A 56,360-nucleotide genomic window follows, 5' to 3' on the forward strand; every position below is an offset into this window, starting at 1 on the left:
ACTTTATAGCGAGCGAGAAGGTCATCGCGGCCCGGCTTGATAAACCATGGCGTGTATTCGGCGAAATGCTCCGAGGACTCGGTGACAAAGTAGCCCAGCTTTTTGAGCATTTCATAGCGGACGATGTTTTCGCAGCGCGGGTTGCCGTGCAGGTTCGGCTTCGGCGCCCGCCCGTCGGCGTAGGCCTGTAGCAGGTCGGGGTAGATACTGACGTAGCTGCCGTCCGCGAGCTTTTTCTCCAGCGACAGATAGAACGCCATATGGTTAATCCCCGCGCAGCGGTAGCGTAAATCCGCCGGATCGAGATCGAGGTCGCGCGCCAGCTCTTCCGCTGTGCCTTGCACCGAGTGGCACAGGCCAACCTGCTTGATATGCGGGTAGCGGGCGTACATCGCCCAGGTGTTCATCGCCATCGGGTTGACGTAGTTAAGCATGGTGGCGTCCGGGCAGACCTCGGTCATGTCGTCGCAGATAGCCCACAGGTGCGGGATGGTGCGCAGCGCGCGCATAATGCCTCCCGGCCCCAGCGTATCGGCAATGGTCTGCTCCAGGCCGTGGCGCTTGCAGACTGCAAAATCGGTGACGGTACAGGGCTCATAGCCGCCAATCTGGAAGGCAACGACGACAAAATCGGCGCCCTGCAGGGCAGTTTTCCGGTCGCGGTGGCAGCTGATTTCGCCGTTCGCGCCCACGGAATCCATCAGCTTGCGCACCACGATATGCGACTCTTCCAGCCGGGTTTCATCGATATCCATCAGCGCGATATGCGCCGATTTCAGCGCCGGGCGCTGGAAAACATCACCGAGAATATTTTTGACGAACACCGTCGAACCGGCGCCGATAAAAGTAATTTTTGGGGCAGACATCACGCACTCTCCATCAGGTCATTGAACACTTGCAGAGTGGCACGCCGCTCCCCGCTGCGCTGCCCTGTTCCCGCCGGAGCATTCCCGAAAGCTCAGATCGGCCATTAAGCGCCACAAAATCTGAGATTTCGGGAACAGATTGAGCAAAAAGGAGAGAAAATGGGCCGATTCTTCCGCTAAGCTGTCGTCAGTTCTGGCGAAAAATGCAGCCACTCTGACAATTCAGGAATACGCTAACGATGGAACACCGCTTCACCTCTCTGCCCCCCGATCCCTTTATGTGCAGCAGCGACGAAAAGCAGAGCCGCAGCCCGCTGGCGCTCTACTCCGAGTATCAGCGTATGGATATCGAACTGCGCCCACCGCACGCCATGCCCACCAGCCACTGGCACGGCCAGGTGGAGGTCAACGTGCCGTTCGATGGCGACGTCGAGTATTTGATTAATAACGAAGTGGTGCGCATTGAGAAAGGCTATATCACTCTGTTCTGGGCCTGTACGCCGCATCAGCTGACCCGCCCCGGCGATTGCCAGCAGATGGCGATATTCAACCTGCCGATGCATCTGTTTCTCTCATGGCCGCTGGACCGGGAGCTTATCAACCACGTCACCCATGGGATGGTGATTAAATCCCTCGCCGCGCAGCAGTTGAGCGCCTTCGAAGTGCGCCGCTGGCAGCAGGAACTGAGCCACGAGAATGAACAGATACGCCAGCTGGCGATCGATGAAATCGCCCTGATGCTGAAGCGGCTGAGCCTCGCCGGCTGGCAGCCGATTCTGGTCAATAAAACCTCACGCACCCACAAGAACAGCGTCTCGCGCCACGCGCAGTTTTATGTCAGCCAGATGCTGGAGTTTATCGCTGCCCACTACGACCAGGCGCTGACCGTCAATGCCGTTGCCGAGCACGTGAAGCTCAACCCGAACTACGCGATGGGGGTCTTTCAGCGGGTGATGCAGCAGACCATGAAGCAGTACATTACCGCCATGCGTATCAATCATGTGCGGGCGCTGCTGAGCGATACCGACAAGACCATCCTGGATATTGCCCTTACCGCCGGTTTTCGCTCCAGCAGCCGCTTCTACAGCACCTTTACCCGCTACGTGGGCATGCCGCCGCAGCAGTACCGTAAACTCAGCCAGCAGCGGCGTCACGGCCTGGCCTTGCCGAAGGCATAAAAAATGCCGCCGGGGTTTCCCCAGGCGGCATGATTAACAGTGAAAACGGTTAGTCGTTGATACGCGGATGCTGCTGCACCAGACGCGACCGTTTTGCCTGCAGATCGGCGATCTCCTGATCGATATCTTCGATTTTTTGCTCGATGTTATCGTAGTGCTCGCCAAGGATTTCTTTCGCTTCCTGAATATCCGACGCCGCCGGGGTCGCCCCTTTCAGCGGACGGTTAGCCGTCTCTTTCATCGACAGGCCCGTCGCCATACCCACCACCGCGATAACCATCAGGTAGTACGCCGGCATCATCAGGTTTTGGGTGGTCTCCACCAGCCACGCCGCCAGGGTTGGCGTCAGACCGGCAATCAGCACCGAGATGTTAAAGGCGCTGGCCAGGGCGCTGAAGCGGATGTGCGTCGGGAACATCGCCGGCAGCGAGGAGGCCATCACCCCGATAAAGCAGTTCAGCACCACCGCCAGCAGCAGCAGGCCGGCGAAGATCAGGCCAGTCACGTTGCTGTTGATCATAATGAAGGCCGGGATCGACAGGGCAAACAGCGCCACGCTACCAATCAGGATAAACGGGCGACGGCCGAAACGGTCGCTGAGCATACCGATAACCGGCTGTACAAACAGCATCCCGACCATGATAGCGATGATGATCAGCACCCCATGATCTTCCGAGTAGTGCAGGTTATGCGACAGATAGCTCGGCATGTAGGTCAGCAGCATGTAGTAAGTCACGTTGGTGGAAATCACCAGACCGATACAGGTCAGCAGGCTACGCCAGTGCTTGGTGGCAATCTCTTTAAAAGAGACCTTCGGCCCGTCCTGCAGTCCTTCACGGTCGCCCTGCTCCATGGTGTCAACATGCTGCTGGAACGCTGGCGTCTCTTCCAGCGCATGGCGCAGGTAGAGACCAATGATACCTAACGGTAGCGCCAGGAAGAACGGGATACGCCAACCCCAGTCGAGAAAGTTCTGTTCACCCACCACGCTGGAGATGAGAACCACCACGCCGGCCCCCATCACAAACCCGGCGATGGAGCCAAAGTCCAGCCAGCTGCCCATAAAGCCGCGCTTGCGGTCAGGAGAGTATTCCGCGACGAAGATCGACGCCCCGGTATATTCACCGCCAACCGAGAAGCCTTGCGCCATTTTACACAGCAGCAGCAGGATCGGTGCCCAGATACCTATCGTGGCATACGACGGAATAAGGCCGATACAGAAAGTACTTATCGACATGATCACGATAGTTATCGCGAGAATTTTTTGCCGACCATATTTATCGCCCAGCATCCCGAAGAACAGGCCGCCTAACGGACGAATTAAAAATGGTACGGAGAAGGTACCCAGCGCGGCAATCATCTGCACGCTTGGGTTGGCATCGGGGAAGAAGACTTTACCTAAGGCGTAGGCCACAAAGCCGTAGACGCCGAAATCGAACCACTCCATCGCGTTGCCCAGGGAGGCCGCGGTGATCGCCTTTTTCAGTTTACCATCATCGATGATGGTCACATCCTTAAGGGTGATGGGCTTTATTTTTTTCCTTTTAAGCATATTTTTCCTCTGCTACTCCGCCTTGAGTGCACGCCTCTTCGCCGAATGGCAAGGCCATTCGCATCGTGCGTCAGGAGCGGTGAATTGCTGTGCTCCTCATTTCAAGCGTAGCAGGTTTGCCTGCACTGTCTGCTGACAGAATGTACAACCGAACCTGTTGACGCCTGCTCTGGCTACTGGTGAATAAATGGAGCGGCTCATCGTGATGCTTGATGAAATTGACCTGCTCCCCTTTTTTACCCTAACAGTGTTTATATCTGCGATCAACTTCACAGAAATTTACCGCCTCATTACAGAGTGTCGGAAAATAAATAAGTTCATTTCCTGCCGATCGCGCGGAAATTATTTCGTCGATTTTGCTCCACTTCGGGCGGTTAATTTCAGCGTTTATTCGCTTCTTTCCGGAATAACACCACGGCTATTTTTTAGCAAAAAAACACCCGACAAAAGTGGGTGATTGCGCTATAATCACACCCACTTTCGGCTCTCAGCCGCTGTTTAAAGGACCAACGTCCTGTTTTTCGACGACATCATGAGGAGCGTCATGCAACTGCCACACTGCCCAAAATGCGATTCGACTTACACTTATGAAGATAGCGGCATGTACATCTGCCCGGAATGTGCCCATGAGTGGAACCCTGCCGAGGCGACGGAAGAGAGCGACATTCTGATCGTTAAAGATGCCAATGGCAATTTACTGGCCGATGGCGACAGCGTTACCGTCGTGAAAGATCTGAAGGTTAAAGGCAGCTCTTCGATGCTGAAAATCGGCACCAAAGTGAAAAATATCCGTCTGGTCGAAGGCGATCACAATATTGACTGCAAAATTGACGGTTTTGGTCCGATGAAGCTCAAATCGGAATTTGTGAAAAAGAACTGATTTAATTTCGGGTAGGCGGCGCGATTATTTTTTCACATAACCGTCGCCGCTCCCGATATCCTGGTGGCCGTTTGTCCCCCGGCGCATCCTGTTATTTCCCTCGCCGGCAACCGCTATTTACGCTGTCGCCTGCCGTCATATTTCAGCGCCCCTTTTCGCCCTGCCGTCTGGCTCAATCGCCTGCCGGGCGACTACGCTTTACGGGTTACGGTCACTGAGGTATTCACCATGTCCTTAAGTCCCTACCTTGCCTTTGCGGGCAACTGCGCCGAGGCGATCGCCTTCTACCAGCAGACGCTGGGCGCAGAGCTGATGTTTAAAATGACCTTTGGCGAAATGCCGCCCCCGGCGCAGGAAGCGTCAGACGGCTGCCCGTCTGGCCAGAAGATGGCGGATGATGCTATCGCCCACGCCAGCCTGCGCATCAATAATGGCGAGCTGATGCTGAGCGACAGCGCCTTCGGGCCCGATGTGCATTACGCCGGCTTCACCCTCGTCCTCGATCCCAGCGATGTCGCTGAAGGCCAGCGCTGGTTCGACGCGCTGGCTGTCGGCGGGCGCATTGAGATGGCCTGGCAGGAAACCTTCTGGGCCCACGGCTTCGGCAAAGTCGTCGACCGCTTTGGCGTCCCCTGGATGATCAACGTGGTCAAACAAGGCTGACGCCCCCAGGGCGGCCCGGCCGCCCTGTCATCCGCCTGGCATCAACTCTTCATCCTTTGGTCATCGTCACTTAACCGAAATGCAACATAAACCGGTCAGGATCGGCCCACAACGCGAGGAAGCTCCTCGCCTATGCTGTGTGAGGCTTGATGACCATGCACCTGTCCAGACATCCGACCAGTTACCCCACGCGCTATCAGGAAATCGCCGCCCGACTTGAGCAGGAGCTGCGCCACCACTATCGCTGCGGCGACTATCTGCCCGCCGAGCAGCAGCTGGCGACGCGCTTCGACGTTAACCGCCACACCCTGCGCCGGGCTATCGACCAGCTGGTTGAGCGCGGCTGGGTTCAGCGCCGTCAGGGCGTGGGTGTGCTGGTGCTGATGCGCCCCATCGACTACCCGCTTAACGCCCAGGCGCGCTTCAGCCAAAACCTGCTGGAACAAGGCAGCGATCCCACCAGCGAAAAGCTGCTGTCGGTGCTGCGCCCCGCCAGCGCCCATGTCGCCGAGGCCTTTGGCATCAATGAGGGCGAGAACGTGATCCACCTGCGTACCCTGCGCCGGGTCAATGGCGTCGCCCTGTGCCTGATCGACCACTACTTCGCCGACCTGCGCTTCTGGCCGGTGCTACAGACCTTCAGCCACGGCTCGCTGCACGATCTGCTACGCGATCGGCTCGACGTCGAACTGACCCGCGTACGCACCAAAATTAGCGCCCGCCGCGCGCAGGCAAAAGAGAGCAAGCTGCTGGAAATCCCCAATATGGCGCCGCTGCTCTGCGTCCGCACGCTCAATAGCCGCGAGGGCGAGTCGCTCACGGCGGAGTACTCCGTCAGCCTGACCCGCGCCGACATGATTGAATTTACCATGGAGCACTGAATGCACTTCGATACCGCCACCCGCCAGCGCTGGATGTCCGTGCTGGCCCACAGTGAACCGCAGGACCTTCTGGCGCGCATGCAGTCCCTGCAGCTGGCGCCGGAATATGAATTGATTCGCACCCCGGAAACCGGGCTGGTACAGCTCCAGGCCCGCATGGGCGGTATCGGCGACCGCTTCTTTGCCGGCGACGCCACCCTTACCCGTGCAGCGGTACGCCTGGCTGACGGTACCCTCGGTTACAGCTGGATCTTAGGCCGCGACCGCCCGCACGCTGAACGCTGCGCGGCGATCGACGCCCTGCTGCAGTCGCCCCGCCATTTTCACACCTTAATGGAAACTCTGATAACCCCGCTGGAAGCGCTACGCAGCGCGCGCATTGAAGCCCGACGCGCCGAAGTCAACGCCAGCCGGGTCGACTTCTTTACCCTGGTTCGCGGAGATAACGTATGACCTTACAACCCGCTTTTACCCTGGCTGTGCAGGATGCCCAACACAGTTTTCGTCGCCTGCTGAAAGCGATGAGCGAGCCGGGGGTGATTGTCTCCCTGCAGCAGCTTCAGCACGGCTGGCAGCCATTGAACGTGGCCTCCACCAGCCTGCTGTTGACCCTTGCCGATCATGAAACACCGGTCTGGCTCGCCAGCGCCCTGCGTAACGATCTGGTGGGACAGAATCTGCGCTTTCATACCGGCGCGCCGCTGGTGGACCAGCCGCAGCAGGCGGTCTTTGCCGTCGCCAATGACGGCATCAGCGCCGAGCAGCTCAACGTCCTTTCCGCTGGCACCGTCACCGCGCCGGAAACCGGCGTCACACTGATCGTTCAGCTTGCCAGCCTCAGCGGCGGACGCATGCTGCGCCTGACCGGGGCAGGCATTGCCGAAGAGCGAATGATCGCGCCGCAGCTGCCGGACTGCATCATCGACGAATTAACCGAACGCCCGCATCCGTTCCCGCTGGGCATCGACCTGATCCTCACCTGCGGCGAGCGCCTGCTGGCGATCCCGCGCACCACCCACGTGGAGGTGTGCTAAATGTACGTTGCCGTCAAGGGCGGCGAGAAGGCGATCCGCGCCGCTCACGCCTTACAGGAACAGAAACGACGGGGCGATGGACGGCTTCCCGAACTGAGCGTCGAACAGATAGGCGACCAGCTCAGCCTGGCGGTGGACCGGGTGATGACCGAGGGCGGGATCGCCGACCGCGAACTGGCGGCGCTGGCGCTGAAGCAGGCCAGCGGCGATAACGTCGAAGCAATATTTCTGCTGCGCGCCTACCGCACCACCCTGCCGCGGCTGGCGGTCAGCGAACCGATTAATACCGCGGAGATGCGCCTCGAACGCCGCATCTCCGCAGTGTATAAAGATATCCCCGGCGGCCAGCTGCTGGGCCCCACTTACGACTACACCCACCGCCTGCTAGATTTTACCCTGCTGGCCAATGGCGAAGCGCCGTCTGTGCAGCAAGCCGATGGCGAAGCAGAGCCGACGCCGCACGTCTTTAGCCTGCTCACGCAGCAGGGGCTGGCGAAGACCGAGGAAGATCGCGGCACGCCGCCCGACGATATCACCCGCACCCCGCCGGTCTACCCCTGCTCGCGTTCCTCGCGCCTGCAGCAGCTGATGCGCGGCGATGAAGGCTACTTGCTGGCGCTGGCCTATTCGACCCAGCGCGGCTATGGCCGCAACCATCCGTTTGCCGGCGAGATCCGCAGCGGCTACGTGCAGGTGGAAATCGTCCCGGAAGAGCTGGGCTTTAGCGTCAATATTGGCGAGCTGCTGCTGACCGAGTGCGAGATGGTTAATGGCTTCGTCGCCCCGCAGGAGGAGCCGCCGCACTTCACCCGCGGCTACGGCCTGACCTTCGGCATGAGCGAGCGCAAAGCGATGGCCATGGCGCTGGTCGACCGTGCGCTGCAGGCGCCGGACTATGACGAAGAGATTGCCGGCCCGGCGCAGGATGAAGAGTTTGTGCTGGCCCACGCCGATAACGTCGAAGCGGCCGGCTTCGTCTCGCATCTGAAGCTACCGCACTATGTCGATTTCCAGGCCGAACTGGCGCTGCTGAAACGCCTGCAACGGGAGAACGAACGTGGCTAACCCACTGACTGGCTATAACTTTGCTTACCTCGACGAGCAAACCAAGCGCATGATCCGCCGGGCTATTCTCAAAGCGGTAGCGATTCCCGGCTACCAGGTGCCGTTCGGCGGGCGCGAAATGCCAATGCCCTACGGCTGGGGCACCGGCGGCATCCAGCTGACCGCCAGCGTCATCGGTGAGAACGACGTGCTGAAGGTGATTGACCAGGGCGCGGATGACACCACCAACGCGGTGTCGATTCGTCAGTTCTTTAAGCGCGTCACCGGCGTCGCCACCACCGAGCGTACCGAAGACGCCACCCTGATCCAGACCCGCCACCGGATCCCGGAGACGCCGCTGGTGGAGGATCAGATCCTGATCTACCAGGTGCCGATCCCGGAGCCACTGCGCTTTATCGAGCCGCGTGAAACCGAAACCCGCACCATGCACGCCCTGGAAGAGTACGGCGTCATGCAGGTGAAACTGTATGAAGATATCGCACGCTTCGGCCATATCGCCACCACCTACGCCTATCCGGTGAAGGTCAATGGCCGCTACGTGATGGACCCTTCGCCGATCCCGAAATTCGATAACCCGAAAATGCACATGATGCCGGCGCTGCAGCTGTTCGGCGCCGGGCGCGAAAAGCGGATCTACGCCGTGCCGCCCTATACCCCGGTGGAGAGTCTCGATTTCGACGACCATCCCTTTACCGTGCAGGAGTGGGATGAGCCCTGCGCCATCTGCGGCTCGCGCCACAGCTACCTCGACGAAGTGGTACTGGATGACAGCGGCCAGCGGATGTTTGTCTGCTCCGATACCGACTATTGCCGCCAGCAGAGCGAGGGGCAGAAAAAATGAACCAGCCATTACTTGCTGTGAATAACCTGACTCATCTCTACGCCCCGGATAAAGGTTTTCGCGATGTCTCCCTCGAGCTGTGGCCGGGAGAAGTGCTCGGCATCGTCGGCGAGTCCGGCTCCGGTAAAACCACCCTGCTGAAGGCAATCTCCGCCCGCCTGACGCCGCAGCAGGGCGAGGTGCTGTACCAGCAGCGCTCGCTGTACGCCATGAGCGAAGCCGAACGCCGCCGCCTGTTGCGCACCGAATGGGGCGTAGTGCATCAGCACCCGATGGACGGTCTGCGTCGCCAAGTCTCCGCCGGGGGCAACATCGGCGAACGGCTCATGGCCACCGGCGCCCGCCACTACGGCAACATTCGCGCCACCGCCGAAAAGTGGCTGCAGGAGGTGGAGATTCCCCCCTCGCGCATCGACGACCTGCCCACCACCTTCTCCGGCGGCATGCAGCAGCGTCTGCAGATCGCCCGCAATCTGGTCACCCAGCCGAAGCTGGTGTTTATGGATGAACCCACCGGCGGGCTGGATGTGTCCGTGCAGGCGCGGCTGCTAGACCTGCTGCGCGGCCTGGCGGTGGAGCTGAATCTGGCGGTGGTGATTGTTACCCACGATCTCGGCGTCGCTCGCCTGCTGGCGAACCGTCTGCTGGTGATGAAGCAGGGCCAGGTGGTGGAGAGTGGCTTAACCGACCGGGTGCTCGACGATCCGCACCATCCTTACACCCAGCTGCTGGTGTCGTCGGTGTTGCAGAATTAATGCTGTTTTGCCGGGTGGCGGCTGCGCCTTACCCGGCCCACAGGTGCGTTATTCGTAGGCCGGGTAAGCGAAGCGCCACCCGGCAACTCAACCTCGTGAGAGCTAACATGATCCGCGTTGAAAACGTCCATAAAACCTTTGTTTTGCACCAGCAGCACGGCGTGCGTCTGCCGGTGCTGGCCGACGCCTCGCTGACCGTTAACGCCGGGGAGTGCGTGGTGCTCCACGGTCACTCCGGCAGCGGCAAATCGACCCTGCTGCGTTCGCTGTACGCCAATTATCTGCCGGACAGCGGCCATATCCATATCCGCCACGGCGACGAATGGGTGGACCTGGTCACCGCCACCCCACGCAAGGTGCTGGAAGTGCGCAAAACCACCATCGGCTGGGTCAGCCAGTTTCTGCGGGTGATCCCGCGCATTTCGGCGCTGGAGGTGGTGATGCAGCCGCTGCTCGATCTTGGGACGCCGCGCGAAGCGAGCGCCGCGAAAGCCGCCCAGCTCCTGACCCGCCTCAACGTTCCGGAACGCCTGTGGCACCTTGCGCCGTCCACCTTTTCCGGCGGCGAGCAGCAGCGGGTCAACATCGCCCGCGGTTTTGCGGTCGACTATCCGATTCTGCTCCTTGATGAACCCACCGCCTCACTGGATGACAAAAACAGTGCTGCCGTGGTCAACCTGATCCACGATGCCAAAGCGCGCGGCGCGGCCATCGTGGGGATTTTCCATGACGAAGGGGTACGCCGTCAGGTCGCCGACCGACTGCACTCTATGGGAATGACAGCATGATTATCAATAACGTAAAACTGGTTCTCGACGACGAGGTGGTCCACGGTTCGCTGGAAGTCCAGGACGGTCGCATCCTCGCCTTCGCCGAAAGCCAGAGCCGGCTGCCGCAGGCGCTGGATGGGGAGGACGGCTGGCTGCTGCCGGGCCTTATCGAGCTGCATACCGATAACCTCGACAAGTTCTTTACCCCGCGGCCGAAGGTAGACTGGCCGGCCCACTCGGCGATGAGCAGCCATGACGCCATGATGGTCGCCAGCGGCATCACCACCGTGCTGGACGCCGTGGCGATTGGCGACGTGCGCGATGGCGGCGATCGTCTTGAGAATCTGGAGAAGATGGTCAATGCCGTGGAGGAGACGCAAAAGCGCGGTCTCAACCGCGCCGAACACCGCCTGCACCTGCGCTGCGAGCTGCCGCATCACACCACGCTGCCGCTGTTTGAAAAGCTGATCGATCGCGAGTCGGTGAGCATGGTCTCTCTGATGGACCACTCGCCGGGCCAGCGTCAGTACGCCGATCGCAGCAAGTACCGCGATTATTATCAGGGCAAATATCATCTGACGCATGACGAAATGGACCGTTTTGAAGCCGAGCAGATGGCTCTGGCCGCCACCTGGTCGCAGCCCAATCGCCAGACCATCGCCGCCATGTGCCGCGCCCGCCGTATCGCCCTCGCCAGCCACGACGACGCCACCGAAGCGCATGTGGCCGAATCTCACCAGCTAGGGAGCGTGATCGCCGAGTTTCCCACCACGCTGGCCGCGGCGCAGGCTTCACGTCAGCACGGGATGCACGTCCTGATGGGGGCGCCGAATATCGTGCGCGGCGGTTCCCACTCCGGCAACGTCGCCGCCCACCAGCTGGCGAGCCACGGTTTGCTGGACATCCTCTCATCTGACTATTACCCCGCCAGCCTGCTGGATGCCGCTTTCCGCATCGCCGACGCCGAGGACAATGCCTTCACCCTGCCACAGGCGATCCGTCTGGTCAGTCAGCATCCGGCGCAGGCGCTGGGCCTTGACGATCGCGGCGTCATCGCCGAGGGGAAACGCGCCGACCTGGTGCTGGCGCACCGTCGCGGCGAACATATCCAGATCGACCATGTCTGGCGCCAGGGAAAGAGGGTCTTTTAATGCCAGGAAAACTGATTTGGCTGGTGGGCCCCTCCGGCTCCGGTAAAGATAGCCTGCTGGCGGCGCTGCGCCAGCGCGAGCACCCGCAGCTGCTGGTGGCCCATCGTTACATAACCCGCCCGTTTAACGCGGGCAGCGAGAATCATATCGCCCTCAGCGAACATGAGTTTTTTACCCGCGCCGAGCAGCATCTTTTTGCTCTCAGCTGGCACGCCAACAATACTTACTATGGCATTGGCGTGGAGATCGACCTCTGGCTGCACGCCGGCTTTGACGTGGTGGCCAACGGCTCCCGCGCCCATCTGGCGCTGGCCCGGGAACGCTACGGCGAGGTGCTGGTGCCGATCTGTCTCGCCGTCTCGCCGCCGGTGCTGCGCCAGCGGCTGGAGCAGCGCGGCCGGGAAAATGCGCTGGAAATCGCCCAGCGTCTGGACCGCGCCGCGCGCTATAAGCCGGACAACTGCCTGACATTGAATAACGACGGCAGTCTCCGACAATCGGTCGATGAATTTTTCCGCCTGCTGCGCAGCCACGCGGCGCGCGAAGCGGATCAACTGGTATAAACAAAAGGTGACACGATGAGCCTGACCCTCTGCTTAACCGGCACCGGCGGCGCTCAGCTGGTGCCGGTCTTCGGCTGCGACTGCGCGGCCTGCCGCCGCGCCCGCCGCGAGGAGAGCCACCGACGCCGCCCCTGTAGCGGAGTGGTCACGTTCAACAGCGCCGTGACGCTGCTTGATGCCGGACGACCGGATCTGATGGAGCATCATCCCGCCGGCAGCTTTCAACAGGTGCTGCTGACCCACTACCATCTGGATCATGTGCAGGGGCTGTTTCCGCTGCGCTGGGGAGTCGGCGCGTCGATTCCGGTCTATGGCCCGCCGGATGACGCCGGCTGCGACGATCTGCTCAAACACCCCGGTCTGCTTGACTTTAGCCATACCGTCACGCCGTTTGTGATGTTTAACCTGCAGGGGCTGCGGGTGACGCCCCTACCCCTTAATCACTCGAAGCTGACCTTTGGTTATCTGCTGGAGTCGGCCCACAGCCGGCTGGCCTGGCTCTCGGATACCGCCGGGCTGCCGGACAAGTCGCTGAAGTTTTTGCTCAATAACCGCCCGCAGGCGATGATCATCGACTGCAGTCATGAGCCGCGCGCGCAGACCCCGCGTAACCATAACGATCTAAACACCGTCCGCAGCCTTAACCAGGTCATTGGCTGTCCGCGGGTGATCCTCACCCATATCAGCCACCAGTTTGACGTCTGGATGATGGATAACCCGCTGCCGACAGGTTTCGAAGCGGGCTATGACGGGATGGAAATAGCGCTGGATTAAGCGCTGGCCTGCGGGGGGCAATCAGTAGCTATCATCCAGCCGACGCTGGTCGCTTTCTAACTGACGACGATCGCGGTCGAGCTGACGCTGGCGTTCATCCAGCTGGCGGCGGCGCTCGTCCAGCTGGCGTTGCCGCTCGTCATACTGGCGCTGACTGTCACGGCTCTGCTGACGGCTCCCCTGATAGCGCCCGTCATCATACCGGCCATCGTCATCGTATCTGTCGTCGTCATCGGAGCGACTGCTGCCCGGGTTATAAGCGTCGTTAATGGCTTGCTGAATATTGCCGATCGCGTCATCGATAATATCGGCGCGAGCGGCCAGGCTGGTCAGCGACAGAGTGCAAAAGAGCAGTGCGGTTGCGTAACGTTTCATCGGGGCCAATCTCATCAGAGTCCTGCCGCTACCTTAATCATCCGCATGAAACCCGGGTAGCGGAGGAATCTCAAATCCTCGCGTACGCCGCGCTCAGCGCCTGCGCCAGCTGGGCGCGGGTAAACGGCTTACGCAGCCACTCAACCTCCGGCAGGGCCGGGTTCTGCGCCGGACGCAAATCCTGGCCGCTGATCAGTAGCACCGGCAGCGCCGGAAAGCGGCGTCGGGCGGTATGGATCACATCGGCGCCGCTCAGGGCCCCGGGCAGCATCAGATCGCTAATCAGCAGGGCAATATCCGGCGAGGCCTCCAGCAGCTGCAGCGCCTCTTCACCGCTGGCGGTTTCCAGCGTCAGCCAGCCCAGCTGATGCAGCTGTTCACATAGCGTCTGGCGGACATCCTCTTCATCTTCCAGCACCAGCGCCAGCCGCTCGCCCGCCGGGGGCGGCTCGTCCACCGCTGGCGCCACCTCCTTCTCAACCTCGGTCAACGCTCGCGGCAGCTGCAGCCGCACCGTCGTCCCCTGCCCCGGCGCGCTCTCCAGCGCCACCCGGCCGCCAGACTGGCGCACAAAGCCATACACCATCGACAGCCCCAGGCCGCTGCCGCTGCCGGTGGCTTTGGTGGTGAAGAAAGGTTCAAACACCCGGGCTTTCACCGCCTGCGACATCCCGCTGCCATGATCGATCACCTCCAGGGCCACCATATCCTGCCGCTGGCCGCTGCTGCGGATGACCCGCTGATTCCAGGTGCGTATTTTGATGACCCCGCCGCGCCCCGCCATGGCGTCGCGGGCGTTCATCACCAGATTGATCAAGGCGTTTTCCAGCTGGCCAACGTCTATCCATGCCGGCCACGCCGGCGACTGCGCCTCAATCTCCAGGCTTAAGGTCGCCGGCAGGGAGTGACGCATCAGCTCGCTGAGGTTCTCCAGTAGCGGCGCCATCGCCGCCGCCTGGGGATGCAGCGCCTGCTTGCGTGAAAAGGCCAGCAGCCGCTGGGTCAGAAGCGCCCCACGCTCCGCCGCCTTCAGCGCCCTGGAGAGGCGCGGCGCATCGCGCGCATCCGGCTCCACCAGCTCAAGGCTGCCGATAATCACCGCCAGCAGGTTGTTAAAGTCATGCGCCAGACCTCCGGTCAGCTGGCCGACGGCCTTCATCTTCTGACTATGCAGCAGCGCCTCCTCCAGCTCCTGGCGCTTAATCCGATCGATCTCCATCTGGTTGGTCTTCTCTTTCAGCAGCCGGGTGGTGTGCTCCAGCGACGCCATATTGCGGGCGAAAACGTTAAAGGCCCGCGCCAGCTCCCCCAGCTCGTCGCGCCGCTGCAGGGCCGGCACCGAGACGTTCGGCTCTCCCTGAGCCAGCCGCGACATCGCCCGCGAGATGGCGGTCAGGTTCGAGCCGAGATTACGGTAGATGTACCACCCGGCGCAGCCGGTGATCGCCAGCGCCAGCAGCGCGGAAAGCAGAATAAACATACTGATGGAGCGCAGCTCCCGATGGCTCTGCGCCGCCCGCTGCTCTGAGGCTTCCGCCACCCGGGTCACGTACTGATTGATATCTTCGTTAAGCAACGCGACCAGCGCTTTGATGTGATACATGTACCAGCTGATCGTCAGGTCGCTCTCCTCCAGCTGGGCCGACAGCGGGGCCAGCGTCGCCAGCTCGCGGGTCACATCAGGGAGGACAAACGCCAGCGCGGGATCGGCGCTGCGTGTCGGCAGGGCGCCGCTCAGCTGGTCGAGTTGCAGGACGATCGACCGCGGCGTGACGGTATGGATCGCAGCCACGATCAGCCGGTCCATCTCGGCCAGCTGGCGCGGATCGATCGCCTTATCCCCGCCGCGATCGTTAAGATCGGCGAGATGGCGCAGGTTACTCTGATTCTGGTAAAGCGAACTCAGCAGCGCATTGCGCTGCAGATGGCGGCGCTGGCCGCGCTCCAGCATCTCCGCCACGCTCTGCTGCAGCGCGTTGCTGCGGCGAATAATATTGGCCACCCGCGCCTGCTCCTGCTGCGCCAGCGGGGCCGCCGCCAGCTGGGCCAGCGAGTGCTTCAGCGCCTGCTGCGTCGCCAGCAGCCGTTCCGCTTCGCTTTTGTACTCCAGCGCCCCCACCACCTGCGACAGGCGCACCGCCGCCGTGGCGACATTCGCCGTGTCCCGCGCCAGATCCATACTGCCGCGCATGTCGTTGAGAGTCTGGCGCTGCACCTGCTCCTGCAGCTGGCTGGCGTGGTGAAAGCCGAACACCGCCACGCCGCTGACCAACAGGGTGACCACGCCCATCAGCAGATTAAAGGAGAGCAGGCGGCCACGGGCGCTGGTGAAAAACGGGTGTCGGCGAGCGGTCATAACAACTCCGGTGAAGGATCGGTCGGCAGATAAGCGTGACGGTGCAGAAAATGACGCCGCGTAACTGTGATCGCGGTTAACTATTTATCACTATGACAAATATGAATGGATTCTGACATTCTGCATTTATTTTCCGGTGGTGGACTGCAGCTATTGTTCTTACAGACAGGAGCGCCGCGATGACCGCCACCCCGGTACTGGAAATGCGCCATATCGCCAAAGCTTTTGGCAAATTCTACGCGCTGAAGGGCGTCGACCTGACGGTCTGGCCCGGCGAGATCCATGCCCTGATGGGGGAGAACGGCGCCGGAAAAAGCACGCTGATGAAGATCCTCGCCGGCGCCTATACCGCCACCAGCGGCGAGATCCTGATCGACGGAAAACCGCAAACCATCCGCGGCCCCAAGGACGCGCTGGCCGCCGGGATCACATTGATCTACCAGGAGATGCAGCTGGCGCCGAACCTGACCGTCGCGGAAAACATTTTCCTCGGCAGCGAGCTGGCGCGCGGTGGTCTGGTGCAGCGCAAAGCCATGCTCAGCCAGGCGCAGGCGGTGATCGACCGTCTCGGCGCCCAGTTCAAAGCCAGCGACCGGGTGATGACCCTGACCATCGCCGAACAACAGCAGGTGGAGATCGCCCGCGCCCTGCACCGTCAAAGCCGCATTCTGGTGATGGATGAACCCACCGCCGCCCTCTCCTCGCGGGAAACCCAGCGCCTGTTCGAGCTCATCCTGCGCCTGCGCGATGAGGGGATGGCGATCATCTATATCAGCCACCGCATGGCGGAAGTGTATGAGCTCTCCGACCGGGTCAGCGTCCTGCGCGATGGGCAGTATGTCGGCAGCCTGGTGCGCGACAAGCTCAACGCGCCGGAGCTGGTGCGCATGATGGTCGGCCGCCCGCTCAGCGATCTGTTCAATAAAGAACGTGACATTCCCCGCGGCCAGCCGCGCCTGCGGGTCGAGGATCTGACCGATGGCGGCAAGATTAAGCCCAGCAGCCTGGTGGTGCATGCCGGCGAAATCGTCGGCCTCGCCGGGCTGGTCGGCGCCGGGCGTTCCGAACTGGCGCAGCTGATCTTCGGGGTGCGCAAAGCCACCGCCGGGGTGATTGAGATCGACGGCGAGCCGGTGGTGATCCACTCGCCGCGGGAAGCCATCGACCTCGGGATCGGCTTTCTGACCGAAAACCGCAAAGAACAGGGGTTGTTTCTCGAACTGGCAGCCCAGGAAAACATCACCATGGCGACGCTGGAGCGCGACGCGACCTGGGGGATGCTCAACCGCCGGAAGGCGCAAACCATCTCCGATGACGCCATCCAGTTGCTTAACATCCGCGTGCCGCACGCCCAGGTGCGCGCCGGCGGACTGTCCGGCGGCAACCAGCAGAAGCTGTTAATTTCGCGCTGGGTGGCGATTGGCCCGCGCATTCTAATCCTCGATGAACCCACCCGCGGCGTCGACGTCGGCGCGAAAAGCGAAATTTACCGCATCATGAACGACATGGCGCGCCAGGGCGTCGCCATTCTGATGATCTCCAGCGAGCTGCCCGAAGTGGTGGGCATGAGCGACCGGGTCTATGTGATGCGCGAGGGCGTTATCGCCGGCGAGCTACAGGCCGGTGATATTAGCCAGGAAAGTATCATGACGCTGGCCACCGGCGTGACCGATTCTCACCTTAAGGCAGGGCAACTATGAGCATACCGAAAGAGACCTCCGCGCCGGTCGCGAAATCCGCTTCGGCGAAAAAAATGTTGATGGGCGACCTGATGCAGACCGTCGGCATTCTGCCGATCCTCATCCTGATCGTCGCCGTTTTCGGCTTTATCGCCCCCAACTTTTTCACGGAAAGCAATCTGCTGAATATCACCCGCCAGGCCTCGATCAACATTGTGCTGGCGGCGGGAATGACCTTCATCATCCTCACCGGCGGCATTGACCTTTCCGTCGGCTCCATCCTTGGCACCACCGCAGTGGCCGCGATGGTGGTGTCGCTGATCCCGGCGTTTGCGTTGCTGTCGATTCCGGCGGCGCTGATGCTCGGCCTGCTGCTCGGCCTGTTCAACGGCGCGCTGGTCGCCTTCGCCGGGCTACCGCCGTTTATCGTCACCCTCGGCACCTACACGGCGCTGCGCGGCGCCGCCTATCTGCTGGCCGACGGCACCACGGTGATCAACTCCGATATCAGCTTCGAGTGGATCGGCAATGACTACCTCGGCCCAGTGCCCTGGCTGGTAGTCATCGCCCTGGCGGTGATCGCGGTGTGCTGGTTTATCCTGCGCCGCACCACCCTTGGGGTGCATATCTACGCGGTGGGCGGCAACATGCAGGCGGCGCGGCTGACCGGCATCAAAGTCTGGCTGGTGCTGCTGTTTGTCTATGGCATGAGCGGCCTGCTCTCCGGCCTTGGCGGGGTGATGAGCGCTTCGCGGCTGTACAGCGCCAACGGCAACCTCGGCGTCGGCTACGAGCTGGACGCCATCGCCGCGGTCATTCTCGGCGGCACCAGCTTCGTCGGCGGTATCGGCACCATCACCGGTACGCTGGTGGGGGCGCTAATTATCGCCACCCTCAATAACGGCATGACCCTGATGGGGGTCTCCTACTTCTGGCAACTGGTGATCAAAGGGGCGGTGATCATCATTGCGGTGCTGATCGACAAATACCGTACCCGGCATCATCAAAGTGCATAACAACAACATCTTACCTGCGAGGAAAAGCGAATGCGTTTAAAACCGATAGTCACCGCGCTGTGTGCTGGCGCGCTGCTGGCCGCCTCCCCTTTTGCGTCGGCCAAAGAGCTGAAAGCGATTGGCGTGACGGTGGGCGACCTTGCCAACCCGTTCTTTGTACAGATCACCAAAGGGGCGGAGCTGGAGGCCCGCAAGCTGGCGGGGGATAACGTCAAAGTGACGCTGGTCTCCAGCGGCTACGATCTGGGCCAGCAGGTGGCGCAGATCGATAACTTTATCGCCGCCAAAGTCGATATGATCATCCTCAACGCCGCCGATTCGAAAGGCATTGGCCCGGCGGTGAAGCGGGCCAAAGAGGCCGGGATCGTGGTGGTGGCGGTTGACGTCGCCGCCGAAGGGGCCGACGCCACCATCACCTCCGATAACACCCAGGCGGGCGAGCTGGCCTGTAAATACATTAGCGACCGCCTGAACAACAAAGGCAACGTGGTGATCATCAACGGGCCGCCGGTCTCCGCCGTACAAAACCGCGTCGAAGGCTGCGAAACGGAGTTCAAAAAACACCCGGACATTAAAATCCTCTCCGCCAACCAGAACGCCAAAGGCAGCCGGGAAGGCGGCCTGGAGGTGATGACCTCCCTGCTGGCGGCCAATCCGAAGATTGACGGCGTGTTCGCGATCAACGATCCGACGGCGATTGGTGCCGATCTGGCAGCGAAACAGGCGCAGCGCAGCGAGTTCTTCATCGTCGGCGTCGACGGCAGCCCGGACGGCGAAGAGGCGCTGAAGCGTAAGAACTCGCTGTTCGTCGCCACCCCAGCGCAGGACCCACAGGTGATGGCGGCGAAGGCGGTGGAGATTGGCTACGACATCCTGCAGGGCAAACCTGCGCCGACCGCGCCGGTACTGATCCCGGTGACGATGATCGACAAAAATAACGTCAGCTCTTACAAAGGCTGGACCGTGAAATAAGCGCAACCAGGCGCACAATCGTTCCGCCGATTGTGCGCTACGCTTAACGAATATGACGGCGCGGAGTAGCGATCATGGAACGGAAAGGCATTATTGCCGCAGGCAACATGCTGGTCGATCATGTCCACCAGATCAGGCAGTGGCCGGAGCGCGGCTGGCTGGTGGAAATTGTCCATAGCGAACGCGCCACCGGCGGCGCGCCGCTGAATGTCCTGCTGACCCTGGCCAAAATGCACGCCGGGCTGCCGCTGCAGGCGGTCGGCCTGATTGGCGAGGATAACGATGGCGACTACATCACCGCCATGCTCGATCAGTACCATATCAATCGCCAGCTCGTACAGCGCACCAGCTCCGCCCCCACCTCGATGACCCAGGTGATGACCGACGCCGAAGGCCAGCGCACTTTCTTTCACTCTCCCGGCGCCAACCGCCTGCTTGATCTCCCGGCTTTTGAGCCGCTGGATGCGCCGCTGAAAATTTTCCATCTCGGCTATCTGCTGCTGCTCGAAAGCCTCGATCGCCCCGATGAAGTGTACGGCACCCGCAGCGCGCGACTGCTGGCGCAGATGCGCGAGCGAGGCTATGAGGTGTCCCTCGATCTGGTGTCGCGCAAGGGCGACCCGCGCTACCGGCCGCTGGTCCTGCCGGCGCTGAAGCATCTTGACTACCTGACCATCAATGAACTGGAAGCCAGCGAGTTTAGCGGGCTGGAGATTCGTCTACCCAACGGCGAGCCGCACGTCGCCAATATCGCCCGCGCCGCCAGCGCATTGCTTGACGCCGGCGTACGCCAGCGGGTAGTGATCCATTGTCCGGAGGGGGCATGGGGCGTCTCCCGTACCGAAGCCGGGCGCTGGGTACCGTCATGGCGGCTACCGCCGGAGGAGATTATCGGCAGCGTCGGCGCGGGGGACGCCTTCTGCGCCGGTCTGCTGTATGGCAGTCACGAACGCTGGCCGTTAACCGCCAGTCTGCAGCTGGCTCACGCTTGCGCCCGCGCCAGCCTGCAGGCCGCCAATGCGATCGACGGCGCCAAAACGCTCCCTGAGCTGCAGGCGTTTATACAATTGCAGAATGGTTAGATCGAGTAGATCCCGCTATCAGGGCGATGCCACAGGAGAACGGCGTGTCATGGCGAGAAAAGGGATACGGTTTATTCAAATCACGCCTGTTTTACGCTGAGTTCAACAAGGGCGGGCCAGGTAACTAACTGCGCCACTCGGCCAGCACCTTTTCCAGTTTATCTAATGACTCAGCGCGTTTTATCGCTGGCATCTGATGAATATTGCGCAATTTCCACTGCACGGCAGGCAAATCCTGAATACGCATTTCCGGCGCTAAACGCCAGTCTGGTTCGCCTCGTTTAAATGACAGTAAAAAATCGACATCCTGTTGTGTGATACAGGATTTTAACGCAGCAATCATCCTGTTGGGGACTGCTGTCAGTTCCTCCAGGGCTATCGTCTCAAATGTCATCCCGCTGAATTCACGGTAAAAAGGTTCAGCAATATCTTTCCAGCGAGGATTCAGCACTTCAGCCAGAGGCCGATTATGGCTCAGTAAATACACGATAAACCCATTGAAAATGGGACGGTCAAGCTCCTGCGCATCAAGAAGTAATTTCACGTCATAAAAATCTCTGGGATGCTGGCGATCCAGCGCCGCGCATAATTTTCCACCGTAGAGGTCAGGCAACGAAACCACTGGAAGGCTGGCATAGCCAAAAACGTCCTCTACCGCCCCCACCACTTCTCGCTCCTGTGGTGGATATAATGTTCCCCGGGCGACCGGTGAAACCTCTATCTTTATTTGCGCGCTATCGGTAGTAACAATGACACGCATCTCATCTGAACGATTAGCTTGTAATACAGCGCTCATACCTGCCTGTTGTTGCAGATTGGCGGCAATACGTGCAAGCGCATCCCGTATATGAGGTAAAGCGATGGCTCTGCTTTCCAGGGGCACCCAGGCGAGGTCGATATCCACCGATAATCGAGGGAAATCGCGGATAAAGAGATTGATGGCAGTGCCACCTTTCAGCGCAAATTCCCGTTCGACAGCAACATAGGGTAAAACCTGCATTAGCAGAGCAACCTACCGATAATAAGGCGCCTGTATATCCATATTTTTTATTCCTTTTGAAAGCGTTCAGGCACTGTGATTTGGTATTGAGCATTGAACTTTCCATTTTCCACGATTTGCCGCTTGCCCGCTCCCAGATCGATTTTTTGGCTATCGATTCGTTTGAGCCAGCCATGCTCGTAAAAACTGGCGAAGAAGAGATACAAACGCTTGGCCTGCACGGACTGGCTGACGGAAAGAAGATACTCTACTTTACGAGGATTAAGATTAACCAGCCCCTGGAAAAGCTCTGCAGCGTGGTTAAATGAGAGGGTCCCCGGCACCGCGCTCAGCAACTCGTAAGCAGCCAGTTCTGGCGCACTGCCGATGAGTTTTTTCCCTTTTATATCAAGCGTTACACGGTATCTATCATCCAGCACCGGCAGTTTTTTCCCCGATATGACTATCCACTCCACACCCGGGAATTCCCTGAACCATTTCGGCAGCAGCGCTTTATTTTCCACACTAAGCCAGCACTGGTTTTGTTTTAGCTGTAGATAGTGTGAACGGCCCTGCCAGACTAAGCTACTGAGCCCCGCAACATACACCGGAGCGGCAAGCTGATTTTGCAAACATGCTAATGCATCGTTCCACTCCGGCTCACGTCCCGCACGCGCATATACGCCGTTGCCTCTTTTTTTTAACCAGCCACTTTGCGCGTATTTAAAGGCCAGAGAGGGAGAGATGGCATGCTGGCTTAACCAGGACTGAAGGATCACATCTCCGGGAGCGCTGTTTTGCAGCAGCCAGTTTAATTTTGTTGCCATAGATTAACCCAGAGTGTCACTTTAATAAAAAAAGTAAACTCCCTGCGCCAAATAAAGTCAACAGCGGGTTGGCAGCAAACCCGCCCTACGCCGCCTTCTCGCTGTGGGTCACGTCGGCGGAAAAGACATAGCCCAGACCGCGCAGGGTTTTAATCAACGTCGGCTGATGCGGGTTGAGCTCAATTTTGCGCCGCAGGCGCATGATCAGCACATCGATGGTCCGGTCGAATACCTCGGTGCTTTCATTATGAGTCAGCGCCAGCAGCTGTTCGCGATTCAATACCCGGCGCGCGTTCTGCGCCAGCGCCAGCAGCAGGCCATATTCTCCCTGGGTCAGCGGGATCGCCTGCTGCTGCGGGTTATACAGTTCACAGCGCGTGGTATCCAGCCGCCAGCCGTTAAACGTCAGGCCAGCACCGGCGCCCGACGCCTCGCCGGCCAGCGCCCCGCTGCGTCGCAGTACCGCTTTCACCCGGGCGACCACCACCCGCGAGCTGAACGGTTTGGCGATGTAATCATCGGCGCCCATCTCCAGACCCACCACCACATCAGACTCACTGCCCAGACCGGAGAGCATCACCACCGGCAGCTCAGGCCGCGTGCGCTGCAGCTGCTGGAGCACCTGCAGGCCATGGGTATCCGGCAGGATCATATCCAGTAAGACCAGCGCGATATCCGCCCGCTGCGCCACCGTCGTCAGCGCGTCGTTGCCGGTCTGGTTGACAAGCACTTCAAACGCGTGCGCGCCGAGCACATCGCTAAGCAGCTCGCCCATCGCCCTGTCATCATCCACCACTAAAATGACTGGTTTCATTTTTGCCTCTGCCCGCCGGGAATTAGTGTCAGTCTGATCGATTCTGCAAGCCTGCGCCGACAAATTCCTCTCCCGGTGACATTTTTTCAAGCGCCGTCACATCTCCAGGGTATCGACACGTCAAATCTGTCGACAGGCTGTTTTTCGTCAGCATTCCGCCCAAAAAACCCGCGTATCATCAAGGAATACCCACAATGAAAATATGGCATAGAAGATGCATAGTGACGGCGCGATAGCGCAAACGCGCCCATTGAATAACTGGAGCAAGACCGATGAAAAAAGTCGTCACGGTTTGCCCGTATTGCGCATCAGGTTGCAAAATCAACCTGGTGGTCGATAACGGCAAAATCGTTCGGGCTGAAGCGGCGCAGGGGAAAACCAACCAGGGAACCCTGTGCCTGAAGGGCTATTATGGCTGGGACTTCATTAACGATACCCAGATCCTAACGCCGCGCCTGAAAACCCCCATGATCCGCCGTCAACGCGGCGGCAAGCTGGAAGCCGTCTCCTGGGACGAGGCGCTGGATTACGTCGCCACCCGCCTCAGCGCCATTAAAGCCAAATATGGCCCGGATGCGATCCAAACCACCGGCTCCTCCCGCGGCACCGGTAATGAAACCAACTATGTGATGCAAAAATTCGCGCGCGCCGTTATTGGTACCAATAACGTCGACTGTTGCGCTCGCGTCTGACACGGCCCTTCGGTTGCAGGTCTGCACCAGTCGGTCGGTAACGGCGCCATGAGTAATGCCATCACGGAGATTGATAACACCGATCTGGTGTTTATCTTCGGTTACAACCCGGCGGATTCCCACCCTATCGTGGCGAATCACGTCATTAACGCTAAACGCAACGGGGCGAAAATTATCGTCTGCGACCCGCGCAAAATTGAAACCGCGCGCATCGCCGATATGCACATTGCGCTGAAGAACGGCTCGAACATCGCGCTGCTCAACGCCATTGGCCACGTGATTATTGAAGAGGATCTGTACGATAAATCCTTCGTCGCCAGCCGTTCCGAAGGCTTCGAGGAGTATCGCAAAATCGTTGAAGGCTATACGCCGGAGTCGGTGGAGGAGATCACCGGGGTCAGCGCCCAGGAGATCCGCGCCTGCGCCCGGATGTATGCCAGCGCCAAATCCGCCGCCATCCTGTGGGGCATGGGCGTCACCCAGTTCTACCAGGGCGTGGAGACGGTGCGGTCGCTGACCAGCCTCGCGATCCTCACCGGCAACCTCGGCAAGCCGAGCGTCGGCGTCAACCCGGTACGCGGCCAGAACAACGTTCAGGGCGCCTGCGATATGGGTGCGCTACCGGATACCTATCCGGGCTATCAGTACGTCAAGTTCCCGGAGAACCGCGAAAAATTCGCCAAAGCCTGGGGCGTGGAAAGCCTGCCTGCGCATACCGGCTATCGCATCAGCGAATTGCCGCACCGCGCGGCGCACGGTGAAGTGCGGGCGGCGTACATTATGGGTGAGGATCCGCTGCAGACCGACGCCGAACTCTCGGCGGTCCGCAAAGCGTTCGACGATCTGGAACTGGTTATCGTCCAGGACATTTTCATGACCAAAACCGCCTCCGCGGCTGACGTCATCCTGCCGTCCACCTCGTGGGGCGAGCACGAAGGCGTGTATACCGCAGCGGACCGCGGCTTCCAGCGCTTCTTTAAAGCGGTGGAGCCGAAGTGGGACCTGAAAACCGACTGGCAGATCATCAGCGAAATCGCCACCCGGATGGGCTATCCGATGCATTACAACAACACCCAGGAGATCTGGGACGAGTTGCGGCATCTGTGCCCGGACTTCTACGGCGCCACCTACGAGAAAATGGGTGAGCTCGGCTATGTCATGTGGCCGTGCCGCGATGAGTCCGACGCCGATCAGGGAACGTCGTATCTGTTTAAAGAGAAGTTCGATACCCCGAACGGACTGGCGCAGTTCTTCACCTGCGACTGGGTCGCGCCGATCGATAAGCTTACCGATGAGTACCCGATGGTATTGTCGACGGTGCGCGAGGTCGGCCATTACTCGTGCCGTTCAATGACCGGTAACTGCGCGGCGCTGGCGGCGCTGGCGGATGAACCAGGCTATGCGCAAATCAACACCGCCGACGCCGAACGGCTAGGCATCGAAGATGAAGAGCTGGTATGGGTCAATTCGCGTAAGGGGCGCATCATCACCCGCGCGCAGGTCAGCGATCGGCCGAATAAAGGCGCGGTGTACATGACCTACCAGTGGTGGATCGGCGCCTGTAACGAACTGGTCTCAGAGAACCTGAGTCCGATAACCAAAACGCCGGAGTACAAGTACTGCGCGGTCAACGTTGAGCGGATTGCCGATCAGCGCGCCGCGGAACAGTACGTGATCGACGAGTACAACAAGCTGAAATCCCGCCTGCGCGAAAGCGCGATGGGTTAAGGTTCGGCGGTCTGACCCGGCTCGCGCGATGCGTAGGCCGGGTCAGGTGCAGCCGCCACCCGGCACATAAACGGCTCCGTGTCCGCAGTCTGCCGCCCGGCGGCGCTGCGCTTGCGCGGGCCTACGGCTGGCAGGAGCATCTCCATCCGTAGGCCGGGTCAGGCGCAGCCGCCACCCGGCACATAAACGGCTCCGTGTCCGCAGTCTGTCGCCCGGCGGCGCTGCGCTTGCGCGGGCCTACGGTTGGCAGGCGCATCTCCATCCGTAGGCCGGGTCAGGTGCAGCCGCCACCCGGCACATAAACGGCTCCGTGTCCACAGTCTGTCGCCCGGCGCCGCTACGCTTGCGCGGGCCTACGGTCAGGTAACGCAAATCGGCCCTACCTACCGATACCCGCCATTTTCTTCTTTTTCGCCTCCCTTTATACTGCGCGCTATGTTCCTTACTGATAATAAATACAAATGAAATACCTCTTTTTATTTCTACTGGTTTTCACCAGCGGCGCAGCGGTGGCCACCGAACCTGGCAGTCAGTATCAACAGCAGGCCGAAGCCGGCGATCGACGCGCGCAATATTACCTTGCCGATACCTGGGTCAGCTCCGGCGATTATCAAAAAGCCGAATACTGGGCGCAGAAGGCGGCCGCCCAGGGCGATGGCGATGCGCTGGCGCTGCTGGCGCAGCTCAAAATCCGTAACCCCCAACAGGCGGACTATCCGCAGGCCCGCCAGCTGGCGGAAAAAGCCGTCGAGGCCGGCAGTAAATCCGGAGAGATCGTCCTCGCGCGGGTGCTGGTCAACCGTCAGGCTGGCGCCACCGACGTAGCGCACGCCATCACGCTGCTGCAGGATGCTGCCCGGGATAGCGAAAGCGATGCGGCGGTAGATGCCCAGATGCTGCTGGGGCTGATCTACGCCAGCGGCGTACACGGCCCGGAGGATGATGTGAAAGCAAGTGAATACTTCAAAGGCAGTTCATCACTTTCCCGCACCGGCTATGCCGAATACTGGGCCGGGATGATGTTCCAGCAGGGAGAGAAAGGCTTTATCGAACCGAATAAGCAGAAGGCGCTGCACTGGCTCAACGTCAGTTGCCTGGAGGGGTTTGATACCGGCTGCGAAGAGTTTGACCGGATCAGTAAAGGATAAGAAAAAGCCCGGCGCTATCGCGCCGGGCTTTGTGTTTTATTGGGCGGTTTTATCAAACTTGCCCAGCACTTCGCGTTCATAGGCCAGCGCTTTTTTGCGATCGAACTTATGCTCCCACTTGGCGATAACCAGCACCGCCAGCGCATTACCCACCACGTTCAGCGCGGTACGCGCCATATCGAGGATACGGTCGACGCCGGCAATAAAGGCAAGCCCTTCCAGCGGGATCCCGACGCTACCCAGGGTGGCCAGCAGCACCACGAAGGAGACGCCCGGCACGCCGGCGATCCCTTTCGAGGTCACCATCAGGGTCAGCACCAGGGTAATCTCCTGCCAGATAGAGAGGTCAATACCGTACAGCTGGGCGATAAAGATCGCCGCGATGCTCTGATACAGCGTTGAACCATCGAGGTTGAAGGAGTAACCGGTCGGCACCACAAAGCTGGTGATCGACGCCGGCGCGCCGTAGGCTTCCATCTTCTCAATAATGCGCGGCAGTACGCTCTCCGAACTGGCGGTAGAATAAGCCAGAATCAGCTCATCTTTCAGGATGCGGATCAGGATCCAGATGCTCAGACCACACAGGCGCGCGACAATCCCCAGCACCACCAGCGCGAAGAACAGGATCGCAAAGTAAACCAGCAACACTAGCTTGGCCAGCGGCCACAGCGAGGCGAAACCGAAGGTGGCGACGGTTACCGAAATCAGGGCGAATACCCCGACCGGCGCATAGCGCATCACCATATGGGTGACTTTAAACATGGTCTCGGAGATAGAGCGGAAGACCGTCACCAGCGGCTCACGGTGGGTCGCCGGCAGCGAGGAGAGCCCCAGGCCAAACAGCACCGAGAAGAAGATAATCGGCAGCATATCGCCTTTCGCCATCGATGCCACGATATTGGTCGGCACCAGCGACAGGATGGTGCCCATCAGGCCGTGCGCATGGCTCTGCACTTCGGCGGTGGTGTTCTGATATTTCGAAATATCAACTGCCGCCAGCTGCGACATATCAATGCCCGTCCCCGGCTGGAAGACGTTGGCCAGGGTGATACCCAGCACAATCGCCACCGTGGTGATCACTTCGAAATAGATAATGGTTTTGGCACCGATCCGCCCTAACTGTTTGGCGTCACCCACGCCGGCAATCCCGACCACCAGGGTCGAAATGACAATCGGGACCACGATCATTTTAATCAGATGGATAAAGATATCGCCCGCCGGCGTCAGCAAATTGCTAATTAACCAATCGCGACTTTCAGCGTGGTAATGCAGATAACTGCCCAGAAGGATACCCAGCACCAGGGCTAGCAAAATTTGCCAGGCCAGACTGACTTTTTTTGTTTTCTTCACTACTGACTTCCTCAATGAAAGGCACCATTCCTTTTCGTCATGGTACCCACTGCAGGGGGTATGAATTGTGTTGCGTTGCTTTGTGGGGTTATTTAACGCGCAATATCAGTATCATTTGCACGGCATGCTGCGCAAGCCTTTAAGAACAGGGCTTTCCTCTGCTTTTATGCATAAAGCAGCGAATTTCCCCCAGTTATATTGCATAAGTATTTGTAATAAAAAAATTTTCACAGCTTCCGTTTCTATAAATTCATTTGCGTAATTATTTCGCTTCAAAGTTTCATTTGATGAAATTTCACCCAGTTTAATCATTGCGTGATCTGCCCCCCAATTAACAAACAAAGCTGTCAAAACCCCTACTCTTAACGTTTGTTTGACATATATTTAACAAGTTCAAAGGAGAAAAAAAGCCATGAGCCAAATTCACAAACACCCTATTCCCGCTAATATTGCGGAACGTTGCCTGATTAACCCGGATCAGTACAAGGCGCAGTACCAACAATCCATAACCGACCCTGATACATTTTGGGGCGAGCAGGGCAAGATCCTTGACTGGATGCGGCCCTATACCCGTGTAAAGAACACCTCCTTCGCACCGGGTAATATTTCCATCAAATGGTATGAAGATGGCACCCTGAACCTCGCCGCTAACTGTCTCGACCGCCACCTCGCCGAACGCGGCGATCAAACCGCCATCATCTGGGAAGGCGACGACGCCAGCCAAAGCAAGCACATCACCTACCGTGAACTGCATGCCGACGTGTGCCGTTTCGCCAATGTGCTGCTCGACCTCGGGATTAAAAAAGGCGACGTGGTCGCTATCTATATGCCGATGGTGCCGGAAGCCGCGGTGGCGATGCTGGCCTGCGCCCGCATCGGGGCAATCCACTCGGTCATTTTCGGCGGCTTCTCGCCGGAGGCGGTGGCCGGACGCATTATCGACTCCAGCTCACGCCTGGTGATCACCGCTGACGAAGGGCTGCGCGCCGGTCGCGCCATCCCGCTGAAGAAAAACGTCGATGACGCGCTGAAAAACCCGAACGTGAAAAGCATTGAGCACGTGGTGGTCCTGAAACGCACCGGCGGCAATATCGACTGGCAGGAAGGCCGCGATCTGTGGTGGAGCGACCTGATTGCGAACGCCAGCGCCGAACACCGGCCCGTCGAAATGAACGCCGAAGATCCGCTGTTCATCCTCTATACCTCCGGCTCCACCGGTAAACCGAAAGGGGTGCTGCACACCACCGGCGGCTATCTGGTCTATGCGGCCACCACCTTTAAATACGTTTTCGACTACCATCCGGGCGATATTTATTGGTGCACCGCCGACGTGGGCTGGGTCACCGGCCATAGCTATCTGCTGTACGGCCCACTGGCCTGCGGCGCCACCACCCTGATGTTCGAAGGGGTGCCGAACTGGCCTACGCCGGCGCGCATGTGCCAGGTCGTCGATAAGCATAAGGTCAGCATTCTCTATACCGCCCCGACGGCTATTCGCGCCCTGATGGCGGAAGGCGACAAAGCTATCGAAGGCACAGACCGCTCCTCGCTGCGCATTCTTGGCTCGGTCGGCGAACCGATTAACCCGGAAGCCTGGGAGTGGTACTGGAAGAAGATCGGTAACGAGAAGTGCCCGGTGATGGACACCTGGTGGCAGACCGAAACCGGCGGCTTTATGATCACTCCGCTGCCGGGCGCGATTGAGCTGAAGGCCGGCTCCGCGACGCGTCCGTTCTTCGGCGTCCAGCCGGTGCTGGTGGATAACGAAGGCCTGCCGCTGGATGGCGCCACCGAGGGCAACCTCGCCATCGCCGACTCCTGGCCCGGCCAGGCGCGTACCCTGTTCGGCGACCATGAGCGCTTTGAGCAAACCTACTTCTCCACCTTCAAAAATATGTACTTTAGCGGCGACGGCGCGCGTCGTGATGAAGATGGCTATTACTGGATCACCGGCCGGGTGGATGACGTCCTGAACGTCTCCGGACACCGTCTGGGGACCGCCGAGATCGAATCGGCGCTGGTGTCGCACCCAAAAATCGCCGAAGCGGCGGTGGTGGGGATCCCGCATAACATCAAAGGCCAGGCCATCTATGCCTACGTGACGCTCAATCACGGCGAAGAACCAACGCCGGAGCTGTATGCCGAAGTGCGTAACTGGGTGCGCAAAGAGATCGGCCCGCTGGCGACGCCGGATGTGCTGCACTGGACCGATTCGCTGCCGAAAACCCGCTCGGGCAAAATCATGCGCCGTATTCTGCGTAAGATTGCCGCAGGCGACACCAGCAACCTCGGCGATACCTCGACCCTCGCCGATCCTGGCGTCGTGGAAAAACTGCTCGAAGAGAAGCAGGCCATTACCATGCCATCGTAAGTAAGGACCGATTCCCTACACCCTCTCCCCTTCCGGGGAGAGGATAAAAATAAGTCCCTCCCCCAGGATTTCACTCGCAGGAACGCCGTCAGCAAAACCTGTCCCGGCTCCGTCGCCGGAGGGGTTGCTGTCGCCAGCGTCCGCCGAGTGGATGACGAAAGGGAGACCTCTGGAGACGCTAAGATGAATGAACAACTTTGTCAGCGGATAGAAAATAGTGCGCATTTCAGGGAGTTAGTTGCATCACGGCAACGGTTTGCCGCCATTCTGTCAGTGATTATGTTAGTGATCTATGTGGGCTTTATTTTGCTTATCGCCTTTGCACCCGGCTGGCTCGGCACCCCGCTGCACGCCGGAACCAGCGTCACCCGCGGGATCCCGCTCGGCATTGGCGTGATCGTCATTTCGTTTATCCTGACCGGTATTTATGTCTGGCGAGCTAACGGTGAATTCGACCGTTTGACCAAAAGCGTTCTCAACGAGGTAAAAGCATGATCAAGAGAGTCCTGACGGCGCTCGCCGCCACGCTGCTGCCCCTCGGCGCTCACGCCGCAGACGCTATTACCGGCGCGGTACAGCGCCAGCCGACCAACTGGCAGGCGATTGTCATGTTCCTGATTTTCGTCGCCCTAACGCTGTACATCACCTACTGGGCCTCAAAACGGGTGCGTTCGCGCAGCGATTACTACACCGCCGGCGGCAATATTACCGGCTTCCAGAACGGGCTGGCGATTGCCGGCGACTTTATGTCAGCGGCGTCGTTCCTCGGTATCTCCGCGCTGGTGTATACCTCCGGCTACGATGGGCTGATCTACTCGCTGGGCTTTCTCGTCGGCTGGCCGATTATCCTGTTTCTAATTGCTGAACGTCTGCGCAATCTTGGCCGCTATACTTTTGCCGATGTCGCCTCTTACCGCCTGAAGCAGGGGCCGATCCGCACCCTCTCCGCCTGCGGTTCGCTGGTGGTGGTGGCCCTGTATCTGATTGCCCAGATGGTGGGCGCCGGCAAGCTAATCCAGCTGCTGTTCGGCCTTAATTACCATGTCGCCGTAGTGCTGGTTGGCGTGCTGATGGTGCTCTATGTCCTGTTCGGCGGCATGCTGGCGACTACCTGGGTGCAGATTATTAAAGCGGTTCTGCTGCTGTGCGGCGCCAGCTTTATGGCCTTTATGGTCATGAAGCACGTCGGCTTCAGCTTCAATAACCTGTTTACCGAGGCGATGGCGGTCCACCCGAAAGGGGCGGCGATTATGAGTCCCGGCGGACTGGTGAAAGATCCGATATCCGCGCTCTCTCTGGGTCTGGGTCTGATGTTCGGTACCGCTGGCCTGCCGCATATTCTGATGCGCTTCTTTACCGTGAGCGACGCCAAAGAAGCGCGTAAAAGCGTCTTCTACGCCACCGGTTTTATGGGCTATTTCTATATCCTGACCTTTATCATCGGCTTCGGCGCCATCATGCTGGTCGGCGCGAACCCAGCGTTTAAAGACGCGGCCGGACAGCTTATCGGCGGCAATAACATGGCGGCGGTGCACCTGGCGGATGCGGTTGGCGGCAACCTGTTCCTCGGGTTTATCTCTGCGGTAGCCTTCGCCACTATCCTGGCGGTGGTGGCGGGCCTGACCCTCGCCGGCGCGTCAGCGGTGTCGCACGACCTGTACGCCAACGTCTTCCGCAAGGGCGCGACCGAGCGTCAGGAGCTGAAGGTCTCCAAGATCACCGTGCTGATCCTTGGGGTGGTGGCCATTCTGCTGGGTATTCTGTTTGAAAATCAGAATATTGCTTTCATGGTCGGCCTGGCCTTCTCCATCGCCGCCAGCTGTAACTTCCCGATTATTCTGCTGTCGATGTACTGGTCGAAGCTGACCACCCGCGGCGCGATGGTCGGCGGCTGGCTGGGCCTGCTGACTGCGGTCATTCTGATGATCCTCGGCCCCACCATTTGGGTGCAGATCCTCGGCCATGAGAAAGCGCTGTTCCCGTATGAATATCCGGCGCTGTTCTCCATTGCCATCGCGTTCATTGGCATCTGGGTCTTCTCCGCCACCGATAACTCACCGGAAGGGATGCGCGAGCGCGAGCAGTTCCGCGCCCAGTTTATCCGTTCACAAACCGGGATCGGTATCGAACGCGGCCAGGCGCATTAATCGTCCTCTCCCTTCCCCGGCATCGTTCGGGGAAGGGATTCTCCCCTCAGTTATAAGTAAAGGTGATCACCCCGGTGGCGTTGGCTGTCCCCGCGGTCACCGCGCTCCCCGTCCTGTAATAGTTAGTGGATAAAGCGAGCGTCTGCATGGCCGCTGCGCCTCCGGGGCTGTCGGGATTGGTGAAATAGCTGTAGCTGGCATCCGCGCCGCTGTTGGTCACCGTCGCGCGGCTCGAAGTATAGAGGCTGATATCGGTATTTAACGGCAGTGCTTTGCCATTCAAATTTAACTGCACTCCCACGCCAGTGGCGGCATTCTGTTCCGCCGTGAGGGCCATCACCGTATTGTCAGGGTTATCCCCGCTTGCAGAAGCAGCCGCTACACGCATCGAAACGTTAGTTCCCGGCTCGCAGGAGAGGCTCAGAGACTGCCGCGCGCTACCCACCTTCGTCGCGGTATTAAACTCACTGGCATTGATGCTGCCCATGGAAAAACTGAGATTATTGCTACCGACAATACACCCCATCGGGATTAGCTGGATGCTGGTGGTGCCGCTGATGTGCAGTTGTGAAATAGCGATGGTCCCCTTTTTATCCTTGGCCGATACCGTGGCCACCGGGTCGCTGAACGATAATTGACTCTTGCTGGCGATGGCGCCGCCGGTGGCCACCAGCTGCAGCTGATACGCTGGGGTATAATGAGTCGACGCGAAAGAGTCGAAAAGACCTGTCGGCTTTCCGAGGTAATAATTCACATCCCCGATATAATGCACCTGCGAGTCGGGGCTGAAATCATCGGTGTCATCGCCATATTCACCGCTGATATTGAGCCACACCTTGACGCGGATACCGATCCCCTGCACCGAGGTGGCATAGATATTATCCCCTATCAGTGCCCCGGCATTGTTCGAGGACCAGGCAAAAACCGCGTAGGTGCTCCCCTCACAGTTAAGCAATTCCGTTTGCGAGCGCGTAATCTTCCCCGAGTCATACAGTACCGTCCCTGCGGTATAGCTCCCGGCATTGACCAGGATCTTTTCCGGCAGGTTGGTCATCGAGACATCGCCATAGTTGGTTCCCGTGCAGGCCGCCCAGCTATAGACGGGACACAGTGCCAATATGAGCAATAAGATCAGTTTTTTCATACCCATCCCTGTCGAAACGTTATTTGTAGGCCACATCGAACGTGGCGGTAAACCCGACCATCCCGGACCTTACCTGGCCATAAGGCGAAAACATACGTGCCACCATATTAAAGGTATGGATATCCGCATCATCCCCAAAGGTATAGAGATACTGGTCGCCGGGGCCAAGGGGCTGCTGGTCGGCCATGCTCTGCAGCTGCAAACCGACGCCGCTGGCACCGTTGCTGCCAGTCTGGAAGTTTTTATAGATTGAAGCGTGGGTGCTATCGAAGCTGGTGCCGCTAAACGCGATGGTCACCGCCGACGCATCGGCGGAACAGCTGGAAAAGACCAGCTTAACCGGCACGCTGGCGCCGCTCGCCCCGGCATGTCCGGAGAACGTCTGCGAGGAGACGGTGCCTAAATCGATACTGTTCGACGGCTCCACGGCCACCTCACAGGAAGGCGCTTCGATGGTGCCCGTGACGTTAAAATTGACCGTGCTGCTGCCCTCATAAGCCAGCGCCGGAAGGGAGAGCAGCAAAATGGCCACCAGGAGGCCCCTTGTGCTGCCGTCTCGCATATTCATATCAGCCCCTCTTCCATGTTGAAAACCTGCATCCATTACCGACATTCGGCCTGATAGAACAGAATATCGTCGCCAAGGGCCATGCCGGAGAAGTCATAATGAACGGTGCACTGCTCACTGCTTTTCTCCCCCCAGCGCGCTAACAGCTGGCCTTTTTTCTGCAGCCCCGTTAGATACACCTGCCCCTCATCGCCAACGATATTGCTGCGCGACGCGCTACCGTGATCATTATCGAGGGTCACCAGCGCGCCGAAAGGCACCACGCCATTGCGGGTACGCAGGGTGAGCATCGCCTTATAGCCAATTCGCGTGTCGTACTTCACTTTGACGATCGCATTGCGCGTCGGAACCACCGTTCTGGCGACGTTATCCACTTCAGCGCCAGGTATTTCCTGTTCATCCAGCGCCAGGCTGTTACGATGGTACGGACGGACGTAGGGCACCACCGCATATCCGGCGGCATCCGTCGTCACGTTTGTCTGACCGCGCACTGTCACATCGCTGACGCCAGGCGTTTCGACCAGCGCAGAACTCTCGCCCAGAAAGCGTGATAGCGTGAGTCCGCCCGCATGGGCGACCATGCCCCCGCGCAGCGAATAGTTGTAGTGATTGCTGTAGCGGTCGTAGCCATAGCCGCCAGCCACATCCCCTTTCGAGCCCTGGTAGTTGACGCTGAGGTTGCCGGAGGTGCTTTTATCCTGCGTGTTGTACCCTTCCAGTACGCTCCAGTTCAGGGAACGATCCTCAAACGCCGAGCCGTTGAGCCCCACGCTGTGCGTGGTATCGTTATGCCGACCATGGTTCATGGTGTAATTTGCCGAGAGCGTCTCGCCAAGCGGAATACTTAACGTCAGGGAGACGACCGTATCGCTGGCCGGCCGGTTATTGCTGCTGTCATCGGTGCTTTGCACATTGCGGTTATAGGAATAGTTAATAAAGTAGGAGGCCTTGCCAATCGACCCGCTATAGCCCACGCCCACCGATTCCATACGCGAACTGTCCCAGTAGGTCTCATTGACCAACGAAAGCGAGAGCGAACCATAGCCAAACAGCGTCTGCGACAACGATGCGTCAAACCGGCCTTTCGTTCTGCCGCTCTGCGTACAGCAGTCGCGCTGTGTGGAAGAGTTATCGACAAAGTCCTGAAACGAATAATATCCCGAGGTGGAGTAGCGATAACCGGCCACGGAAAAGCTGGTGCCCGTCTGCAGAAAGCTTTTACTGAAGCGGACGCGATACGATTGCCCTTGCTCTTTACTGGTTGACGAGGCCGTATCGCTGGTTTTCACGTCGGCCCACGACTGAGAGCCATCAAACGACAGCGCACCGATAGTACCGAGGTTAAAGCCAGCGCCTAACAACAGGTTGGTGTATTTATCTTCCGCCTGCTGGAAACCAGTATAAAAAGTGATGTTGCTGGTGGCGCCATAGGCCAGGGAAGACTGAATAAAGTTATATTCTTTATCGTCGGAGCTGCCCGATCGCGTCCTGCCGCTGCTCAGCGCATAGTCCAGCTGGCCCTCACGTTGCAGGATCGCCAGCGACGCGAAAGGCACCACAAAGTTTTGCTCGCTGCCGTCAGACTCTTTAATGTTGACGTACAGGTCGCCGGCGCTGCCGGTGGCGTACAGATCGTTAATTTCAAAGGCGCCGGGAGCGACGGTGGTTTTATAAATGCTGTAACCATTCTGATAAACCGAGACCTCCGCGGTGGTGCGCGCGATCCCTCGAATCGTCGGCGCAAAGCCATGCAGGCTATCCGGCAGCATCTCTTTGTCCGAACTGAGTTGCAGACCGGTAAAACTCAAACTGTCGAAAATGCCGGAAGAGGTATACGTATTACCGACCACCAGCTGGCTGCGTAGGGTGTGAATATCGCGGGCAAGATAGGAGTAAACCGACTCCCAGCGGCTGTTGTTATCGCTGTGGCTATAGGTGCTGTAGTTGCGCAGGCGCCATGGTCCCAGATTCAGCCCAGGCTGCAGGCTGACGAACTGACTGTCGATAGTGGCGCCGTTATGCCGCGGCGCATTACGCTGCCCGGTGACGCTATAGTTGAGAAGACCGGCATTGATCCCCTGTTGCCACTGGCTCTCGGGAATATAGTCTCTGGGGCGATTCAGCATGGCGGCCTGCGGCACGGTAAAATCAATCCGCTGCTGGGCAAGAGATACCGAGAACGTCATCCCGGGGATCGCCGACAGCCGGGCGCAGGTTTCCCCTGCCTCGAACAACTGCGGATAGGCGGTGGTATTAATCAACCATGAATTCAGATACTCCGCGGACAGGCAGGGAGAAGCAGTCGCGCCTGCGTCATGGCTAATTTCCTGAAAAGTCAGCGAGTCTGAACTGACGTACTTATCGTTGATGTAAACATCCAGGTGATAGGTGCCCGGCGGTATGCCATCTTGCGAAAAATAGGATAGATCAACCGAAGCCGCAGGACTCTCGGCGACTTCGAGTAAATTTGGGTTGAAATATTCACCGGCCTCCGCGCGAGAGGGCAGAGTACTTAGGCACAGAATAATAGCGACGCAGATACTTTTAGTTGAAAATAGCAGCTCAACGCTACTGAATGATAGCGGTATATTTCTTCCCTGACATACCATAATCATTAATCACGCTCCATGTGATCTCTTTTTTTCCTGTCGCCGACAGGCTACTCTGCACGGGTATTTTTAAGGTGGAAAACGGGGCAGCAAACCATGCGCCAGAAATATTTTTACCGTTAAGGCTAATCTGTGAGAAATTCATATACAGCGGTGAGTTATTTTTTACCGTCACCGACGTCCCCTCTTTCCCCCACTGTAATTTTTCAGCGTACGCTTCCGGTGTATTACCTTTTAACGCAGCGGGTCGATAAATCAATTTTATTTTCGAATTAATCGCAAACTGTACGACATTTTTATCAGGTACATATTCTGTTGCCGGGATCCCTTTAATATTGAGCCAAAACATCGACTCGCGATCGTCGGGTAATTTCTTTCCTGATCGAACTACGCGGACAAATCCTTTCTCCCCGGCTTTGAGACGAAACAGCGGCGGCGTAATAATAAATGCGTCTTTGGCGGGTGAGGCTGCATCAACCACCGAGAGCCAGGACTGAACGATATTGCTGTTCTGATCTTTATTCTCAACCGTTATTACAGCGTTATTTTTCGTACCATCAAAAACCAGACGCGTACCGCCAACGACCACGCTGGCCTGCGCGAAGGAAGAAGACAGCAATAAACCGATCGCAAAAAAAGGATATCTCATATGTTTAATTTAAGGGGAATAGCAGGCGATTCCCCTTTCTCCATTCAACAAGAAGCCGAATTAATGATAGGTCACGTTATAAGTCACGGTTGTCTGAACGGTACCTTTCGTCGGATCGGCATCACCCGATTTCACCATTTTAACGGTGAACGGAATGGTTGCTGCACCCGAAGAGATATCAACATCAGAACCCTCTTCGTTATTCTTCATCACATTGCCCGCTTCGTCGAAAAGGGCCACAGCGACGCCGGTTGCCGGCTCATCAGTTGCCTGGTTTTTAAAATAATCGCTGTTCGCGGTATCGGAAACACCGCCAAAAGTGACGCGGGCGATACTGTTGCCACCTTCTTCCGCGGTCGGGCAATCAGCTAAGCTAAAGGAGAAGTTCTTGGCAGCGCCGAAGGTATACGCTTTCAGATCCGCCACTGAGGTGGTGCCCATATCAATAGCCGTTACACCGCCATCAATGGTCGCCGTACAGGTGGTATCGGAAACAATACCATTAAAGGTAATGGTGTTATCAGCCTGCGCAACGGTAGACAGCGCGCTGCAGGCAGAGAAAATCAGGGCACCCGCCAGAAATTTTTTACTCATATTCATATTTATTCCCATATCCATTATAAACGACAATCAGTCCGTCAATTGCTTTATGCAGCGATATTAGAGAATGAAATTCAAGCAGCGCGGCGTCATGCATGTATTTACATGACATATGGTTTATGACAATTAATATTATTCATAAATAAACGACCAGCATTTGAATCCATTCAATAATACAAGCTCGCGTAAAAATAATAACTAGCATGAGGTAAGAACTCAATTATTAATGTAAAAATTGATTTTTTTGCGACATAACATCGCAACGCATGAGTGGCCATACTCAAAACCATAAAAATCAAATAGTTATAAAGTTATAAAATTCGCAAAGATAATTGGATATTTATATAATATTTACCCCATAATTAAATACGGGCATGCAGAGAAATATTTAGTTACAAAGTCAGTGCTGATATAAGAATTGGCTTAATCTTTTATGATGAACCGTTAAATGCATCAATAACAAAAACAGGGAATAGCCGATAGCTATTCCTCTCCTCAATATTTATTAACATTCACTCTGGCGATAATGTTAAAACAGCAGCCAGCGGACGACCGGCGCAGCCAGCACCACCACTACGCCTGACAGCATCATCACCAGGCTGGCCACCACGCCCTCCTGCTGGCCCAGCTCATACGAGCGCGCCGTTCCCGCACCATGGGAAGCCGCGCCGAACCCGGCTCCTTTCGCCATCCCTTCCCGGATAGCAAGACGTAAAAACAGCATATCTCCCACCGCCATGCCAAACACGCCGGTGATCACCACAAACAGCGCCACCAGATCGGGTTGACCGCCGAGCGGTTTCGCCGCCGCCAGCGCAAAGGGCGTGGTCACCGAGCGCACCGCCAGGCTACGCTGAATTTCATCAGACAACATAAACCCGCGCGCCAGCCATACGGAACTGGTGACAGCCACCACTACCGCCGTCACCACCCCGGCGCTGAGCGACATCCAGTGGCGTTTAATCACCGCGACATTTTCATACACCGGAACGGCAAAGGCGATGGTCGCCGGGCCCAGCAGCCACAGCAGCCAGTGGGTCTCTCCCATATAGCTCTGATAAGAGATGTGGCCTACCACCAGAATCAGCACCAGCAGGATCGGCGTGAACACCAGCGGCATCAGAGGGAGTTTATGAAAACGGCGATACAGTTTTTTGTTGGCGTAATAGAGGACCAGCGTCGCCACCAGGCACAGGATACTCAGCACGGCATCGCTCATTTTTTTAACCTGCCCACTTCGTAACGATAGACCTTGTCAACGACCCAGGCGGTGGCGCCGAGCACCATCAGCGTGCTTAAGGCAATCACCAGAAAAATCCGCCAACCATCGACCATCAACAGCTGGGCGTAGTTCACCACCGCGACCACCGCCGGGACGAAAAACAGCAGCATCTCCGCCAGCAGCCAGCGGGCGCCGGCGCGCACCCAGCTTACCGGTATCACCCGGCAGACGATCAGCAGCAGGAGCATCACCATGCCGACCAGGTTAGCCGGCAGCGGTACCTGCCACCTGTTCACCAGATATTGTGCGAAGATGAATAACCCGACGTAGAGAAGTACCTGTACCGGGATCTGAAGTCGTTGCGCCACGGCGGGGGCAACGCGAGCTGGCGCGAAGGCCATGTGCGATAGTCCTGAAAAAAAGAAGTCAGGCGAGCAGTATAGAGAGCCGCCGAAGCGGACAGAAATGAATTAAAATCATCGCAGGTATAGTCTCAGGGAATAATTATGGATATCCGAACGCTGCGCTATTTCGTTGAAGTGGTTCGTCAGCAGAGTTTTACTCGCGCGGCGGAAAAGCTGTTTGTCACACAGCCCACCATCAGCAAGATGCTCAAGAATCTCGAAGATGAGCTGAACTGCACGCTGTTGATCCGCGACGGCCGCAAACTACTGCTCACCGATACCGGGCGCGTCGTTTTTGAACGCGGCCAGGCGATCTTGGGCGAGTTCAGCCAGCTGGAGTCAGAGCTGAGCGATATCAACCACCTGCATAAAGGGGTGCTGCGGCTTGGCATTCCGCCGATGGTCGGGATGCTGATGGCCGAGCCGATCAGTCGCTTCCGCCAGCGCTATCCGGGCGTCGAGCTGAAGATCGCCGAGTTTGGCGGCCTGACGGTCCAGCAGGCGGTCAGCAATGGCGAACTTGATATGGCGATGACCGCCCTGCCTGTCGAGGAGGATAGCAGCCTCACCATTCTGCCGTTGTTCAATCACCCGCTGTGCGTCCTGACGCCAAGGACCGCGGAGTGGGAAGGTAAAACCTCGCTCTCGCCGGCCGAGCTGGCGTCGCATCCGCTGGTTATCTACAACGAGGAATTTGCCCTTAGCCAGCAGCTGATGCGGCTGTTTGCCGAGCATGACGTGAAGCCACGTATCGCGGTGCGCAGCGGCCAGTGGGATTTTCTCGCCGCCATGGTGCAGGCGGGCATTGGCGTAGCGATCCTGCCGGAACCGATTTGCCAGCGTCTCGACCGGCAGAATTTTTGCTGGATCCCGTTGCAAAGCGAGCTGCGCTGGGAGCTGGGGATGATTTGGCGGGAAGGCGTATATATGTCGCGCAGCGCTGAGGCCTGGCTGGCGTGCAGCAAAGCGTTCTGGCTGGAATAATTCCCTGGTGACAACGCGTTCCGCAAGGGAAGGGGTAGCCCGGGTCAGGCGCTTGCGCCGCTGCCCGGGTTTCCCCCGGTCGCGCTAACGCTTACCGGGGCTACACATTTACTGCAGTCTCGCCAGTAGTCCGAATAAGCGTCGCGCTATCCGGATTACAGGTTATTGATCTTCGATTAACAGCGCTTCCAGCAGGTCGAGATCGTGGAGCAGCTTCTGCAGCGTCTCGTTACTGATCTGCCGGGTGGCGCGCAGATGATACAGCTCGCCGCGCTCAGAGCGCAGCGCCGCCAGGCGGAAGCGGCGTTCCAGACTCTCTTCGAGCATAGAGGTTTCCACGTCGTTACGCCCATCGGCGCGCCGGCGCAGGTTACCGATCACCCGCGAACTGACTTCGGTCAGCAGCTGGGTATCGATATTCTCTTTGGTATCCGCCGCCAGACGCTCTTCCATCTTCTGGATCGCCACAATCGCCACGTCAGCCGTTGCTGCGCGCGCCAGACGCTCCTCTTTCCGCTGCTGCACATTATCGCTCGATTCAATGTGACGTAGCAGGATCGGCAGCGCAATCACCCCGACGAACAGCGAGAACAGGATCACCCCGGCGGCGAGGAAAATCAGCTCATAGCGCGCCGGAAAGACATTCCCGTCAGGCAGCAGCAGAGGAATGGAGAGCACACCGGCGAGGGTAATCGCCCCGCGCACCCCGGCAACGGAGGAGATCAGCAGCTCGCGCGTAGTCCAGGAGCCAAACTCCATCGGCTTCTTCTTCAGGAAGCGCTGACTGAGCTTACGCATCGACCACAGCCAGCCAAAACGCACCAGCATCAGCGCGGCATAGATCAGGATAATGTCGGTAAACAGCATCCAGGTCTCAACGTTGGGGTCGGCCTCCGCCGCTACCAGCGAACTGGAGAGGATATCCGGCAGTTGCAGGCCCAACAACAGGAAGACCATGCCGTTGAAGACAAACTCCAACATTGCCCAGGTGCTGTTGGCGCGCAGGCGCATGGCCAAGGGCGCGGTGCGCATCACGCCGGAACGGGTGATGGTCATCCCCGCCGCTACCGCCGCCAGGATGCCGGAGACACCGATATGTTCGGCAATCAGATAGGAGGCAAACGGCAGCAGGAACAGCAGGACAATCTGCGTGGCGGGTTCATCCCCGCCCCAGCGGCTGAGGAAGCGCATCGAGCGGCCATACGACCAGCTCACCACAAACCCGGCCAGCACGCCGCCAATCGCCACCTTCAGAAATTCTACGGTGGCGCCGCCAACGGTAAAGACCATGGTGCCCATCGCCACCGCGACGGCAAACTTGAGCGAGACCAGGCCGGAGGCGTCGTTCATTAGCGCCTCCCCCTGCAGAATGCCCATGATTTTCTTCGGTATCCGCCCTTCCCCAACGATGCCCGAAAGCGCCACGGCGTCGGTCGGCGACAGCACGGCCGCCAGCGCGAACGCAGGGATCAGCGGAATGCCCGGCACAATCCAGTAGATCAGAAAGCCGATGCCGACCACCGTCACGACCACCAGCGCTAGCGCCAGGCCGAGGATCTCGCGCCCGTGTTCAATAAATTCGCGGGTTGGCGTTTTCCAGCCGTCGGCGAATAGCAGCGGCGGGATAAACAGTACCAGAAACAGCTCTGGATCAAATTCAACGTGCAAACCAAAGGTCGGCCACGCCAGAAGCGCGCCAATGGCGATTTGCATCAGTGGAAGTGGAACCTGAAAGGGCAGTACGCGCGTCACTACCCCGGAGAGTGAGACCACAAGGGTCATGATGAGGATGGTAAAGAATATTTCCATGTGTTCCCTGTTTGCTGCGTTTTCTTTTATACCTGTAAGGCGTCGTGCCTGTGAATCATACGCTACCCAGATTAACGCAAATGGAAACAGGATGTGGCTTAAAAATAAAACGGGCGGCCTGAGCCGCCCGTGAGGAGCACGAAGGGTTTAAATCGCCCAGCCGCCGGCGTAGAACACCACCAGCGCCACAGCGATAATCACCGTGCCGAGGTTCAGTTTGCGCCACTCGCCGGAGACCAGACGGCCAATAACCAGGGTCGCGAAACCGATCATGATGCCCGTCACGATGTTACAGGTCAGCACGATAAACACCGCGGTGATCAGGCCAGCCATCGCGTCAACAAAGTCATTGAAATCGATTTTCGCCACGTTGCTCAGCATCAGCAGGCCAACGTACATCAGCGCCGGCGCGGTCGCGTAGGCCGGCACCAGATAAGAGAGCGGGGAGAGGAACAGGATCAGCAGGAACAGGACACCGACCGTCACCGCGGTCAGACCGGTTTTACCACCGGCCGCGGTACCCGCCGCCGATTCGATATAAACCGCCGCCGGCGCCGCCCCGACTAAACCGGAGAAGACGCTGCTCAGGGAGTCGGTGGTCAGCGCTTTACCGCCGTTGATGATCTGTCCGTCCTTATCCAGCAGGTTCGCCTGGCCAGCCACCGCGCGGATGGTACCGGTGGCGTCAAAGACCGCCGTCATCACCAGCGCCAGCACGCTTGGCAGCACGACCGGGTTGAGCGCGCCGACGATATCCAGGCTGCCGATCAGGGAATTACCCTGGCCATCGCTCAGGGATGGCATAGCGAAAATGCCGGAGAAATGGACGTTGGGATCGAAAATCAGGCCGACAATCGACACGCCGATAATGGTCAGCAGAATGCCGCCCGGCACCTTCATTTTTTCCAGACCAATGATCACCGCGAGGCCAATCAGCGACATCACCACCGGGAAACTGTCAAAGTTGCCCAACGCCACCGGCAAACCGTCCAGCGGGTTTTTGATCACCAGACCAACGCCGTTGGCGGCGATCAGCAGCAGGAACAGGCCAATGCCGATCCCGGTACCGTGCGCCACGCCCTGTGGCAGGTTACGCAAGATCCAGCTGCGGATGCCGGTTGCCGAGATCACCGTAAACAGGACCCCCATCAGGAATACTGCGCCGAGGGCTACCGGAATACTGATCTGCTGCCCCAGCACCAGGCTGAAGGCGGTGAAGGCGGTCAACGAGATAGCGCAACCGATCGCCATCGGCAGATTCGCCCATAATCCCATCGCCAGCGAGCCAACGCCCGCTACCAGACAGGTCGAGACAAACACCGCGGCCGGCGGGAAGCCCGCTTTACCGAGCATGCCCGGCACCACGATGACGGAGTACACCATCGCCAGAAAGGTAGTAAGACCTGCAACAATCTCCTGACGCACGGTGCTGCCGCGCGCCGAAATTTTAAACCAGGCGTCCAATGAACCGCCGGTACGCGCTGAAGGCGTAGACATAGAAAACTTCCCCTGAAAATTTTTATCGTTCGTTGATATGCGTGGTGGACCGTCCACTGCCAGTTAAACGCGATCTCCATGTACCGAATCGCAGCGCCAGGGGGGCCGCAAAAAAGCAAACGTTTAACTCCGCGCATACACTACGGTGGTCAACCTTATCGCCTCCCCCGGACAGCAGAAAAAAGGGGGAGCGAAACAGAAAGGCAAACGATTATCCGGCCTTTAGATAACCCTTTTCAACCGATGTTTATCGTATTTCGCTAAATTTCGCTTATGACGAACAGAAAATGACCAGCCGATGCGCAAACGTTATCGTCTATGCGCAATCCGCTAACAATTTTTTAGTGAGTTGCTTTCATTTATCGACGTCATCGGATCCGCTGATACCTCAGGCACCGGGTAAGGTGAAGGGACCGCCGCGCTCGATGGCCCGCTGCCAGGCCGGACGCTGCTCCACCCGCTGTCGCCAGGCCTCAATATGGACAAGGTCATGCACGCCACCGCGCGCCAACAGCGCCATCACCGGGAAGCTCATCTGGATATCGGCCATACTCAGACGCTCGCCGGCAAACCATGGCCGCGTGGCAAGATGGTCGTCAATAAACCGCGCATGGGTGGCCAGCTGGGGATCCAGCCACGCTTTCTGAATGCCCTTGCCCAGCAGGGCGCCCAGCGAGCGGACGCCAAAGGGCACAGGGGGTTTGCCAAGGCTGGCGAACACCAGCTTCATTAACAGCAGCGGCATCAGCGAGCCTTCGGCATAGTGCAGCCAGAAGCGGTACTGCAGTTTGTCGTCAATTCCCTGCGGCTTCAACAACCCGCCGCTGTCCCAGGTTTCCTGCAAATACTCGAGGATCGCCCCGGACTCCGCCAGCACATAGCCGTTGTCTTCCAGTACCGGTGATTTGCCCAACGGATGGATTTTTTTTAGCGCCGCCGGCGCCAGCATCGTTTTCTCCCGCTGATAGCGGACTATCTGATAAGGCAGCTGCAGCTCTTCCAGTGCCCACAGTACGCGTTGCGATCGTGATTGATTAAGATGATGTACCGTCAGCATGAGCCTCTCCCGTAGTTTGTTCAAATTAACTATAGGAACAGGCGCTCATTGCCGGGAAAATTTCAGCAAAATAGTGAGGAAAAAGCGACGGCAGATGCCATAGTTAAAGTGTCGACGCAAACCGGAACCTCCATCAACAGATTGCGCAATACTGAGGGACGTCGACGTCGGGGGAAACCCTCTCGCGAACCAGCGAGATAATGCGAAAGACCAAGACCGGAAAACAACTAAAGCGCCCAGTTGTGGCGCTTTAGTTTTATCACTCGTCTTCCAGCAGCCGGGCGCCGGTTCCCTCTTCCCCCAGTTTATCGCCCGGGTTGCGCAGCGGGCAGTCGCGTCGCGATAAACAGCCGCAGCCGATACAGCCGTCGAGCTGGTCGCGTAGCGCCGTCAGGGTATGAATGCGCCGATCCAGCTCCTCACGCCACTGCGATGACAGCATCTTCCACTCTTTTGCGCTGAGATTGTGCCCTTCCGGCAGCACGCCAAACGCGTCGCCGATAGTGGCCAGCGGGATGCCAATACGTTGCGCAATTTTGATAATCGCCACCGCGCGCAGAACGTCACGCCGGTAGCGCCGCTGATTGCCGGCATTCCGCTGACTGTGGATCAATCCTTTACTCTCATAAAAATGGAGGGCCGAGACCGCCACGCCGGTTCGTTTTGCCACTTCTCCAGGCGTCAACAGCATTTTGATGCGGGGTGATTTCTTTTCCATAAAGCGCTTTACCTCAAGTTAACTTGAGGAATTATACTCGCCTGCAGACAAAACGACGAATCGAGAATTGAGAGAGGCCGCTTTATGTCCCATCAGGATATTATTCAAACTTTGATTGAATGGATTGATGAACATATCGATCAACCACTTAACATTGATATAGTCGCCAGAAAGTCAGGATACTCGAAGTGGTACCTGCAGCGGATGTTCCGTACCGTGATGCATCAGACGCTGGGGGACTATATTCGCCAGCGCCGCCTGCTGCTGGCGGCGGAAGCGTTGCGAACCACCCAGCGGCCGATCTTTGATATCGCCATGGATCTGGGCTACGTCTCGCAGCAAACCTTCTCCCGGGTGTTCCGCCGCGAGTTTGACCGCACTCCCAGCGACTATCGCCATCAGATCTCCGCGTGACGCGGCGGCTGAGGCACGTTCGCGGGCGCGGGAGCATTGGCTAACCACTGCATAAACTCCCGCGCCGGCATCGCTTTCGCAAACAGCCAGCCCTGGCAATACTGTACGCCGCGCTTGTAGAGCCAGCTTACCTGCTCCGGCGTCTCCACGCCTTCTGCAATCGTCTTTAACCGCAACCCGCGCGCCATCTCGATGATATGCTCAGCAATCAGGTGGCTGGTGTTGTTGGTGGTGAGCGTATCGACGAAGGTTTTATCGATTTTGAGGATATCGACGTTCAGCGCGTGCAGATTATGCAGATTCGAGTAGCCGGTGCCGAAATCGTCGATGGCAATTTCATAGCCTGCTTCGCGGAACGCCTGGATCACCGGCGTGGTCTTCGGTACGTCGATAAACCCGCGCTCGGTCACTTCGATTTTGATTTGTCCGATACAGACCGCGTAGCTGTGCGCTTTCTCACTGATCTGTGAAATCAGCCGCGCCGAATGGAAATCCGACGCAGAGAGATTGATGGCTATATACAACTGTGGATGGCTGGCCAGAAACTCACCCATTTCATAAAACAGTTCATCCACCACGTAGTCCGTGACCTGGGCAATCATGCCTTCATTCTCCGCCAGCGGAATAAACTCCGCCGGGTTCATCACCGGACCGTCAAACCCAGGCCAGCGCAGCAGCGCTTCCGCCCCAACGCAGCGGTTATTTTTAATATCGATAATCGGCTGGTAGTGCAGGCGCAGCTGGCGGCAGCTCAGAGCCCGCTGCAGCATATTGCGCGGCGAGTGATACTGTCGGCGGGTGCGCGACCACACCAGCACCAGTAAAATACTGCAAATTATCCCCAGCGGCAGCGTCAGACTGGCCTGGTCACAAAAGTTGTGATAGTAGCTGGCCCGCGAGGTGGACATAATGACGGCGATGGGGCGAATAGCGGAGCGGGCGATCGTATACACCCGGCCATTCTGATTAAAAAAGGTATCGCCTTCGCGAATTAACGCATGGAGTTCCGCGGGCTCGACATTGTTACTTACCGAGAAAAAGAGGTTGGTTTTGGTATCGAAAACGCCATAGGCTAAATCGCGGTCGCTGGCGATCACCGAGCTGTACGAGAAGGGATTAACCACCACAACATAGGGCCCCTTCTGCATATAATTCATGGCAAAGCCCGGATAAAACGGCGTGTCCCGGTAATAGTAAATCGCGACATCCGGCTTTTTGGTGTAATTAGCCGCCGGCATCCGCCAGCCGGTTTGCTGATGAACGGACGTTGAACAGATAAAGCGCTGGCCGTTAGCGTAGATCAGATCTTCCACATACAGCAGGCCGCGCACAATATGCAGTAAATAACGCTGGTGATCCGCTGAACACAACTCACCGCGATACTGGCTGGCTTTAGCCCGAGCCTGATCCGCTTCCCGGATGACCATTTCCGTTTTTTGCAGCGCCAGCTGCGAAAATGAGTGTAATTGATCAATGGTTTCGGCTTTAGCCCGCAGCTGGGCAAACCACAATGCCAGCACCACTGGCAATAAAATAACCAAACCTGTTCCGATGACTCTTAGCGCCTTATGCGGCGCACTGTCACCCATTTACGCTTACATCCATGCGATATGCCTTAATTAAGGTAGCCCGAACACGTTAGCAATCGCGATTGCGATAGACATCAGCTGACATCCGACAGCCCTCACGAGCGTCAGTTTTACCTCTGATGGTGATGAATAATACTTATTTATCAGGTATTCGGAAGATATTCCGGCAAGATTAAGAATAGACGCGCATCTGACTCGGTTTCTCCGTGTAATAAACAAGAACAGGTAATAAAACCCGCAGAATAATAATCATTAGGCAGTGAATGAAAATATGCTTCCCGGGGTTGCTCACCAATATCCACACAAATTTCATAGTTATTAAACGCAGCAAAAGCTCATTTTTTGACTGGTGAATAAAGCGCCAAGTGTGATATAGTTCACACAAGTTGATGAAACAGAAATGGCGTTTCATCACTCTCTAGTACGCCAGTTGAGACCAGAGCGCTATGCCATCGTCAGTCGCGCCAGGTCGTCCATGGCTCCCGACTTTCTTTGAGGATAGGTTAATGGCTTCCATTACTACCAGTGTCGTATTATTGCGCTGGCCCCTGGTGAGCGCGGTACTGATGTTTCTCGCCAGCTCACTGAATATTCAGCTTCGCAAAAGCGATTACGCCGGTCTGGCGGTGATCTGCAGCTGCCTCGGCCTGGCCGCCGCCTGCTGGTTCGCCACCGGTTTGCTCGGTATCACCCTGCTCGATATTGCCAAAATCTGGGGCAATATCAAAGATGTGATGATTGAAGTCATGAGTCAGACACCGCCAGAATGGCCAATGATGATGACCTGAGGTTAAAAAGCTTCCCGACGGGAAGCTTTTTCGTTTTCTGCAGCCCTTATTTCCCTAATTTCGCCATCATCTCCGGACGCATAAATTTATGGATCACCACCATAAAGAGCAGCGATGGGACCAGCAAAATCAGCGCGGTAATCGACGAGACCTGATAGTTACCCGACATGCTGGCGTTATAGAGCAGCAGCGGCAGCGTGGTGATATCCGGCGCCCCGACGAAGAAAGTGCCGGTAAACTCATCCAGCGACTCCAGAAAAACAAAGATGCTGGCGGCAACGATCCCCGGCGCCGCCTGCGGCAGCACAATGTGCCAGAAGGTATACACCGGCCCGGCGCCCAGGTTACGCGACGCCCGCGCCAGCAGCGGGTCGATGGCTGAAAACGCGGCCACACAGATCCACACCGAGTACATCAGACCGTGGACGCTATGCACCAGCACCACCCCTGCGATACTGCCGTTCAATCCCCACTGATAAAACAATCTGGCAACATTCATGTATACCGTCAGGTTAGGAAAGGCCTGCGGGATAAGAAATAGCAGCATGAACAGCATCCGTAATGGCATTTTCCGCCGGGAAAGCGCATAGCCGGCGGGTACGGAAATCAGCAAACAGACCCCCACCGATAACAGAGCGATCAGCACGCTGGTTAACAGCGAGCTGGAGACATCGCTGTATGGATTGAAAACCTGATACCAGTACTTCAGCCCCCACCGGCTGGGCAGCGAATGGGGAAAATACCAGCTTTCCGCTACGGTCCAGATCAACAGGTTCAGCAGCGGACCAAACATCGCCAGCAGCATAAACAGCAGCAGCAGAGTCTGCAGCACCGGACTGGCGCGCACTTTACGGCGCCCTTTCACCCACCATGCCGGGGTTGATACGAGGGCCAGCGCTTTCATGATTCACCGCCTTTTTGCTGCAGGCTGTGGCGCAGGTAAAACCACGACAGCGCGCCGCAGATCGCCAGCGACACCACGCCAAGCGCATTCGCCACCGCGTAATCACCATAGGAATTGACGCGAAACGCCATATCCACGGTTAGCATCGTCGGGGTCCCCACGCCGATCATCAACGGTACCGACAGCACCGACATCATGGTCACCGTCGACAGCACCAGCGCCACGCCGATAGTCGGCAGGACCTGCGGCAGCATGATATCGAACAGGATCCGCGGCCGGGAGGCGCCAAGATTACGTGCAGCAAGGATCTGCGACGACTCCAGCGCCGCCATCGCCCCGCAGATCAGCAGCGTGGCAAAGGCCAGTTGCTTCCAGACAAAGGTGATCACTATCCCTTTCCATCCCAGCCAGGAGAGCGTCTCCAGCGGCGTGACCAGGTCGGCCGCCACCAGCGCATTGTTCATCAGGCCATTTTTGGCGAGAAAAGTGCGCATCATCTGGGCAACAACGATAAAAGGAATAAACAGCGGCAGGCGATACAAAAAACCCAGCAGACGCACAACGGGTCGGCAGGGTGACAGCGCAATCACTGCCGACAGGGTAATGGCGAGCAGCGCTAACAGCGCCACCGAGATCAGCACAATAAGCAGCGAAAAGAGCACATCGCTGGCGTAGAGCGCATAGACCTTGCGGAAGTGATCGAGGGTGAACGGCTGTCCCGGCGCGGTAAACGCCGAGACCAGCGAAAACCCCAGCGGATACAAAAACAGGATCGCGATCATCAGCGCCGCTGGGGCAACCAGCAGCAGATATTTTAATGAACTGGACATAATAAACCTGGCGTCAGCACAAGCAAGCGCCCGGGACGGCGGCCCGGGCTGGAAAAAGGTTTAATTAGCCACCTGGCTTTCGTAACCCTCTTTGATATCGTCAAAGTAAGGGGCGATCGGGAAGCTTTTGCCATACTTCGCCAGCGCTTCCGGCGAGATTTCGGCAAACAGCTTTTGCCAGGTCGCCGCATCCAGCTTCGGCTTCACCTGCCCGGCGTCGATGCCCGGATACCAGTTGAACTGCTTGACGATCCCCTGCGCCTGCACTTCCGGGCTGGTGGCCAGCGCGATAAAGTCGCGCGCCAGCTGCGGATTCGCCGCCTTCGCCGGGATGACGTAATACATCGGCTGGCCCGGCATGCCCGGCGCCAGTAAAGCAAGCTTGATCGACGGCGGCAGCTTGCCCTGATCTTTCCAGCTATAGAACATATCGACCCACACCGGGCCCATGGCGATTTCCCCCCGGCTCAGCATATCGAGCGTCCCGGCGTTGCCCGGGGTGAAAGTTACGTTTTTATTGAACGCCTTTAGCTTCTCATAGGCCTGCTGCCAGCCTTTTTCGACGCTTTTATCATAGGGTCCGGCGGAGAGACGCTGGGCGTCGGTCCCGTAGGCGTAGATCCAGCCCACCACAAAGCTGACGCCGGACATGCCGTTCTTGATGCCGTTATAGCCAAAAGCCTGCGGGTGTTTCTGCGTCCAGGCCACCAGCTCGTCATACGACGCCGGCGGGGTAGTGACCAGATCGCTGTTCCAGGCGATAGCGGTCTGGCTTAAGAACATCGGCATCACGTATCCGTCAACGTTAACGCCCAGCGCCTGGGTGGCGCTCGGCGAACTCACCATGCCGCCGGTCTGAATATCCTGACGGTATTTTTGCAGCAATCCCTTTGCCACCTGCTCACCGCCCGCCTTCTGGTGCACTACCGCGACGTCGATATCCCACTGCTGCGCGCCGCTCTCCTGCTGGGCCGTTAGCTTCTCGCTAATTTTATTCGACCCGGCGTCGCCGGGGCCGGTACCGATCACCCGCACCTTGACGCCGGGATGAGCGGCTTCAAATTTTGGCCCCAGCCAGGTTTTTACATAATCCACCATATTCTGATCGCCCGCGGTGGCGACGTTGAGAATGGTGTCGGCCTGTGCGCCAAGGCTCAGGAAGAGGGTCGTTACGATCGCTGCTTTCGTCTTAGTCAACATGGATTGTCCCCAGAATGAACACGCTGATATCACTGTGATAGTGGTAAAGGAAAAATATGCAGGGCCGGCGTTGGCACATGGAGCCGAACGCGGCTTTTTGTCGGCCAGCACTGCGCGGCATCCGCCAGCAGCAGGCGGTCATGGCAGCGCACGCTGTGACGATACAGATTGCCCAGAAACGCGCTTTGCTCCACCACGCCTTCCAGAGCCAGCCCCTCCTGCGGCGCAGGCTGCGTTAATTCAGCGAGCGCGGCATCGGCGCTGCGAAAATAAATAACGTTGTCACCCTGCTGAGCGGCAGATAAACCGGATATTGCGGCAGCGGATAATTCACCGGAAATTATTTTATTATCGGCCCCCATAAAATCAGCGACGAAGGGCGTCGCGGGGCGTTGATATATTTCTTCCGGCGTGCCGGTTTGTTCAATACGCCCCTGATTTAATACCGCAATGCGGTCCGCCATCACTAAGGCTTCCTGCTGATCGTGGGTGACAATTAATGACGTGAACCCCAGTCTCTTTTGCAGAGATTTAATTTCATGGCGCACATTCAGGCGCACTTTGGCATCCAGATTAGATAACGGCTCATCCAACACCAGCACCTGGGGCTCTATGGCCAGGGCTCTCGCCAGCGCCACCCGCTGCCGCTGGCCGCCCGACAGTTCGGTCACTTTCACCTCGCCAAGCCCTTCGAGATTGACTATTCGCAGCAGCTCCGCCACCCGCCGCGCGATATCCGCCCCGCGCCATTTGCGCAGCTTCAGGCCATAGCCGATATTGCGCGCTACCGTCAGGTGCGGCCACAGGGCGTAGCTTTGAAATACCATGGTGATATTGCGCTGCTCCGGCGCAAGATGAGTGATCGTTCGGCTGGCAATAGCCACCTCGCCGCTTTGCACCGGAATAAAGCCGCAGAGGGCGTTCAGCAGCGTGGTTTTTCCGCATCCCGACGGGCCCAGTAGAGCAATCATCTCTCCCTGCTCTACCGCCAGATCGATATTATGTAAAACCACCTTATCGCCATAACTAATTTTAAGGCCGGAGATCTGTAAATAACTCATATTCGCTACCTGAAAGCGCTGCTGCGGCATTTTTTTTAGCAAGGTGAACACGTGTTCATTTGGCTGTAAAAAAAATGCAACGTTGACTCGACATGATGTGAGCCTACTTTGTCGGGTATTTATGACAATTTAATTAAGCGGCAAAAAATTTTGGCGAGGGTAAATGAAAATAGATGTGCTTGGCTGCGGGAGCGCCTTTTCCTGCACGCAAAATACCTCCGCGCTGCTGGTGATCGATGCGGACAACAAACAGTGGTTAATCGACTGCGGCCCCACCGTTCCCCGCGCGCTCTGGCAGCGCGGCGGCGAGGTCAACGATATCGACGCGATCTACTTCACCCACGTTCACCCGGACCACTGCACCGGCCTGACGGCGCTACTGAACCACTGGAAAAGTTATTCCCGTCAGAAGCCAGTCATTATCTACTGCCAGCCGGCGCAGCAGCCGGTGCTCATGCAGCTGGCCGCGCTGGCGAACTGGCCGCAGGCGGACCTTGGTTTCACCATCGACTGGCAGGAATGCCGCGAAGCCTGGACGTGGCAGGACTGGCAGATCCGCACTGCCCCCACCCAGCATGAGCTGAGTAATCGCGCCATCCGCATCACCATTGCCGGGCAGACGCTGTTTTACAGCGGCGATGGCCGGCCGACCGCCGACTCGATAGCCCTGATGGCCGGCGCCGGGCTGGCGTTTCAGGAGTGCGCCTCGGTAGCAGCCCTGGACGATGACGCCTCGCATGGCGATTTCCCCTCCTGCCTGATGCTGTTCAGAACGCTGCAGCTCCCGGCGCTGGGGCTCTATCACTGCGAGGATGCTTCTCTGTCGGCGCTAAAGCAGGCCTGTCAGCCGTGGCCGGGCTTATTCGTTTCCCGGGATGGACTCACCTTTACGCTGCCGCGTCCCACGCCCACTGACGAGACGTACCTCCTATGAACCCACGCAAACCCAGCGTCACCGCCCAGGATGTTGCCCGGCGAGCGGGCGTCTCCCGGGCAGTGGTGTCCCGGGCGTTGAGCAACAACGGCAGCATCTCTCCCGACGCCCGGGCGCGGGTACTGCGCGCCGCCGAAGAGCTGGGGTATCAGGTTAACTTCCTCGCCCAGGGGCTGAACCGCCAGCGCAGCCACTTAATCGGCGTGATCGTCTCGCGCATCAGCGATCCTTTTCGCAGTACCCTGCTTGATGCGCTGCTTAACGAGATCCAGCGCCAGGGCTTTCAGGCGCTGGTGAGCGAGATCCACAGCGAGCAGGATCTGGCGCAGACCTTGCGCCGTTTCGCTCAGTTTCGCGTCTCCGGCGTTATCGTCACCTCCGGCCAGCCGCCGGAGGCGCTGGTGAACGAGTGCGTCCAGCAGCATATTCCGGTCGTGGGCATTAATCGTCAGCCGACGATCCCCGGCGTGGATTACGTTTGTTCTGACAACGCCGCCGGCGCCGAACTGGCCGCCGACCAGCTGCTGCGCAGCGGCTGTCAGCGCTTTGGCTGGCTCAACCACCATCCTTCCACCTGGGCCGGCCGCATGCGCGGGGAAGCGTTCGGCCGGGCGCTGCAGACGCGCGGAGTGGACGTCGAACGCCACCTGGCGATCCTCGCCTGTCAGCAAGAAGGTTACGCGGGCGGGTTACAGGCTGCGGCGCTCGCCGACGAGGCGCTGGAGGGGATCTTCTGCGCCAACGCCCAGCTTGCCTGTGGCTTTCTCGATGGAATGCGCCAGCGCGGCAGAGAGGCTCCGGCGGATTTTCAGCTGATTGGTTTTGATAACACGCCGACGACCGCGCAATATAGCTATCAGCTCACCACGCTACATCAGGATGTGGCGGCGATCGCCCGCCAGGCGCTCGCCCGGCTTCTGGAGCGCGCCGCCGACCCTTCGCAACCTTCACGCACCACCTGGGTGGAGGTAACCTTAATTCACCGGCGCACGTCGCCCTTTGTTATCTGAGAGCAGGACTATGACGGAAGCACAACGAGAGTCATTATGCGCCTTGATTCGCCAGGCAGGCGCCCACGCCCAGGCGCTGCGCGATGCGGGATTACAGGTCGATAAAAAAGCGCGCCAGGACTTTGTGTCGCAGGCGGATCTCGCGGTAGAACAAGAGATTAAAGGCTGGCTGCAGGCCCACTTTCCCGAGGAGGGTTTCCTCGGCGAGGAGAGCGGTTTTGAAGGCGACGACCAGACCGTCTGGGTGCTGGATCCTGTCGATGGCACCACCAACTTTATCCTCGGCATGGATTACTGGTGCATCTCACTGGCGCGAGTGTGCCAGGGCGAGCTGTCGCTCGGCATCATTTACGCCCCCGATCGCGATGAATTTTTCTTCGCCGCCCGCGGCGAAGGCGCGTATCTCAACGGTCGGCGCCTGACGCTACGCGAGCCGGAGCCCGATGCGGTGGTGATCGGCATGGGGCGCTCCAGCCGGGCCCCGGCCAGCGACTACGCCCGGGCCATCGACACGCTGCTCGACGCCGGTCTGGAGTATCGCCGTTTTGGCGCGGGCGCCCTGATGCTGGCGCATGTCGCCGCCGGTCAGCTCCACGCCTATTATGAAGCGCATATGAACAGCTGGGATGCGCTGGCAGGCATGCTATTGATTGAGGAGGCGGGCGGAACGTGCAATGCGTTTCTCGCCAATGCGGGCCTGCGGCGAGGCAACCTCGTGCTGGCCGGCTGCGCAAGCGTCCAGCCTCGACTGGCCGCCCTGCTGGCGAAATGACGTCACGCCGCCGGTGTCTGACCGGCGGCGTGGACTGGCTAACGCCAGGGTTCACTGCGGGGAATATTATTCGGGCAACGCTTAATCGTGCAAAAGGACTGGTAAAAACAGGAGTCAGACCGCTCGCCACCGGCATGGTAAGGGCACGATGGTCGCTCACGTAATTTTTCCCACTGCGCCTCGTCGTACACCGTAATATTATAGATTTTTAATGAATGATACTGGTCATTAATTAAAACTCTCGAGGAATAGAGTCTTATCGACTCACCGGGCAACAGGATTACATCGGCCTCGTACCACATGATAAATTTCAAGAAACGCAGACTGGATATAGCCGAGAAGGCGATACCAGATTGCGGGCAGATCAGGGTATTAAGAATAGTCCATTTCATATTCCTTCCTTATAAAGATGCTACAAATTATTACAATATATAGTGATAGCATTCATTGTTATAAATCGCAAGCGCCCCTGGCAATTATGTGATTTAAGACAATTCCTAACGACATACTCCATTATTAGTAACGTTTCATTTCCCTCTCTAAATTTATGGTTAGGCCTGATGAAAAACAGCCAAATTACCCTTAAAAAAGAAAATATAATAAAAAATAAGATAATATAAACTTAATTTACAATACGTCTTAGTCCCTCTGGATGAGGCCTCAGTCATTGGTATTAGATGATGCAGCACTGAGTATTACCCGCGGTTTGGCAAGAAGAGAGGATAGTAGCAGGCAGCTATTTATTGCGCGGTTACCTCGTCGTACGCCACCAGGTCCGCAAGGCCCTCAGACCGCGCTCGGGTAAATGTCGCGGGTGTCCCGCCAGATCGTATTCCTTAGCGATAATATCGACATAGCGGTTGAGTATATTCTGCTCAATCGCTATGTCGGAGGACAGTCCACAGAATATAGCCACGCCGGTCTATCAGGCCCCGTTGGAGCCCTACCAGGTTTTGCCAATATTAAACTGAAACTGTTCGGCTTTATCGCCATCATACTTTTTAAACGGCTCTGCCCAGGAGAAGACCAGTGGACCGAGGGGAGACATCCACTGCACGGCAATCCCCGCGGAGAGACGAATATGACTC

Annotated in this window: 56 protein-coding genes (2 of these 56 cut by a window edge); 29 read left to right on the top strand and 27 right to left on the bottom strand. The window is 58.1% G+C overall.

The genetic code is table 11. The features are described 5' to 3' along the window. Positions 1-866 carry the 5' portion of an alpha-glucosidase/alpha-galactosidase gene (locus OHJ17_RS23490; protein ID WP_032412783.1) on the bottom strand. It extends 487 nt beyond the left edge of the window, so the window shows 866 of its 1,353 coding nt (coding positions 1-866); the start codon lies at positions 864-866; its stop codon lies beyond the left edge, outside the window. A 239-nt stretch (positions 867-1,105) separates the two neighbouring features. On the opposite strand from OHJ17_RS23490, the gene melR reads away from it, so the two are divergent. Further along, entirely contained in the window at positions 1,106-2,044 is a 939-nt protein-coding gene (gene melR / locus OHJ17_RS23495; RefSeq protein WP_004177781.1) for a transcriptional regulator MelR, read from the top strand. A gap of 49 nt (positions 2,045-2,093) precedes the next feature. Here melR and proP read toward each other — a convergent pair whose 3' ends face one another. Continuing rightward, positions 2,094-3,596: a glycine betaine/L-proline transporter ProP gene (gene proP / locus OHJ17_RS23500; RefSeq protein WP_004177782.1), complete on the bottom strand. Its 1,503-nt coding sequence runs from the start codon at positions 3,594-3,596 to the stop codon at positions 2,094-2,096. 187 nt (positions 3,597-3,783) lie between these two features. Here proP and OHJ17_RS26420 point away from each other — a divergent pair, with 187 nt between their 5' ends. The 13 genes from OHJ17_RS26420 to phnP all read left to right on the top strand — a co-directional run bounded on the left by OHJ17_RS26420 (position 3,784) and on the right by phnP (position 12,973). After that, positions 3,784-4,053 carry a hypothetical protein gene (locus OHJ17_RS26420; RefSeq protein WP_016831374.1) on the top strand — a complete coding sequence of 90 codons (270 nt, stop codon included), beginning with the start codon at positions 3,784-3,786 and terminating at the stop codon, positions 4,051-4,053. Positions 4,054-4,140: 87 nt separating this feature from the next. Beyond that, positions 4,141-4,476: a zinc ribbon domain-containing protein YjdM gene (locus OHJ17_RS23505; protein WP_004177783.1), complete on the top strand. Its 336-nt coding sequence runs from the start codon at positions 4,141-4,143 to the stop codon at positions 4,474-4,476. Between the two features lie 228 nt (positions 4,477-4,704). Then, positions 4,705-5,139: a VOC family metalloprotein YjdN gene (yjdN, locus tag OHJ17_RS23510; RefSeq protein WP_002885221.1), complete on the top strand. Its 435-nt coding sequence runs from the start codon at positions 4,705-4,707 to the stop codon at positions 5,137-5,139. Positions 5,140-5,294: 155 nt separating this feature from the next. After that, entirely contained in the window at positions 5,295-6,020 is a 726-nt protein-coding gene (phnF, locus tag OHJ17_RS23515; protein WP_004177785.1) for a phosphonate metabolism transcriptional regulator PhnF, read from the top strand. Then, entirely contained in the window at positions 6,021-6,473 is a 453-nt protein-coding gene (gene phnG / locus OHJ17_RS23520) for a phosphonate C-P lyase system protein PhnG (RefSeq protein WP_002885214.1), read from the top strand. Continuing rightward, positions 6,470-7,054 (top strand): phosphonate C-P lyase system protein PhnH, encoded by a 585-nt coding sequence (gene phnH, locus OHJ17_RS23525; protein WP_002885207.1) that lies wholly within the window; start codon positions 6,470-6,472, stop codon positions 7,052-7,054. The genes phnG and phnH overlap by 4 nt, the downstream gene beginning before the upstream one ends. Then, positions 7,055-8,119, top strand: coding sequence for a carbon-phosphorus lyase complex subunit (locus tag OHJ17_RS23530; RefSeq protein WP_004177786.1), 1,065 nt, complete (start codon positions 7,055-7,057; stop codon positions 8,117-8,119). Beyond that, positions 8,112-8,960 (top strand): alpha-D-ribose 1-methylphosphonate 5-phosphate C-P-lyase PhnJ, encoded by an 849-nt coding sequence (locus tag OHJ17_RS23535; RefSeq protein WP_002885202.1) that lies wholly within the window; start codon positions 8,112-8,114, stop codon positions 8,958-8,960. The genes OHJ17_RS23530 and OHJ17_RS23535 overlap by 8 nt, the downstream gene beginning before the upstream one ends. Beyond that, on the top strand, positions 8,957-9,715 hold the full coding sequence (gene phnK / locus OHJ17_RS23540; protein WP_002885198.1) for a phosphonate C-P lyase system protein PhnK: 759 nt from the start codon (positions 8,957-8,959) through the stop codon (positions 9,713-9,715). The genes OHJ17_RS23535 and phnK overlap by 4 nt, the downstream gene beginning before the upstream one ends. Positions 9,716-9,822: 107 nt before the next feature. Then, positions 9,823-10,503, top strand: coding sequence for a phosphonate C-P lyase system protein PhnL (phnL, locus tag OHJ17_RS23545; RefSeq protein ID WP_004221959.1), 681 nt, complete (start codon positions 9,823-9,825; stop codon positions 10,501-10,503). Further along, a complete protein-coding gene (gene phnM, locus OHJ17_RS23550) occupies positions 10,500-11,636 on the top strand; it encodes an alpha-D-ribose 1-methylphosphonate 5-triphosphate diphosphatase (RefSeq protein WP_021314563.1) in 1,137 nt (378 codons plus the stop codon). The genes phnL and phnM overlap by 4 nt, the downstream gene beginning before the upstream one ends. Continuing rightward, positions 11,636-12,199: a ribose 1,5-bisphosphokinase gene (gene phnN / locus OHJ17_RS23555; protein ID WP_015959271.1), complete on the top strand. Its 564-nt coding sequence runs from the start codon at positions 11,636-11,638 to the stop codon at positions 12,197-12,199. Before phnM ends, phnN begins: the two co-directional genes overlap by 1 nt. A gap of 15 nt (positions 12,200-12,214) precedes the next feature. Further along, positions 12,215-12,973, top strand: a complete 759-nt coding sequence (phnP, locus tag OHJ17_RS23560) for a phosphonate metabolism protein PhnP (RefSeq protein WP_032433768.1) — start codon at positions 12,215-12,217, stop codon at positions 12,971-12,973. A 21-nt stretch (positions 12,974-12,994) separates the two neighbouring features. On the opposite strand, the gene yjdP is transcribed toward phnP, so the two are convergent. Together yjdP and OHJ17_RS23570 are read right to left on the bottom strand one after the other, a co-directional pair. Further along, on the bottom strand, positions 12,995-13,348 hold the full coding sequence (yjdP, locus tag OHJ17_RS23565; RefSeq protein ID WP_004151729.1) for a DDRRRQL repeat protein YjdP: 354 nt from the start codon (positions 13,346-13,348) through the stop codon (positions 12,995-12,997). A 70-nt stretch (positions 13,349-13,418) separates the two neighbouring features. After that, positions 13,419-15,704, bottom strand: coding sequence for an ATP-binding protein (locus tag OHJ17_RS23570; RefSeq protein WP_250950031.1), 2,286 nt, complete (start codon positions 15,702-15,704; stop codon positions 13,419-13,421). A 179-nt stretch (positions 15,705-15,883) separates the two neighbouring features. On the opposite strand from OHJ17_RS23570, the gene OHJ17_RS23575 reads away from it, so the two are divergent. The 4 genes from OHJ17_RS23575 to OHJ17_RS23590 all read left to right on the top strand — a co-directional run bounded on the left by OHJ17_RS23575 (position 15,884) and on the right by OHJ17_RS23590 (position 20,453). Next, entirely contained in the window at positions 15,884-17,404 is a 1,521-nt protein-coding gene (locus OHJ17_RS23575) for a sugar ABC transporter ATP-binding protein (RefSeq protein ID WP_002885173.1), read from the top strand. Continuing rightward, complete coding sequence (locus tag OHJ17_RS23580; protein ID WP_002885172.1) at positions 17,401-18,399, top strand: ABC transporter permease subunit; 999 nt, start codon at positions 17,401-17,403, stop codon at positions 18,397-18,399. The genes OHJ17_RS23575 and OHJ17_RS23580 overlap by 4 nt, the downstream gene beginning before the upstream one ends. 30 nt (positions 18,400-18,429) lie before the next feature. Beyond that, on the top strand, positions 18,430-19,371 hold the full coding sequence (locus OHJ17_RS23585) for an ABC transporter substrate-binding protein (RefSeq protein ID WP_002885156.1): 942 nt from the start codon (positions 18,430-18,432) through the stop codon (positions 19,369-19,371). Positions 19,372-19,445: 74 nt separating this feature from the next. Then, positions 19,446-20,453 carry a carbohydrate kinase family protein gene (locus OHJ17_RS23590; RefSeq protein ID WP_015959270.1) on the top strand — a complete coding sequence of 336 codons (1,008 nt, stop codon included), beginning with the start codon at positions 19,446-19,448 and terminating at the stop codon, positions 20,451-20,453. A gap of 124 nt (positions 20,454-20,577) precedes the next feature. Here OHJ17_RS23590 and OHJ17_RS23595 read toward each other — a convergent pair whose 3' ends face one another. From OHJ17_RS23595 to OHJ17_RS23605, 3 genes are all read right to left on the bottom strand, one after another. Then, positions 20,578-21,453, bottom strand: coding sequence for a nucleotidyl transferase AbiEii/AbiGii toxin family protein (locus OHJ17_RS23595; RefSeq protein WP_015959269.1), 876 nt, complete (start codon positions 21,451-21,453; stop codon positions 20,578-20,580). 47 nt (positions 21,454-21,500) lie between these two features. Further along, positions 21,501-22,259, bottom strand: a complete 759-nt coding sequence (locus tag OHJ17_RS23600; protein WP_004177809.1) for a type IV toxin-antitoxin system AbiEi family antitoxin — start codon at positions 22,257-22,259, stop codon at positions 21,501-21,503. 85 nt (positions 22,260-22,344) lie between these two features. After that, positions 22,345-23,073 carry a response regulator transcription factor gene (locus OHJ17_RS23605; protein WP_032413197.1) on the bottom strand — a complete coding sequence of 243 codons (729 nt, stop codon included), beginning with the start codon at positions 23,071-23,073 and terminating at the stop codon, positions 22,345-22,347. A 272-nt stretch (positions 23,074-23,345) separates the two neighbouring features. Here OHJ17_RS23605 and OHJ17_RS23610 point away from each other — a divergent pair, with 272 nt between their 5' ends. Next, positions 23,346-25,493 carry a formate dehydrogenase H subunit alpha, selenocysteine-containing gene (locus OHJ17_RS23610; protein ID WP_012737173.1) on the top strand — a complete coding sequence of 716 codons (2,148 nt, stop codon included), beginning with the start codon at positions 23,346-23,348 and terminating at the stop codon, positions 25,491-25,493. Positions 25,494-25,954: 461 nt separating this feature from the next. Beyond that, the gene (locus OHJ17_RS23615) at positions 25,955-26,641 is read left to right on the top strand and encodes a tetratricopeptide repeat protein (RefSeq protein WP_004151733.1); all 687 of its coding nucleotides are present in this window, start codon (positions 25,955-25,957) and stop codon (positions 26,639-26,641) included. A 36-nt stretch (positions 26,642-26,677) separates the two neighbouring features. On the opposite strand, the gene gltP is transcribed toward OHJ17_RS23615, so the two are convergent. Both gltP and OHJ17_RS23625 read right to left on the bottom strand, forming a co-directional pair. After that, positions 26,678-27,991: a glutamate/aspartate:proton symporter GltP gene (gene gltP / locus OHJ17_RS23620; protein ID WP_004146659.1), complete on the bottom strand. Its 1,314-nt coding sequence runs from the start codon at positions 27,989-27,991 to the stop codon at positions 26,678-26,680. Positions 27,992-28,102: 111 nt separating this feature from the next. Further along, complete coding sequence (locus OHJ17_RS23625) at positions 28,103-28,303, bottom strand: hypothetical protein (RefSeq protein WP_004226113.1); 201 nt, start codon at positions 28,301-28,303, stop codon at positions 28,103-28,105. A 100-nt stretch (positions 28,304-28,403) separates the two neighbouring features. On the opposite strand from OHJ17_RS23625, the gene acs reads away from it, so the two are divergent. The 3 genes from acs to actP all read left to right on the top strand — a co-directional run bounded on the left by acs (position 28,404) and on the right by actP (position 32,509). Then, positions 28,404-30,362: an acetate--CoA ligase gene (gene acs, locus OHJ17_RS23630; protein WP_002885145.1), complete on the top strand. Its 1,959-nt coding sequence runs from the start codon at positions 28,404-28,406 to the stop codon at positions 30,360-30,362. A 183-nt stretch (positions 30,363-30,545) separates the two neighbouring features. Next, positions 30,546-30,857 (top strand): DUF485 domain-containing protein, encoded by a 312-nt coding sequence (locus OHJ17_RS23635; RefSeq protein WP_004177812.1) that lies wholly within the window; start codon positions 30,546-30,548, stop codon positions 30,855-30,857. Then, positions 30,857-32,509, top strand: coding sequence for a cation/acetate symporter ActP (actP, locus tag OHJ17_RS23640; RefSeq protein ID WP_024623073.1), 1,653 nt, complete (start codon positions 30,857-30,859; stop codon positions 32,507-32,509). Before OHJ17_RS23635 ends, actP begins: the two co-directional genes overlap by 1 nt. 46 nt (positions 32,510-32,555) lie before the next feature. Here the strand turns inward: actP and OHJ17_RS23645 are convergent, their stop codons facing one another. The 7 genes from OHJ17_RS23645 to OHJ17_RS23675 form a co-directional block, all read right to left on the bottom strand. Further along, a complete protein-coding gene (locus OHJ17_RS23645; protein ID WP_002885139.1) occupies positions 32,556-33,653 on the bottom strand; it encodes a type 1 fimbrial protein in 1,098 nt (365 codons plus the stop codon). Between the two features lie 19 nt (positions 33,654-33,672). Continuing rightward, positions 33,673-34,221, bottom strand: a complete 549-nt coding sequence (locus tag OHJ17_RS23650) for a fimbrial protein (RefSeq protein WP_004151734.1) — start codon at positions 34,219-34,221, stop codon at positions 33,673-33,675. A gap of 35 nt (positions 34,222-34,256) precedes the next feature. After that, on the bottom strand, positions 34,257-36,836 hold the full coding sequence (locus OHJ17_RS23655) for a fimbria/pilus outer membrane usher protein (protein WP_023288133.1): 2,580 nt from the start codon (positions 36,834-36,836) through the stop codon (positions 34,257-34,259). Beyond that, positions 36,790-37,479: a fimbrial assembly chaperone gene (locus OHJ17_RS23660; RefSeq protein WP_021314568.1), complete on the bottom strand. Its 690-nt coding sequence runs from the start codon at positions 37,477-37,479 to the stop codon at positions 36,790-36,792. The genes OHJ17_RS23655 and OHJ17_RS23660 overlap by 47 nt, the downstream gene beginning before the upstream one ends. Before the next feature lie 60 nt (positions 37,480-37,539). Then, positions 37,540-38,097, bottom strand: a complete 558-nt coding sequence (locus OHJ17_RS23665) for a fimbrial protein (protein ID WP_072196985.1) — start codon at positions 38,095-38,097, stop codon at positions 37,540-37,542. 511 nt (positions 38,098-38,608) lie between these two features. Next, a complete protein-coding gene (locus OHJ17_RS23670; protein WP_002885088.1) occupies positions 38,609-39,298 on the bottom strand; it encodes an LrgB family protein in 690 nt (229 codons plus the stop codon). Next, the gene (locus OHJ17_RS23675) at positions 39,295-39,702 is read right to left on the bottom strand and encodes a CidA/LrgA family protein (RefSeq protein ID WP_002885086.1); all 408 of its coding nucleotides are present in this window, start codon (positions 39,700-39,702) and stop codon (positions 39,295-39,297) included. The genes OHJ17_RS23670 and OHJ17_RS23675 overlap by 4 nt, the downstream gene beginning before the upstream one ends. A gap of 105 nt (positions 39,703-39,807) precedes the next feature. Here OHJ17_RS23675 and OHJ17_RS23680 point away from each other — a divergent pair, with 105 nt between their 5' ends. Continuing rightward, complete coding sequence (locus OHJ17_RS23680; protein ID WP_004177821.1) at positions 39,808-40,689, top strand: LysR family transcriptional regulator; 882 nt, start codon at positions 39,808-39,810, stop codon at positions 40,687-40,689. A 162-nt stretch (positions 40,690-40,851) separates the two neighbouring features. On the opposite strand, the gene OHJ17_RS23685 is transcribed toward OHJ17_RS23680, so the two are convergent. From OHJ17_RS23685 to soxR, 4 genes are all read right to left on the bottom strand, one after another. Continuing rightward, positions 40,852-42,498, bottom strand: coding sequence for a Na+/H+ antiporter (locus OHJ17_RS23685; protein WP_002885082.1), 1,647 nt, complete (start codon positions 42,496-42,498; stop codon positions 40,852-40,854). A gap of 147 nt (positions 42,499-42,645) precedes the next feature. After that, positions 42,646-43,995, bottom strand: coding sequence for an NCS2 family permease (locus tag OHJ17_RS23690; protein ID WP_002885079.1), 1,350 nt, complete (start codon positions 43,993-43,995; stop codon positions 42,646-42,648). Between the two features lie 388 nt (positions 43,996-44,383). Next, positions 44,384-45,052: a glutathione S-transferase family protein gene (locus OHJ17_RS23695; protein ID WP_032433766.1), complete on the bottom strand. Its 669-nt coding sequence runs from the start codon at positions 45,050-45,052 to the stop codon at positions 44,384-44,386. A gap of 259 nt (positions 45,053-45,311) precedes the next feature. Continuing rightward, on the bottom strand, positions 45,312-45,770 hold the full coding sequence (gene soxR / locus OHJ17_RS23700) for a redox-sensitive transcriptional activator SoxR (RefSeq protein ID WP_002885077.1): 459 nt from the start codon (positions 45,768-45,770) through the stop codon (positions 45,312-45,314). An 84-nt stretch (positions 45,771-45,854) separates the two neighbouring features. Here soxR and soxS point away from each other — a divergent pair, with 84 nt between their 5' ends. Continuing rightward, a complete protein-coding gene (soxS, locus tag OHJ17_RS23705) occupies positions 45,855-46,184 on the top strand; it encodes a superoxide response transcriptional regulator SoxS (protein ID WP_004151738.1) in 330 nt (109 codons plus the stop codon). Here soxS and OHJ17_RS23710 read toward each other — a convergent pair. Continuing rightward, the gene (locus tag OHJ17_RS23710; protein WP_023283136.1) at positions 46,169-47,773 is read right to left on the bottom strand and encodes an EAL domain-containing protein; all 1,605 of its coding nucleotides are present in this window, start codon (positions 47,771-47,773) and stop codon (positions 46,169-46,171) included. The genes soxS and OHJ17_RS23710 overlap by 16 nt on opposite strands. Before the next feature lie 506 nt (positions 47,774-48,279). On the opposite strand from OHJ17_RS23710, the gene OHJ17_RS23715 reads away from it, so the two are divergent. Next, positions 48,280-48,561: a YjcB family protein gene (locus OHJ17_RS23715; RefSeq protein WP_002885064.1), complete on the top strand. Its 282-nt coding sequence runs from the start codon at positions 48,280-48,282 to the stop codon at positions 48,559-48,561. Between the two features lie 46 nt (positions 48,562-48,607). On the opposite strand, the gene OHJ17_RS23720 is transcribed toward OHJ17_RS23715, so the two are convergent. Genes OHJ17_RS23720 through OHJ17_RS23735 form a run of 4 tightly spaced genes read right to left on the bottom strand, consistent with a single transcriptional unit; the run spans position 48,608 to position 52,556 of the window. Then, positions 48,608-49,465, bottom strand: coding sequence for an ABC transporter permease (locus OHJ17_RS23720; protein WP_020802409.1), 858 nt, complete (start codon positions 49,463-49,465; stop codon positions 48,608-48,610). Further along, entirely contained in the window at positions 49,462-50,295 is an 834-nt protein-coding gene (locus OHJ17_RS23725) for an ABC transporter permease (RefSeq protein ID WP_004177833.1), read from the bottom strand. The genes OHJ17_RS23720 and OHJ17_RS23725 overlap by 4 nt, the downstream gene beginning before the upstream one ends. A 60-nt stretch (positions 50,296-50,355) precedes the next feature. Continuing rightward, complete coding sequence (locus tag OHJ17_RS23730; protein WP_004177835.1) at positions 50,356-51,495, bottom strand: ABC transporter substrate-binding protein; 1,140 nt, start codon at positions 51,493-51,495, stop codon at positions 50,356-50,358. Positions 51,496-51,524: 29 nt separating this feature from the next. Beyond that, positions 51,525-52,556 (bottom strand): ABC transporter ATP-binding protein, encoded by a 1,032-nt coding sequence (locus OHJ17_RS23735; protein ID WP_004177837.1) that lies wholly within the window; start codon positions 52,554-52,556, stop codon positions 51,525-51,527. Between the two features lie 163 nt (positions 52,557-52,719). Between OHJ17_RS23735 and OHJ17_RS23740 the strand changes: the two genes are divergently transcribed. From OHJ17_RS23740 to OHJ17_RS23750, 3 genes are read left to right on the top strand one after another with little or no spacing between them, the layout of a single operon-like run. Further along, positions 52,720-53,490 (top strand): MBL fold metallo-hydrolase, encoded by a 771-nt coding sequence (locus OHJ17_RS23740; RefSeq protein WP_032433765.1) that lies wholly within the window; start codon positions 52,720-52,722, stop codon positions 53,488-53,490. Then, positions 53,487-54,500 carry a LacI family DNA-binding transcriptional regulator gene (locus OHJ17_RS23745; protein WP_002885046.1) on the top strand — a complete coding sequence of 338 codons (1,014 nt, stop codon included), beginning with the start codon at positions 53,487-53,489 and terminating at the stop codon, positions 54,498-54,500. The genes OHJ17_RS23740 and OHJ17_RS23745 overlap by 4 nt, the downstream gene beginning before the upstream one ends. 10 nt (positions 54,501-54,510) lie before the next feature. After that, positions 54,511-55,272, top strand: a complete 762-nt coding sequence (locus OHJ17_RS23750; protein ID WP_004177841.1) for an inositol monophosphatase family protein — start codon at positions 54,511-54,513, stop codon at positions 55,270-55,272. 38 nt (positions 55,273-55,310) lie between these two features. Here OHJ17_RS23750 and iraM read toward each other — a convergent pair whose 3' ends face one another. Further along, positions 55,311-55,664: an anti-adapter protein IraM gene (gene iraM, locus OHJ17_RS23755; protein ID WP_002885039.1), complete on the bottom strand. Its 354-nt coding sequence runs from the start codon at positions 55,662-55,664 to the stop codon at positions 55,311-55,313. 551 nt (positions 55,665-56,215) lie between these two features. Beyond that, positions 56,216-56,360, bottom strand: partial view of an outer membrane protein assembly factor BamA gene (bamA, locus tag OHJ17_RS23760; protein ID WP_032433763.1) — the 3' end only. It continues 2,279 nt past the right edge of the window; the window shows 145 of its 2,424 coding nt (coding positions 2,280-2,424); the start codon falls outside the window, past its right edge; it ends in the stop codon at positions 56,216-56,218.

Source organism: Klebsiella sp. KP20-425-1, assembly GCF_025813515.1.
In the GTDB taxonomy this organism is placed as follows: Bacteria; Pseudomonadota; Gammaproteobacteria; order Enterobacterales; family Enterobacteriaceae; genus Klebsiella; species Klebsiella pneumoniae.

What these genes read in the sequence shown, in the direction of transcription:
- OHJ17_RS23680 (WP_004177821.1), top strand. Translation starts at nt 39,808, where the DNA reads ATGGATATCCGAACGCTGCGCTATTTCGTTGAAGTGGTTCGTCAGCAG.
- phnG (WP_002885214.1), top strand. Translation starts at nt 6,021, where the DNA reads ATGCACTTCGATACCGCCACCCGCCAGCGCTGGATGTCCGTGCTGGCC.
- OHJ17_RS23730 (WP_004177835.1), bottom strand. Translation starts at nt 51,495, where the DNA reads ATGTTGACTAAGACGAAAGCAGCGATCGTAACGACCCTCTTCCTGAGC.
- OHJ17_RS23720 (WP_020802409.1), bottom strand. Translation starts at nt 49,465, where the DNA reads ATGAAAGCGCTGGCCCTCGTATCAACCCCGGCATGGTGGGTGAAAGGG.
- OHJ17_RS23605 (WP_032413197.1), bottom strand. Translation starts at nt 23,073, where the DNA reads ATGAAACCAGTCATTTTAGTGGTGGATGATGACAGGGCGATGGGCGAG.
- phnM (WP_021314563.1), top strand. Translation starts at nt 10,500, where the DNA reads ATGATTATCAATAACGTAAAACTGGTTCTCGACGACGAGGTGGTCCAC.
- OHJ17_RS23660 (WP_021314568.1), bottom strand. Translation starts at nt 37,479, where the DNA reads ATGAGATATCCTTTTTTTGCGATCGGTTTATTGCTGTCTTCTTCCTTC.
- OHJ17_RS23715 (WP_002885064.1), top strand. Translation starts at nt 48,280, where the DNA reads ATGGCTTCCATTACTACCAGTGTCGTATTATTGCGCTGGCCCCTGGTG.
- phnN (WP_015959271.1), top strand. Translation starts at nt 11,636, where the DNA reads ATGCCAGGAAAACTGATTTGGCTGGTGGGCCCCTCCGGCTCCGGTAAA.
- OHJ17_RS23580 (WP_002885172.1), top strand. Translation starts at nt 17,401, where the DNA reads ATGAGCATACCGAAAGAGACCTCCGCGCCGGTCGCGAAATCCGCTTCG.
- OHJ17_RS23675 (WP_002885086.1), bottom strand. Translation starts at nt 39,702, where the DNA reads ATGGCCTTCGCGCCAGCTCGCGTTGCCCCCGCCGTGGCGCAACGACTT.
- phnK (WP_002885198.1), top strand. Translation starts at nt 8,957, where the DNA reads ATGAACCAGCCATTACTTGCTGTGAATAACCTGACTCATCTCTACGCC.
- OHJ17_RS23585 (WP_002885156.1), top strand. Translation starts at nt 18,430, where the DNA reads ATGCGTTTAAAACCGATAGTCACCGCGCTGTGTGCTGGCGCGCTGCTG.
- proP (WP_004177782.1), bottom strand. Translation starts at nt 3,596, where the DNA reads ATGCTTAAAAGGAAAAAAATAAAGCCCATCACCCTTAAGGATGTGACC.
- OHJ17_RS23735 (WP_004177837.1), bottom strand. Translation starts at nt 52,556, where the DNA reads ATGAGTTATTTACAGATCTCCGGCCTTAAAATTAGTTATGGCGATAAG.
- phnF (WP_004177785.1), top strand. Translation starts at nt 5,295, where the DNA reads ATGCACCTGTCCAGACATCCGACCAGTTACCCCACGCGCTATCAGGAA.
- OHJ17_RS23570 (WP_250950031.1), bottom strand. Translation starts at nt 15,704, where the DNA reads ATGACCGCTCGCCGACACCCGTTTTTCACCAGCGCCCGTGGCCGCCTG.
- OHJ17_RS23750 (WP_004177841.1), top strand. Translation starts at nt 54,511, where the DNA reads ATGACGGAAGCACAACGAGAGTCATTATGCGCCTTGATTCGCCAGGCA.
- OHJ17_RS26420 (WP_016831374.1), top strand. Translation starts at nt 3,784, where the DNA reads ATGGAGCGGCTCATCGTGATGCTTGATGAAATTGACCTGCTCCCCTTT.
- OHJ17_RS23670 (WP_002885088.1), bottom strand. Translation starts at nt 39,298, where the DNA reads ATGAGCGATGCCGTGCTGAGTATCCTGTGCCTGGTGGCGACGCTGGTC.
- phnH (WP_002885207.1), top strand. Translation starts at nt 6,470, where the DNA reads ATGACCTTACAACCCGCTTTTACCCTGGCTGTGCAGGATGCCCAACAC.
- melR (WP_004177781.1), top strand. Translation starts at nt 1,106, where the DNA reads ATGGAACACCGCTTCACCTCTCTGCCCCCCGATCCCTTTATGTGCAGC.
- OHJ17_RS23685 (WP_002885082.1), bottom strand. Translation starts at nt 42,498, where the DNA reads ATGGAAATATTCTTTACCATCCTCATCATGACCCTTGTGGTCTCACTC.
- OHJ17_RS23740 (WP_032433765.1), top strand. Translation starts at nt 52,720, where the DNA reads ATGAAAATAGATGTGCTTGGCTGCGGGAGCGCCTTTTCCTGCACGCAA.
- acs (WP_002885145.1), top strand. Translation starts at nt 28,404, where the DNA reads ATGAGCCAAATTCACAAACACCCTATTCCCGCTAATATTGCGGAACGT.
- yjdP (WP_004151729.1), bottom strand. Translation starts at nt 13,348, where the DNA reads ATGAAACGTTACGCAACCGCACTGCTCTTTTGCACTCTGTCGCTGACC.
- phnL (WP_004221959.1), top strand. Translation starts at nt 9,823, where the DNA reads ATGATCCGCGTTGAAAACGTCCATAAAACCTTTGTTTTGCACCAGCAG.
- OHJ17_RS23665 (WP_072196985.1), bottom strand. Translation starts at nt 38,097, where the DNA reads ATGGATATGGGAATAAATATGAATATGAGTAAAAAATTTCTGGCGGGT.
- OHJ17_RS23690 (WP_002885079.1), bottom strand. Translation starts at nt 43,995, where the DNA reads ATGTCTACGCCTTCAGCGCGTACCGGCGGTTCATTGGACGCCTGGTTT.
- iraM (WP_002885039.1), bottom strand. Translation starts at nt 55,664, where the DNA reads ATGAAATGGACTATTCTTAATACCCTGATCTGCCCGCAATCTGGTATC.
- yjdN (WP_002885221.1), top strand. Translation starts at nt 4,705, where the DNA reads ATGTCCTTAAGTCCCTACCTTGCCTTTGCGGGCAACTGCGCCGAGGCG.
- OHJ17_RS23695 (WP_032433766.1), bottom strand. Translation starts at nt 45,052, where the DNA reads ATGCTGACGGTACATCATCTTAATCAATCACGATCGCAACGCGTACTG.
- OHJ17_RS23505 (WP_004177783.1), top strand. Translation starts at nt 4,141, where the DNA reads ATGCAACTGCCACACTGCCCAAAATGCGATTCGACTTACACTTATGAA.
- OHJ17_RS23625 (WP_004226113.1), bottom strand. Translation starts at nt 28,303, where the DNA reads ATGATTAAACTGGGTGAAATTTCATCAAATGAAACTTTGAAGCGAAAT.
- OHJ17_RS23600 (WP_004177809.1), bottom strand. Translation starts at nt 22,259, where the DNA reads ATGGCAACAAAATTAAACTGGCTGCTGCAAAACAGCGCTCCCGGAGAT.
- soxS (WP_004151738.1), top strand. Translation starts at nt 45,855, where the DNA reads ATGTCCCATCAGGATATTATTCAAACTTTGATTGAATGGATTGATGAA.
- OHJ17_RS23590 (WP_015959270.1), top strand. Translation starts at nt 19,446, where the DNA reads ATGGAACGGAAAGGCATTATTGCCGCAGGCAACATGCTGGTCGATCAT.
- OHJ17_RS23745 (WP_002885046.1), top strand. Translation starts at nt 53,487, where the DNA reads ATGAACCCACGCAAACCCAGCGTCACCGCCCAGGATGTTGCCCGGCGA.
- OHJ17_RS23575 (WP_002885173.1), top strand. Translation starts at nt 15,884, where the DNA reads ATGACCGCCACCCCGGTACTGGAAATGCGCCATATCGCCAAAGCTTTT.
- OHJ17_RS23645 (WP_002885139.1), bottom strand. Translation starts at nt 33,653, where the DNA reads ATGAAAAAACTGATCTTATTGCTCATATTGGCACTGTGTCCCGTCTAT.
- OHJ17_RS23655 (WP_023288133.1), bottom strand. Translation starts at nt 36,836, where the DNA reads ATGATTATGGTATGTCAGGGAAGAAATATACCGCTATCATTCAGTAGC.
- OHJ17_RS23530 (WP_004177786.1), top strand. Translation starts at nt 7,055, where the DNA reads ATGTACGTTGCCGTCAAGGGCGGCGAGAAGGCGATCCGCGCCGCTCAC.
- soxR (WP_002885077.1), bottom strand. Translation starts at nt 45,770, where the DNA reads ATGGAAAAGAAATCACCCCGCATCAAAATGCTGTTGACGCCTGGAGAA.
- OHJ17_RS23595 (WP_015959269.1), bottom strand. Translation starts at nt 21,453, where the DNA reads ATGCAGGTTTTACCCTATGTTGCTGTCGAACGGGAATTTGCGCTGAAA.
- OHJ17_RS23635 (WP_004177812.1), top strand. Translation starts at nt 30,546, where the DNA reads ATGAATGAACAACTTTGTCAGCGGATAGAAAATAGTGCGCATTTCAGG.
- OHJ17_RS23615 (WP_004151733.1), top strand. Translation starts at nt 25,955, where the DNA reads ATGAAATACCTCTTTTTATTTCTACTGGTTTTCACCAGCGGCGCAGCG.
- OHJ17_RS23725 (WP_004177833.1), bottom strand. Translation starts at nt 50,295, where the DNA reads ATGTCCAGTTCATTAAAATATCTGCTGCTGGTTGCCCCAGCGGCGCTG.
- OHJ17_RS23650 (WP_004151734.1), bottom strand. Translation starts at nt 34,221, where the DNA reads ATGAATATGCGAGACGGCAGCACAAGGGGCCTCCTGGTGGCCATTTTG.
- phnP (WP_032433768.1), top strand. Translation starts at nt 12,215, where the DNA reads ATGAGCCTGACCCTCTGCTTAACCGGCACCGGCGGCGCTCAGCTGGTG.
- OHJ17_RS23710 (WP_023283136.1), bottom strand. Translation starts at nt 47,773, where the DNA reads ATGGGTGACAGTGCGCCGCATAAGGCGCTAAGAGTCATCGGAACAGGT.